At 60.0% G+C, this 57,671-nt stretch carries 44 protein-coding genes, 2 pseudogenes and 1 riboswitch (2 of these 47 only partly in view); of the genes and pseudogenes, 28 read left to right on the forward strand and 18 right to left on the reverse strand.

From position 1 onward, the window contains the following. On the forward strand, positions 1–740 hold the 3' portion of the coding sequence (gene kduD / locus QAZ47_RS05585) for a 2-dehydro-3-deoxy-D-gluconate 5-dehydrogenase KduD (RefSeq protein WP_278232795.1). It extends 28 nt beyond the left edge of the window; the window shows 740 of its 768 coding nt (coding positions 29–768); its start codon lies off the left edge, out of view; it ends in the stop codon at positions 738–740. Between the two features lie 28 nt (positions 741–768). Further along, the gene (locus tag QAZ47_RS05590) at positions 769–1,101 is read left to right on the forward strand and encodes a cupin domain-containing protein (protein ID WP_278232796.1); all 333 of its coding nucleotides are present in this window, start codon (positions 769–771) and stop codon (positions 1,099–1,101) included. 271 nt (positions 1,102–1,372) lie between these two features. Here QAZ47_RS05590 and QAZ47_RS05595 read toward each other — a convergent pair whose 3' ends face one another. After that, positions 1,373–1,999: a LysE family translocator gene (locus QAZ47_RS05595; RefSeq protein ID WP_278232797.1), complete on the reverse strand. Its 627-nt coding sequence runs from the start codon at positions 1,997–1,999 to the stop codon at positions 1,373–1,375. Between the two features lie 124 nt (positions 2,000–2,123). On the opposite strand from QAZ47_RS05595, the gene QAZ47_RS05600 reads away from it, so the two are divergent. From QAZ47_RS05600 to recQ, 3 genes are all read left to right on the forward strand, one after another. After that, a complete protein-coding gene (locus tag QAZ47_RS05600) occupies positions 2,124–2,420 on the forward strand; it encodes a type II toxin-antitoxin system RelE/ParE family toxin (protein WP_278232798.1) in 297 nt (98 codons plus the stop codon). Positions 2,421–2,427: 7 nt separating this feature from the next. Continuing rightward, complete coding sequence (locus QAZ47_RS05605; protein ID WP_278206016.1) at positions 2,428–2,736, forward strand: HigA family addiction module antitoxin; 309 nt, start codon at positions 2,428–2,430, stop codon at positions 2,734–2,736. A 135-nt stretch (positions 2,737–2,871) separates the two neighbouring features. After that, a complete protein-coding gene (gene recQ / locus QAZ47_RS05610; protein WP_278232799.1) occupies positions 2,872–4,725 on the forward strand; it encodes a DNA helicase RecQ in 1,854 nt (617 codons plus the stop codon). 37 nt (positions 4,726–4,762) lie between these two features. Here recQ and QAZ47_RS05615 read toward each other — a convergent pair whose 3' ends face one another. Beyond that, the gene (locus QAZ47_RS05615; protein WP_278232800.1) at positions 4,763–5,740 is read right to left on the reverse strand and encodes a DUF1186 domain-containing protein; all 978 of its coding nucleotides are present in this window, start codon (positions 5,738–5,740) and stop codon (positions 4,763–4,765) included. A 248-nt stretch (positions 5,741–5,988) separates the two neighbouring features. On the opposite strand from QAZ47_RS05615, the gene QAZ47_RS05620 reads away from it, so the two are divergent. Then, entirely contained in the window at positions 5,989–7,122 is a 1,134-nt protein-coding gene (locus QAZ47_RS05620; protein ID WP_278232801.1) for a hypothetical protein, read from the forward strand. 21 nt (positions 7,123–7,143) lie between these two features. Here the strand turns inward: QAZ47_RS05620 and QAZ47_RS05625 are convergent, their stop codons facing one another. Beyond that, complete coding sequence (locus tag QAZ47_RS05625) at positions 7,144–8,763, reverse strand: caspase family protein (RefSeq protein ID WP_278232802.1); 1,620 nt, start codon at positions 8,761–8,763, stop codon at positions 7,144–7,146. A 443-nt stretch (positions 8,764–9,206) separates the two neighbouring features. Between QAZ47_RS05625 and QAZ47_RS05630 the strand changes: the two genes are divergently transcribed. Further along, on the forward strand, positions 9,207–11,030 hold the full coding sequence (locus QAZ47_RS05630) for an adenylate/guanylate cyclase domain-containing protein (protein ID WP_278232803.1): 1,824 nt from the start codon (positions 9,207–9,209) through the stop codon (positions 11,028–11,030). A gap of 202 nt (positions 11,031–11,232) precedes the next feature. Here QAZ47_RS05630 and QAZ47_RS05635 read toward each other — a convergent pair whose 3' ends face one another. Beyond that, positions 11,233–11,667: a hypothetical protein gene (locus QAZ47_RS05635; protein ID WP_278232804.1), complete on the reverse strand. Its 435-nt coding sequence runs from the start codon at positions 11,665–11,667 to the stop codon at positions 11,233–11,235. An 899-nt stretch (positions 11,668–12,566) separates the two neighbouring features. Here QAZ47_RS05635 and QAZ47_RS05640 point away from each other — a divergent pair. The 3 genes from QAZ47_RS05640 to QAZ47_RS05650 all read left to right on the forward strand — a co-directional run bounded on the left by QAZ47_RS05640 (position 12,567) and on the right by QAZ47_RS05650 (position 16,137). Next, complete coding sequence (locus tag QAZ47_RS05640) at positions 12,567–13,523, forward strand: DUF1403 family protein (RefSeq protein ID WP_063169437.1); 957 nt, start codon at positions 12,567–12,569, stop codon at positions 13,521–13,523. Positions 13,524–13,525: 2 nt separating this feature from the next. Next, positions 13,526–14,188, forward strand: a complete 663-nt coding sequence (locus QAZ47_RS05645; protein ID WP_063169436.1) for an SMC-Scp complex subunit ScpB — start codon at positions 13,526–13,528, stop codon at positions 14,186–14,188. Positions 14,189–15,183: 995 nt separating this feature from the next. After that, positions 15,184–16,137: an IS481 family transposase gene (locus QAZ47_RS05650; protein WP_063169434.1), complete on the forward strand. Its 954-nt coding sequence runs from the start codon at positions 15,184–15,186 to the stop codon at positions 16,135–16,137. A gap of 203 nt (positions 16,138–16,340) precedes the next feature. Here QAZ47_RS05650 and QAZ47_RS05655 read toward each other — a convergent pair whose 3' ends face one another. Both QAZ47_RS05655 and QAZ47_RS05660 read right to left on the reverse strand, forming a co-directional pair. Further along, positions 16,341–16,625, reverse strand: coding sequence for a DUF6804 family protein (locus tag QAZ47_RS05655; RefSeq protein ID WP_063169433.1), 285 nt, complete (start codon positions 16,623–16,625; stop codon positions 16,341–16,343). A 52-nt stretch (positions 16,626–16,677) separates the two neighbouring features. Further along, complete coding sequence (locus QAZ47_RS05660; RefSeq protein ID WP_082826591.1) at positions 16,678–16,917, reverse strand: hypothetical protein; 240 nt, start codon at positions 16,915–16,917, stop codon at positions 16,678–16,680. 292 nt (positions 16,918–17,209) lie between these two features. Here QAZ47_RS05660 and QAZ47_RS05665 point away from each other — a divergent pair, with 292 nt between their 5' ends. From QAZ47_RS05665 to QAZ47_RS05690, 6 genes are all read left to right on the forward strand, one after another. Then, complete coding sequence (locus tag QAZ47_RS05665) at positions 17,210–17,650, forward strand: hypothetical protein (protein ID WP_126066778.1); 441 nt, start codon at positions 17,210–17,212, stop codon at positions 17,648–17,650. Between the two features lie 197 nt (positions 17,651–17,847). Further along, entirely contained in the window at positions 17,848–19,287 is a 1,440-nt protein-coding gene (locus QAZ47_RS05670) for a hypothetical protein (protein WP_063169430.1), read from the forward strand. After that, the gene (locus QAZ47_RS05675; protein WP_063169429.1) at positions 19,280–20,098 is read left to right on the forward strand and encodes a hypothetical protein; all 819 of its coding nucleotides are present in this window, start codon (positions 19,280–19,282) and stop codon (positions 20,096–20,098) included. Before QAZ47_RS05670 ends, QAZ47_RS05675 begins: the two co-directional genes overlap by 8 nt. Continuing rightward, on the forward strand, positions 20,098–21,414 hold the full coding sequence (locus QAZ47_RS05680) for a hypothetical protein (RefSeq protein ID WP_063169428.1): 1,317 nt from the start codon (positions 20,098–20,100) through the stop codon (positions 21,412–21,414). The genes QAZ47_RS05675 and QAZ47_RS05680 overlap by 1 nt, the downstream gene beginning before the upstream one ends. Next, a complete protein-coding gene (locus QAZ47_RS05685) occupies positions 21,402–22,460 on the forward strand; it encodes a hypothetical protein (protein ID WP_224571173.1) in 1,059 nt (352 codons plus the stop codon). The genes QAZ47_RS05680 and QAZ47_RS05685 overlap by 13 nt, the downstream gene beginning before the upstream one ends. Positions 22,461–22,510: 50 nt before the next feature. Beyond that, positions 22,511–23,656 (forward strand): DUF4236 domain-containing protein, encoded by a 1,146-nt coding sequence (locus QAZ47_RS05690; RefSeq protein ID WP_095770037.1) that lies wholly within the window; start codon positions 22,511–22,513, stop codon positions 23,654–23,656. A gap of 13 nt (positions 23,657–23,669) precedes the next feature. On the opposite strand, the gene QAZ47_RS05695 is transcribed toward QAZ47_RS05690, so the two are convergent. Continuing rightward, positions 23,670–24,500 (reverse strand): thermonuclease family protein, encoded by an 831-nt coding sequence (locus QAZ47_RS05695; RefSeq protein WP_127224212.1) that lies wholly within the window; start codon positions 24,498–24,500, stop codon positions 23,670–23,672. 34 nt (positions 24,501–24,534) lie between these two features. Next, on the reverse strand, positions 24,535–24,948 hold the full coding sequence (locus QAZ47_RS05700) for a MucR family transcriptional regulator (RefSeq protein WP_082826711.1): 414 nt from the start codon (positions 24,946–24,948) through the stop codon (positions 24,535–24,537). A 702-nt stretch (positions 24,949–25,650) separates the two neighbouring features. On the opposite strand from QAZ47_RS05700, the gene QAZ47_RS05705 reads away from it, so the two are divergent. The 7 genes from QAZ47_RS05705 (at position 25,651) to QAZ47_RS05735 (ending at position 40,535) form a co-directional block, all read left to right on the forward strand. Then, entirely contained in the window at positions 25,651–31,170 is a 5,520-nt protein-coding gene (locus QAZ47_RS05705) for a DUF3320 domain-containing protein (protein ID WP_245437922.1), read from the forward strand. Positions 31,171–31,241: 71 nt separating this feature from the next. Beyond that, positions 31,242–32,501 (forward strand): DNA repair exonuclease, encoded by a 1,260-nt coding sequence (locus QAZ47_RS05710; RefSeq protein WP_063169423.1) that lies wholly within the window; start codon positions 31,242–31,244, stop codon positions 32,499–32,501. Continuing rightward, entirely contained in the window at positions 32,498–35,971 is a 3,474-nt protein-coding gene (locus QAZ47_RS05715; RefSeq protein WP_063169422.1) for an AAA family ATPase, read from the forward strand. Before QAZ47_RS05710 ends, QAZ47_RS05715 begins: the two co-directional genes overlap by 4 nt. A gap of 323 nt (positions 35,972–36,294) precedes the next feature. Then, complete coding sequence (locus tag QAZ47_RS05720) at positions 36,295–37,461, forward strand: ABC-three component system protein (RefSeq protein ID WP_063169421.1); 1,167 nt, start codon at positions 36,295–36,297, stop codon at positions 37,459–37,461. After that, positions 37,458–37,970 carry a three component ABC system middle component gene (locus QAZ47_RS05725; protein ID WP_063169420.1) on the forward strand — a complete coding sequence of 171 codons (513 nt, stop codon included), beginning with the start codon at positions 37,458–37,460 and terminating at the stop codon, positions 37,968–37,970. Before QAZ47_RS05720 ends, QAZ47_RS05725 begins: the two co-directional genes overlap by 4 nt. Further along, positions 37,971–39,944 (forward strand): DUF3732 domain-containing protein, encoded by a 1,974-nt coding sequence (locus QAZ47_RS05730; RefSeq protein WP_063169419.1) that lies wholly within the window; start codon positions 37,971–37,973, stop codon positions 39,942–39,944. Between the two features lie 24 nt (positions 39,945–39,968). Beyond that, entirely contained in the window at positions 39,969–40,535 is a 567-nt protein-coding gene (locus QAZ47_RS05735; protein WP_063169418.1) for a hypothetical protein, read from the forward strand. 905 nt (positions 40,536–41,440) lie between these two features. On the opposite strand, the gene QAZ47_RS05740 is transcribed toward QAZ47_RS05735, so the two are convergent. From QAZ47_RS05740 to QAZ47_RS05770, 7 genes are all read right to left on the reverse strand, one after another. After that, complete coding sequence (locus QAZ47_RS05740; RefSeq protein ID WP_063169417.1) at positions 41,441–42,256, reverse strand: hydroxymethylpyrimidine/phosphomethylpyrimidine kinase; 816 nt, start codon at positions 42,254–42,256, stop codon at positions 41,441–41,443. Then, positions 42,247–42,852, reverse strand: coding sequence for a thiamine phosphate synthase (locus QAZ47_RS05745; protein WP_063169416.1), 606 nt, complete (start codon positions 42,850–42,852; stop codon positions 42,247–42,249). The genes QAZ47_RS05740 and QAZ47_RS05745 overlap by 10 nt, the downstream gene beginning before the upstream one ends. Next, the gene (locus QAZ47_RS05750; protein ID WP_024504259.1) at positions 42,849–43,622 is read right to left on the reverse strand and encodes a thiazole synthase; all 774 of its coding nucleotides are present in this window, start codon (positions 43,620–43,622) and stop codon (positions 42,849–42,851) included. The genes QAZ47_RS05745 and QAZ47_RS05750 overlap by 4 nt, the downstream gene beginning before the upstream one ends. 1 nt (position 43,623) lies before the next feature. Further along, the gene (gene thiS / locus QAZ47_RS05755) at positions 43,624–43,821 is read right to left on the reverse strand and encodes a sulfur carrier protein ThiS (RefSeq protein ID WP_024504260.1); all 198 of its coding nucleotides are present in this window, start codon (positions 43,819–43,821) and stop codon (positions 43,624–43,626) included. Beyond that, on the reverse strand, positions 43,790–44,791 hold the full coding sequence (thiO, locus tag QAZ47_RS05760) for a glycine oxidase ThiO (RefSeq protein ID WP_063169415.1): 1,002 nt from the start codon (positions 44,789–44,791) through the stop codon (positions 43,790–43,792). The genes thiS and thiO overlap by 32 nt, the downstream gene beginning before the upstream one ends. Then, complete coding sequence (gene thiC, locus QAZ47_RS05765; protein ID WP_063169414.1) at positions 44,788–46,623, reverse strand: phosphomethylpyrimidine synthase ThiC; 1,836 nt, start codon at positions 46,621–46,623, stop codon at positions 44,788–44,790. Before thiC ends, thiO begins: the two co-directional genes overlap by 4 nt. 103 nt (positions 46,624–46,726) lie before the next feature. Beyond that, positions 46,727–46,843: riboswitch (TPP riboswitch) on the reverse strand. A 317-nt stretch (positions 46,844–47,160) separates the two neighbouring features. Next, positions 47,161–47,424 (reverse strand): hypothetical protein, encoded by a 264-nt coding sequence (locus tag QAZ47_RS05770; RefSeq protein ID WP_082826710.1) that lies wholly within the window; start codon positions 47,422–47,424, stop codon positions 47,161–47,163. A 491-nt stretch (positions 47,425–47,915) separates the two neighbouring features. Between QAZ47_RS05770 and QAZ47_RS05775 the strand changes: the two genes are divergently transcribed. The 4 genes and pseudogenes from QAZ47_RS05775 (at position 47,916) to QAZ47_RS05790 (ending at position 54,119) form a co-directional block, all read left to right on the forward strand. Continuing rightward, positions 47,916–49,253, forward strand: a complete 1,338-nt coding sequence (locus QAZ47_RS05775) for a metallophosphoesterase (protein WP_063169413.1) — start codon at positions 47,916–47,918, stop codon at positions 49,251–49,253. A gap of 2 nt (positions 49,254–49,255) precedes the next feature. Next, a complete protein-coding gene (locus QAZ47_RS05780) occupies positions 49,256–51,322 on the forward strand; it encodes a hypothetical protein (RefSeq protein WP_063169412.1) in 2,067 nt (688 codons plus the stop codon). Further along, a complete protein-coding gene (locus QAZ47_RS05785) occupies positions 51,319–52,374 on the forward strand; it encodes a hypothetical protein (protein ID WP_063169411.1) in 1,056 nt (351 codons plus the stop codon). The genes QAZ47_RS05780 and QAZ47_RS05785 overlap by 4 nt, the downstream gene beginning before the upstream one ends. A gap of 400 nt (positions 52,375–52,774) precedes the next feature. After that, positions 52,775–54,119 (forward strand): annotated as a pseudogene (locus tag QAZ47_RS05790) (IS5 family transposase). A 421-nt stretch (positions 54,120–54,540) separates the two neighbouring features. On the opposite strand, the gene QAZ47_RS05795 reads toward QAZ47_RS05790, so the two are convergent. The 3 genes and pseudogenes from QAZ47_RS05795 to QAZ47_RS05805 all read right to left on the reverse strand — a co-directional run bounded on the left by QAZ47_RS05795 (position 54,541) and on the right by QAZ47_RS05805 (position 57,174). Beyond that, positions 54,541–55,599: a class I SAM-dependent methyltransferase gene (locus QAZ47_RS05795; RefSeq protein ID WP_024504268.1), complete on the reverse strand. Its 1,059-nt coding sequence runs from the start codon at positions 55,597–55,599 to the stop codon at positions 54,541–54,543. Between the two features lie 57 nt (positions 55,600–55,656). Then, positions 55,657–55,878 (reverse strand): annotated as a pseudogene (locus QAZ47_RS05800) (insulinase family protein); the annotation flags it as partial. A gap of 1,053 nt (positions 55,879–56,931) precedes the next feature. Further along, entirely contained in the window at positions 56,932–57,174 is a 243-nt protein-coding gene (locus QAZ47_RS05805) for a hypothetical protein (RefSeq protein WP_224571023.1), read from the reverse strand. Positions 57,175–57,539: 365 nt separating this feature from the next. Here QAZ47_RS05805 and QAZ47_RS32070 point away from each other — a divergent pair, with 365 nt between their 5' ends. Beyond that, positions 57,540–57,671, forward strand: the 5' portion of a protein-coding gene (locus QAZ47_RS32070) for a helix-turn-helix domain-containing protein (protein ID WP_236473435.1). 177 nt of this gene lie beyond the right edge of the window; 132 of the gene's 309 nt are visible here — the first part of the coding sequence; it begins with the start codon at positions 57,540–57,542; its stop codon lies beyond the right edge, outside the window.

Consider the following 57,671-nt stretch of genomic DNA (forward strand, 5'->3'; position numbering starts at 1 on the left):
CCGGCAGGCGCATCCTCGTCACCGGCGCCAACACCGGCATCGGCCAGGGCATCGCCGTGGCGGTGGCACGCGCCGGCGGCATCGTCGTCGGCGTCGGCCGCTCGGCGATGCATGAGACGGTGGAGAAGGTCGCGGCCGTGGGGGGACGGTTCGAGGCGGTGGCCGCCGATCTCGGCGATCCCGCCAAGGCCGCCGCCATGCTCGACCGGGTCTGGGACGAGAGCGGGCCGCTGGACGGCTTGGTCAACAATGCCGGCATCATAAGACGCGCCGATGCGGTCGACTTGACCGAGGCCGATTGGGACGAGGTTATGGACATCAATCTGAAGACGGTCTTTCGGCTCTGCCAGAGCTTTGCCAAGCGCGTGCTGGCAGAGCCCGGCCGACGCGGCAAGATCGTCAACATCGCCTCGGTGTTGAGTTTTCAGGGCGGCATCCGCGTTGCCTCCTACACCGCTTCGAAACATGGCGTGCTCGGCCTCACGCGGTTGCTCGCCTGCGAATGGGCGCCGAAAGACATCAACGTCAACGGCATCGCGCCAGGCTATATCGAGACCAACAACACCGAGGCCCTGCGTGCCGATCCCGACCGCAGCGCCGCCATCCTCGGGCGCATTCCGGCAGGACGCTGGGGCCGACCCGGCGACATCGGCGATGCGGCCGTCTTCCTGCTCGCGCCGGCGTCGGACTATATGCACGGCGCGGTGATGCCGGTGGACGGCGGCTGGCTGGCGCGGTGACATTTCAATTTCTGAACGGAAGCTCGTGATGACCGATTTCTTTTCCCATCCAGGCGAAAAGGCCTGGGAGCCGACGCCGGACGGCAACAGGCGGCGCGTGCTGGTGCACACGCACGAACTGATGATGGTCGAGTTCGCCTTCGAAAAGGGCGGCGTCGGCGCGCTGCATTCGCATCCGCATGTGCAGGCAAGCTATGTCGCCGAGGGTCGCTTCGAGGTCACCGTCGACGGCAAGTCGGAAATCCTGGAAGCGGGAAGCAGCTTCATCGTGCCGTCCAACCTGGTGCACGGCGTCAAGGCGCTGGAAGCGGGACGGCTGGTCGACAGTTTTGCGCCTTACCGGGCCGACTTCCTCGCCTGAGAACCCATTTTTCAAAGGAAAACCCGCGCCGTGAAGCGCGGGTTTGTTGCCTGGGCGCTCGTGGCGCCGCCGCGGTACTCAAAACATCGCCGCAGGACGATGACGGTGCCGCAACATGGTGAAGATAGGTTTAACGGCGCCGCTGCAGGTGATGTTGACAGGGGCAGCTCTAAAGCGCGTCGCGATCTTTCAGATTCGCTCCATGCGCTTCAGGTTTTTGATTTTACGCATGTCTTTATCCCGAACCGGTTCCCACTTCGGGAGACATGCTTTAGCGCTGCTGCAGCGCGAGCCGCACGCCGAGGGCGCAGTATATGCCGCCGACGACCTTGCCCTGCCATTTCAGCACGGCCGGGTTGCGGCGCAGGAAGGAGCCGAGACCTCCGGCGGAGACGGCGAAGACCACCGTGCTGAAGAGGCCGAGAAGGACGAAGACGGCGCCGAGGACCGTCAGCTGAAGCACGACCGATCCATGTTCCGGGCGCACGAACTGGGGCAGGAAGGCAAGGAAGAACAGCGCGGTCTTCGGGTTCAGCACCTCGGTCAATATGGCCTGCCGGAACGCTTTGTAGGCCGGTATCGGCAAAGCGCCGCTGGCGAGATCGGCCGGCGCCTTCTCGATGATGGCGCGGATACCAAGATAAACGAGATAGGCCGCGCCGACATATTTGATGATGGAAAACAACATCGCCGAGGTGGCGATGATGGCCGAGATGCCGAAGATCGCCATGACGGTGTGGACGACATCGCCCGCAGCGACGCCGGCGCCGGTGGCGATGCCGACCCTGGTTCCCGAACTGGTCGCCCGCGCGACGGTAAGCAGCGTCGCAGGCCCTGGAATGAAGACGAAGCCAAGCACGATCGCGACATAGGTCGCCAATGTGGCCAAATCGATCATCGCCGGGTTCCTCCGCTGCGGGCCGGGACAGGAAGCCATTCTTCGCGCGGAAAGGCAATGCAACGGCGAGGCCCGTTTGCGGATCATACCATGGGGTGGTACTATCACTCACGAGGGGTGAAGGATGATCCTTGGCTTTCGGGACGAGTGGTTGCGAGCCTTCTTCGTTGACGACGCGCATTCCAGGAATATCCCGTTCGATCTCGAACTGCGGCTGTTCCGCAAACTTCAGATGATCGATGATGCGATGACCGATCCGGACCTGCGCGTGCCGCCCAGCAATCATTTCGAGAAGTTGCGCGGCAACCTCGAAGGGTTCCATTCGATCCGTGTCAACAAGCAGTGGCGGCTTGTATTCCGGTGGGACGGTCGCCGCGGTGAAGCGTCGGACGTCTATCTTGACGACCATAGCTACAGATAGGTGAAGTATGCTGGCGACCAAGCGCAGGCCGGTGACGATCGGCGAGATACTGGTGGAGGAATTCATGCGGCCGATGGGCCTCACCCAAGCCGCCCTAGCGGAGGCGATGGGTGTGCAACGCAAGCATGTCAACGAGCTCTGCAACAATCGTCGCAACGTCACGGCGCCGACCGCGCTTATCCTTGCACGCGTGTTCGGCAACAGTCCCGAGTTCTGGCTCAATGTGCAACGGCGCAGCGACCTGTGGGAAGCGATGCACGATCCGAAGGAGCGCGAGAGGATCAAACGGGCGCGCCCGTTGCCCAATGCCGCCTGATCTGCGGCTTGGTCGGGATGCCCGAGGGCTGCGCATCGGCGCCTTGATCTGTCGCCCCTGGTAGCCTTCCTGCAATCTGCGCTTTAAGAACGTTGCCTCAGCCGAATCCGGGAATCACTCTCAATGCAAGCATCGATGGCGGGGCGAAGATCGACGGCGGCTCTCTTTGCCGAGGGACACGATCCAAAGCGGCGCGTGCTGAAGGACGTGTTCGGCTTCGACGATTTTCGCCCCGGCCAGGCCGACGTTATGGAGACGCTGCTCTCCGGTCGTCACGTGCTGGCCGTCATGCCGACGGGCGCCGGCAAGTCGCTCTGCTACCAGGTTCCGGCGCTGGTGCTCGGCGGGCTCACCATCGTCGTCTCGCCGCTGGTGGCGCTGATGCAGGATCAGGTCGCGGCGCTGCGGCTCGCCGGCGTCGCCGCCGACACGATCAATTCCTCGCTCGACCGCGACGCCAATGTCGCGGCATGGCGCCGGGTCGCGTCGGGCCAGACGCGCCTGCTCTACCTCGCGCCGGAGCGGCTGATGACCGAACGGATGCTCGACGCGCTCGCCAGGCTCGACATCCGGCTTATCGCCATCGACGAGGCGCATTGCATCTCGCAATGGGGGCCGGCCTTCCGGCGCGAATATGAGGACCTTGCGCGGCTGCGCGACATTTTTGCGAAGGTGCCGATCATCGCGCTGACGGCGACCGCGGACGAGGCGACGCGCACCGACATCTCGGCGCGGCTGTTTGCCGACCGCGTCGACACGCTGGTGCTGGGCTTCGACCGGCCGAACATCAGGCTCGCCATCGAGCCGAAGCAGGACAGCAAGCGCCAGCTGCTGCGCTTCGTCGAGCGCCATGCGGGGCAGAGCGGCATCGTCTATTGCCTGTCGCGCCGCAAGACCGAGGAGATGGCGGCCTTCCTCGAAAAAAACGGGGTCACCGCGCTCGCCTACCATGCCGGCATGAGCAAGGACGCGCGCGAGGCCAATCAGAACGCCTTCATGACGCTCTCGGGCGTCGTCATGGTGGCGACGATCGCCTTCGGCATGGGCATCGACAAGCCGGACGTGGCCTATGTCTTCCACACCGACCTGCCGGCGAGCCTAGAGGCCTATTACCAGGAGATCGGCCGCGCCGGCCGCGACGGGCGGTCGGCCGAAGCGCATATGCTCTACGGCCTCGGCGACATCCGCACGCGCCGCCTGTTCATTGACGACGAGGATGCCTCGCCCGAGCACAAACGGCGTTCGCACGGCCGGCTGGACACGCTGATCGGCTATTGCGAGACGGCGCAGTGCCGCCGCCAGGTCCTGCTCGGCTATTTCGGCGAGACGGCGCAGCCTTGCGGCAATTGTGACAACTGCCTCAACCAGGCGCCGCGCGCGGACGGCAGCGCCGAGGCGCGCATCATCCTTTCGGCCATCGCGCAAACCGGCGAGCGGTTCGGCGCCTCGCATATCGTCGACATCCTGCTCGGCCACGAGACCGAGAAAGTGCTGGCCAGGGGCCATCAAAGGCTTGCCAGCTTCGGCACCGGCGCGGCGCACAAGCGGCCCGCATGGCTGTCGCTGATCCGCCAGCTCGTGGCGGGCGGGTTCCTGATGCCGGACCCGGACGGCTATGGCGGCCTTGCCATTTCCGAAAGCGGCCGCGCGCTCGGCCGCGGCGAGACCGCGTTCGAATACCGCGTCGAGACACGGCACCGCTCCTTGCGCAACAAGGCGCGCTCGGCCCAGGCTGCCGCCGCAGCCGGCACCGACGATCTGGACTCCGCGCTGCTCGCCACGCTGAAGGCGCTGCGGCTGCGTCTGGCGAAGGAACGCCAGGTGCCGGCCTATGTCGTCTTTTCCGACCGCACGCTGATCGACATGGCCGAGCGCCGCCCGCGCGACCTCGATGCCTTCGCCGAGGTGAACGGCGTCGGCGAGGCAAAGCTCAGGGAGTTCGGCGAGATCTTCTTGAGCGCGATAGCGGCGCATAATTCTGGAGGCTGAATCTTCGGCGACTCAGCCGCCAGGCGCCCTACGATCCTCAGTTGGTGAGGCAGCATTTCTTGAATTTCTTGCCGCTTCCACAGGGACAGGGATCGTTGCGCCCAACGTCACGCCAGGGGTTCGTAACCGGCGTAGCGTTCGCCCAGTCTAGCCCCGAGGGCTGCCAGTCGTCGTCCTCGCCAAGCTCGAAGTCGTCATCCTCAAGCTCGAAGTCGTCGTAGTCGCCAAGGCCACGAGTCCAATCCAGCGCCACGAGAACATCCTCGATGTAACTCAGACTGGCGCGGTCGAACCGGCCGATGTCTTCGGGCTGCTGTGCGGCGTCCCGCAGGTCGCTTTCGAAATCGCTGCGTTCAAGCACGTCTTCCGGTATACGGCCCTCGTCCCAGGCGCTGTAGGCAAGCGGAACGAGGTCTCGCAGGGCAAGCATCGAAATCGCCTGCAGCCAGCCGACCCAGGCGTAATCCCAGTCGTCGGCCAGCCTCTCCCGGTAGAACCGCTCCACGAAATGCCGTGTCCGATCGCGCTCGATACGACCTTCCCAGGTCAAAAAGGTCACCGCGCCAAACACCGCGTCGCGGATGAATTCGTCGACGGAGCGGTCGGCGATGATGCCGAACAGCGCGTCGGCGTCGCCATCGAACACGCCCGCGACGATGCGCGACAAGGTTTCGGTTATGGTATCGCCAAGCAGCCAGTTGGTTTCCTCCGTGGGACGGCGTAACAAGCGCAGCAAGGGTTGGCATGCCTGGCTGTCCCGGGCTCCGCCGAGAATGTACAGGCCTCTGAAGACCAGCATCTCTTCGTCGTCCGACAGCGCCTCTCCTTTGGCGGCGCGCTCGAGGACCGCGCGCAGCGGGGGAGCGGATTCCTCGATCCTCATCGTGCAGAGCCCGATCGCGACATCCGGCACTTCGCGCTCGGTCGCCACCGCATGAAGGTAGTCTTCTATCGGGCCAAGGTCGAAGTCCTCCCTGCCGCCACCGAAGAGCCTTTCGACTTCTTCCTTCCTCATCTCATCCTCGCGCGCTGGTTTCCGCCAAGTCTACGGCGGATCAGTCGCCTTGCAAACGCTCATCCGAGGCGGATGCGCTTCGTACCACAATTTTGATGGCGTGCTCGGTGTTTCTGAAGAATATGCAGGACTGCAGGGGTTCTGGATGGGGCAGACGGGCAACGGTGGTGGCTCCACATGATGTAGACCTTGCAGAAGCCCCGCGAATCCTTGAAACCGACGACTTCCTGCATCCGGTCCGAGCGGCAATGAGCGAATACCAATATTATGAATTCCAGGCGATCGATCGACCACTCGGCGACGCGGATCGCCGGGCGCTTCGCGACCTGTCGTCACGGGCGCGCATCACGGCCACCAGCTTCACCAATTTCTACGAGTGGGGCGACTTCAAGGGCGATCCGGACCAACTCATGGAGCACTGGTTCGATCTTCACCTCTACCTGGCGAATTGGGGCTCGCGCCGCTTGATGATGAAGCTGCCGACCCGGCTGGTCGACCGGGATCACCTCGGCGCGTTTCTCGGAAATAACGACTATTCCGTGCTCAGGATCGCCGGCGAGAATGTCGTCTTGAGCATTTGGCGCGACGAACTGGAGCCCGGCGAATGGGATGATGGCGAGGGTTGGCTAGCGAACCTGTCGCCGCTCCGGGCCGACGTGCTCGCCGGCGACCTCAGGTTGTTTTATCTGATTTGGCTCATGGACGTCGAAGCCGAAGCGGTCGAGCCGGACGAACCGGAGCCGATGCCCGGAATAGGACCGCTGACCGGCGCGCTCGCGGGCTTCGCCGAATTCTTCTGCATCGATCAGGATCTTCTCCAGGCAGCCGCGGAACAGAGCTCGGCAGCAGCTCCGGACAGGTTGCCGCCGGAGACGGCCGGGCGAATAGTCGCGGCGATGAGCGACGCGGAGAAAACCAGCCTGCTCATGCGGATTTTCAATGGCGAGCCGCATGTGACAGCAGAGTTGCGAGCCTTGGTGCGGGCGCGCTCGGAACTCCAGACGGCAATCTCGCCCGGCGCTCCGCGCACAGCCGCGGACGTGTTGAACCGCGCCCGCGAGATCCGCCTTGCCCGCGAGCGCGCCGAGGCGGAACTGGCGGAAGCGCAGCGGCGACTGGAGGCGGAGGCGGCCGAGAAGGCGCGTGAAGTGCGGCTCGAGGCCATTCGCGGCCGGGGCGAAAGCATCTGGAGCGACGTCGAGGATGAAATCGGGCGACGCAATCCCGCCGGATATGACAAGGCAGCAGCCCTTCTTTCCGATCTGCTGGCGCTCGCCGAAAGACAGGACGGTGTCGAGGAATTCCGCCTCCGGCTTCAATCGATCCGGGAGCGCCATGCCGGCAAAGGCCGTTTCATCGAACGTCTGGCGACGCTGGGATAGGTCCGCGGGGCCGCCATCCATTCAATAATGCGCGTAGCCGCTCAACGGGCATCTCTGTGATGCGGGAACCTCGAAGGTGCCGTCGATGCCGCTGCAGGTGCGGTATCCGGACTTTCGCTGCGCCGGCTTGGATTTCAGCGCCGGTCTTGGATTGGCGGCTTCGCGTTGCTGTTCGCGTCTCGGCTTCGCGCGGACGACCGGTTGCGGCTTCTGCGCCTTTTGCGACGTGGCGCCTTCCTGCTTCTTCGCTTCGGCCTCCGACGCTTTTTGGGCGCGGTAGTTCTTCAGGGCATCGTCCGTGTCGAGCTTCAGCCGGGCATATTGCTTTTGCGTAAGGTAGGTGGTCGCCGGCAAGCGGTTTTCTTCCTGCCATCGGCCGATGGCTTGGCGCGTCTTGCTGCCGAAATCGCCGTCGGCCTCGTCCAGGTCGTAACCGATCGCCAGCAGCCTCTCCTGCAGATCGATCCTATCCTGACGACCAAGCCCGATCGCGCTTTCCGTCGGTTCAGTCCCCGCGTCGGTTTCCGGATTGGCGGCCGCGGCCGGAGGTTGCGCCGCTGCGGCCGATCGCGCCGCGTCGCCCTCTGTCTTGGCGTCGGCAGCCGGCGTATTTCCGACAGTGATCGGCGGCTTCTTCAACTGATTGATGTTGAGGCGGGCGAGGTCGGCGAACGCTCCGTTGGGGAATTGCTGAAGATAGGCCTCGTAGTGCGCCAGCGTGTTGCGCTTGGAGGCTTCGTCCCACACGCGCTGCTCGATTTCCCATCCGCGCGCGTCCGAATTTGGCGGCTCGGCCGGAGTCTCGGTTGCGGACGGCTGCGGAGCAGCGGCGGCCGGTGGCGGCGTCTGCGGGCCGATAAAGACCTCGCGGCCGAGCGAGGCATTGTGCCATGGCCGCTGACGCCCATCCGTTTCCGCCGTCACTTCGCCGCGAACGCGGGTCAGCGCGCTCTGGATTTCCACGCCCGGCTCGGCAAGATGCCGGGCAAGCGACATCGTGTAGGGGCTGTTGGCGCCATTGCCGTCGTAGGATACGGCTCCGGGATCGGTCGCAAAGGCGATCAGCACGCCGCCGGAGCCAACTTCCGACCCGCTGACATCGATGGGCGCCAGGCCCGGTGCGGTGGTCGAGCGGCTCTTCGGCAAGGACGCCGCCAGGGTCCTCGCCAGCGGATTGTCGCGACAGGCATCGAGGATGACGATGCCCACGGCTGGGTCGGGCGGGAGCGCGGCGAGCAGCTCGTCCATCTGGATGGTTCTGGTCTTGAGATGCGCCGGGGCTGTGAGCTCGGCGTCGATCGGGATCAGGTAATTCTTGCCGTTCACCTGCATGCCGTGGCCGGCGTAGTAGATCAGCGCGGTATCGGCGTCGTAGGAGGCCTCGGTGAACTTGTTCAGCCGGTCACGCATTCCGGCATAGTCGAGATCCACGCCTTCGATGACGTTGAACCCCGCCTTGCGCAGCACATCGGCCATCAGCCGCGCATCGCCGGCAGGATTGGGAAGGGTCGGCGCGTAGACATATTTGCTGTTGCCGATGACCAGGGCGACCCGATTGCTGCCGGCGGCAAGGGCGTCCGCCTGCAGCAGATCGGCCGCGGCCAGGAAGAACAAACCAACAATGGCGGCCCAGAACCTCATCGCGCGCACTCTCAATCAAGTTGCGGCTTTACCTGCTCGTTCCAGTCGCATTTCATGCGCGGGGAGCCCCTTCCATGAAATATATAACACATCAGCGGGGTTGAATGTGCATCCTGCTTCATACCGAGGATGCGGCGGCGGCCGGGTTTGTTGCTGCCACCGGCCGGTGCTGGCGCGTCTCGATGCCGAACGTCCGGTGTGATGCCCGATACAAAAGCGCCGCCACGGTGGCGTCAACCGGTTACACAGAGCAGGAAATATCCCCGGCCTTCCGGGAGTGGCGCGTCAGCGTCCCCGGAGGCCGCGTGGGCGTGTCGTCGGTTGGGCGTTAGCGCCGCGACCGGAACGCTCCACGCCTCGCAAGCGGGATAGCGAAATCTCGTGAAGGCAAGGTCAGGCTGCGTTCTCCGTTCTGTATCGGCGACGGGCGGAGACTGGGAGAGATGGATAACATGCGCGTGGCGCGTCTGGAGGTTGGCGGGACATGGACGCGGGGCGGGCCGCGTGCGGGCGCTTGGCCGGGCGACGCAATGACCGCGCAGCGCCGCCTCGCAGCGATCCTGGCTTGCGACGTGGTCGGCTATTCGCGGCTGACGGAGCGCGACGAGCGCGGCACGCTCGAACGGCTGAAGATCTACCGCAAGGACCTCCTCGAACCGCTGGTCCGCGAGCACCAGGGTCGGATCGTCAAGCTCACCGGCGACGGCATGCTGTGCGAGTTCGCGAGCGTCGTCAACGCCGTGACCACGGCGATGGCGATCCAGCAGGCCTTGGCGGAACATGAGGCGGAGACGCCTGAAGAAGAGCGGATTCGCTTCCGCATCGGCGTCAATCTCGGCGACGTGGTCTGCGAGGAGGACGGCGACATCTACGGCGACGGGGTCAACATCGCCGCCCGCCTCGAAAGCGTCGCCGATCCCGGCAGCGTGGTCGTCTCGGGTACCGCCTACGACCACCTTCAGGGCAAGCTCGACTGCGGCTTCACGCCGCTCGGCGACCTGCGCCTCAAGAATATCGAGCGGCCTGTGCGCGCCTACCGCGTCGAGACCGACGCCGGCGCTGCGCCGCCTCCCTTGCCCGAGAAACCCTCGATCGCGGTGCTGCCTTTCACCAACATGAGCGGCGACCCCGACCAGGAATACTTCGCCGACGGGCTGGTGGAGGACATCATCACCGGATTGAGCCGGGTGAACTCCTTCTTCGTGATCGCCCGCAACTCGTCCTTCACCTACAAGGGCCGGGCGGTCGATCTGCGCCAGGTCGGGCGCGAGCTGGGCGTCCGCTACGTGCTCGAAGGCAGCATCCGCAGAGCCGGATCGCGGGTGCGCATCAGCGGGCAGTTGGTGGACGCGATCAGCGGACACCATGTCTGGGCCGACCGCTTCGAGGGCGACGTGAGCGACATCTTCGACCTGCAGGACAAGGTGACCGAGAGCGTCGTCGGCGCTGTCGAGCCGAGCATCCGGCTGGAGGAGATCAAGCAGGCGCGCATGAAGCCGACCGACTACATCAGCGCCTACGACCTCTACCTTCGCGCCCTGCCGCGCTTCTACAGCATGACACGCGAAGGCTTTGCCGACGTGCGCCGGCTCACCAACGAGGCGCTCAGCATCGACCCCGGCTTCAACCTGGCGAAGGCACTCGGCGCCTATATCCGCAGCCTGTCCGTAAGTCAGTGCTGGCACGAGCCCGACGATACCAGAGTCGCCGCGCGCATGGCGCGCGAGGTGTTGGCGGAAGCGCGTGACGACCCCACGAGCCTGCGCTTCGCCGCGCAGGTGATCGCCTACAGCGCGAAGGACTACGAGATGGCGCTGCGCACCATCGAACGATCTTTGCTGCTCAACCCCAATTCGGCGCAGGGCCATACGGGCAGTGGCTGGGTGAACGCGCATTCCGGCCGCCCGCTCGTCGCGATCGAGCACTTTCACAGAGCGATGCGGCTGAGCCCGATCGACCCCGAGAAGGGCATCGCGCTCTCCGGCATCGGGATGAGCTACCTGATGCTCGAGCGCTACGAGGAAGCGCTGGCATGGGGAGAACGCGCGCTGCACGAGATGCCGAACTACGGTTCTTCGCACCGGGTGGTGATCATGGCGCTGGTCAAACTCAACCGGCTGGACGAAGCGCGGGCAGCGGCGCGGCGGCTGATGGAGGCGTTCCCGACCTACACGCTCACCCTGCAGAGACAGATCAACCCGTGGCAAGACAAGGCGTTCGCCGAGCGTTACCTCGAGGCGCTAGGCGTATCCGGCGTGCCGGAGTGATCGTCGCGGTAGCAAAGGCCTCTCCTAAGCGTCAGTCCGGCAGGCGGCGTCGCTTGAACATCGGCCATGAAGGCAGCGTAGCCTCACGAATCATGAGCCCGCATCGACCGGGAGGAAGACCGTCCGATGGATCAACGGGCGGCGACCAGCTTACCCACCAATCGGTCCCACTGAACTCGACCCTGCGATCGCCTTGGGCCCGCTAGTGCCAAAGGCACACGCGGACGTCCTTCCCAACATAGCACGCGCCTTCGCGGCGAAGTTCTCCCCAATCTCCTACCTCGCCGTGAGTGTCGCGAATGTCCGCGTTCCCATAGCCTTCCCAAAGATCGCCGTCCTTGTATACGACTGCCCAGTAATCTTTGGACATTTCACCTGCCCCACTATTGGTGTCAGGATAGTCGATGCCCGCAAAAACCTGCCGAGGACCCTGGATATTGAAATCGCCGCCCTTCTCGATTTGATAGGAGCATCTTCCGGATATGCGAGTCTGACCGTGAACAACAAGCAGGCAGCGGCCCCATTTATAACCGCTCGGTAGACGATGCTGTGATTGCGCATGCGCAGGCAAAAAGGAAAAAACAATTGCAAGGGCAGCCGCCATAGTTCGCCCGATCATCTTGTCATCCGATGTCAAACAGCCAATCCGGACACCGCTGGATTCCGCCCAGAGCGCATGTCGAACGGTCCTCCGCAGGATGATTCCCCTGAGATGCTATTGTTATCGCCCATGGTTGGATTTTTGTCACGCGACATGCGGTGACATGCGGGCTGCTGCACCCCTCCTTCGCCAAGGCTTCGGAGGGTATCCTGCTTCGCGCTGAGGGGGATTCGGAACCTGTCCTGCGAAGCGCGCAGCGCGAAGCAGGATGGCGGAGAGGGAGGGATTCCCTTTCACCTCTATGATACTGAAAATACTAGTCTTTTCGCGCTTTTTGTTACACAGTTTGTTACACAGCTACAACTACGATTTATAACCGCTCTAAGCTCGCAGCTTTTGGGCTCGCCTGCCCAATCCATCCGATCTGTCGAAACCGATGGCTTGTAGGACACTCCCGCGTGTGTACGTTGGGGCTTGGGTCAGAAGGTGACCCACAGCAAAGACGGGAGCGCCGCAGCGCAAAAGATCTCATCGGTCAAGGAACAGATAGTGAAGTAGCCTGTGACAATCGGCGCCAGCATCACCTCCAAAGCCGACCAGGAAAAACCCGCAAAAAACGTCGCCCTCAGATACCCCGTCGGCAATGAATATGGGACCGAAGTTGCGCGGCAGATCGGGCGTTAGATGCCTTCATGACATCTGAACCTGAGCAGGCTCCTACGCCGCGAGCCGGCACATTTCCGAACGGAGTTTCGTCCGGCTGCGCAAAAAGGTGCCCTGTCGAGACTTACTTGTTGGCCAAATGGCTTAGCAGGGACGAACTCGTGAAGAGATTGATAATGCAACACTATCAGTCGTTGTGCTGATCCGACAGGCTGTGCGTTTTGGCACGAAAATCATGGCGAAAAGCGCACCGGCACTTTACTCTCCAAATTATGATTCGCCTCGATCCCGCGACCGCCAGCTCCTCTGCGCCGCCCTCCGTTCCCGCGTGGGCGATCACAAGCGCCGGCGCGCCGAGTGACGGCGACGCCGCCTTCCGGGCCGGCGCCGCCCTGGGTGCCCTCGACACGCTCGCCCGCGCGCAGGCAGCCTGGGCCGGCGCTTGGCGGCAGCGGCTGGCGGTTCGCTGCGCCGCCTCCAGCATGCGGCTCGCCGGCCGCGCCGAGGATGCGGCCGCCTTGCGCGATGCCTGGCATTTGCGTCCCCTACGTGCTGACCCCGGTCCCGCAGGCGCCGTCTTTGGCGCCTGGCGGCAGTTGGCCAGGCAGCCGCCCGCCGCTACGCCCGGCCGGCTCGGGAAGATACTCGACCAGCTTGGCCTCCATTGGGACGGCGCCGCGCTCGCCGACCTTTGCACGCAGATCGAAAAACTCGGGGTATCCCAGCGGTCGGCGCCATTCGACGCCGCGGCGATCGCCGCTGAGGTCGTCGCCATGCGTCCCGATGCCGAAGTCTTTGGCTGGTGGCTCGCCGACCTGGTACTGGCGCAACGCCTGGGCTGGCCGCAGCCCCTGCCGCTCCTAATGGCGCAGGGTTTTGGACCATCTTTCCGCACCGAGGCCGGCGGTGGCCGGCGCATCCGGCCCGGGGACAAGAATTTTGAGCGGGCGGTTTGCATCGCGCTCGTCGCGGCCGCCGCGGACGCTTGTCGGTTGGCCGCCGAGCTGTCGCGCCGGGCCGAAAAACTCCTGGCGGTGGCGCCGAAACTGCGCGCCAAAGGCGCCGGCGACGTAATCTTTCTGCTGCTCAGTGAAGACGCCGTGTCCGGATCGCTGACGACGGACAATCTGTCGCGCTTTGCATCGCGACGGCTGTTCGAACGGCTGCAGCAACTGGAGGTCGTGCGCGAGCTCTCCGGCCGCCCCACATTCCGGCTGTTCGGGCTGTAGCGATGAGCGAAGCGTCCGCCCGCCGCAAGCCAAACGATCAGCCGGCGCTGCTCGACACCGAACTGGAACATCTGCCGCCGGAGCTGCGCTGGTGCGAATGGATGGCCCGCGTCGAAGCGGTGATCTTTGCGGCAAATGAACCGGTGACACGTAGTGTCCTCGCGCGGGTGGTGGGAAAAAACTGCAATATCGAGCTGATCATCGACGACATTCGCGCCGAACTCGCCGGCCGCCCTTACGAGCTGGTCGCGGTCGCCGGCGGCTGGCAGCACCGGACCAAAAAGGTTTTTGGCGACGCCATTCACGCAGCCTTCGGCACGGCAGCGGGCGAGGGAGCAAAAGAACTGTCGCAGGCGGAGGCGCTTGTCTTGATGTGCATTGCCTATTTCCAGCCGATCACCCGTGGCGAGCTGTCGAGCTTTTTCGGCAAGGAGGTGTCACGTGACCTGATCGGCGTGCTGCGCGCTGAGCAGCTGGTCGCCTCGGGGCCGCGCAGCCCGCAGCCGGGCGCGCCCTACACCTATGTGACGACCAAAACTTTTCTGTCGCAGTTCGGGCTCGACACGCTGCGCCAGCTGCCGGATTTCGAGGCGCTCGAGGACGCCGGGCTGCTGTCGAAGGAGAAGCTGCTGGATCATCCCAGGGTTTGCAGATATCGACGATGATGGCGCCAGCGCCGCGCTCGACGAATAGATGATCCCATCACGGCGGGACACACGCGATCTCGCCGCTCGTCACATAGAAGATTGCGCCACGCACGCCGTCTGGTCTCGCCGGCTGGGTCCTTCGCGTGACGGAAGGGAGGTGGCGGCACGCGTCCGCTTGTCGATGAAGGATAAGCGAACAGGCAATTGATCGAGCCTGGTCGCACATGTCGATCACCATTGAGAGCTCTCGAAGGGAGAAAGTTCAATTGAACCACGTCTACCTTGAGCTTCTCGCGACGATTGAGGCGTTAAGATCCAGCCCATCGGGGCGACCATTCAGACGCTGATGGACAAGGTTCGCGACCTTTCACAGACGATCAAAGCCCTGAAAGACGATCTCCACCAGACAGCCGGCTATGGCCTGCTAAGAACCTAGCCAGCCGGCGAGTGCCCATCCCGGCCATTGTCAGCGAGGCGGCCATCCCAACAAGATCGCCTTGCCGCCACCGCCAATGGCGGATGCTGACAGCAGCGCCATAAGAACGCCAACGTAGATGGGGAAGATCATCCTCGGGCTATTCGTCCTTCCAAATGACAGTCTTCCCCCGAAAATCCCAATGAAATTTGAGGTTGGCTTTCAGTACCTCGGTGGGGATCCTCGGCTCGATCGCTGTGTGGAGAGCGTTATACGTTTCTCGGCAGAAGCTCGGCGGCGGGACATTCAGCTTGTACCCCGACGGGTACCTAAAATCTTGCTGAGAATTCATCAGGTCAAGGTTGTTGGCAATCATCTTCACGTTCCCAATCGGCGGCATTCCTAGGGCCACTGCGGCTTCGTAAATGTCCTCGATCTTGTGACCGAAGCCGAGCCGGAGACCGCGTTTCGACACGCCCTTTGAAGCTAGATACGCTTTCAAGAGGAGTTCTAGGTGTGAGCTTTCGAGAGGTTGTCCATTCGGACCGGACCGAGGAGACTGGAGTTACCACGCTTCAGCATCCATCGGAGGGTCCGAATGAACATCCACAAGAATGCCCGTCTCACACCGCTGCGTCGAGAGGAGATGGCGTTATCGGTGATAGAAGGCGCTTTTTCCAAAGCCCATGCGGCGCGCGTCTATGGCGTGTCGGCCAAGATCGTGGCGCGCTGGGTCGAGCGCTATAAGACCAAAGGGCGGGCCGGCATGGTCGACCGCTCGTCGCGGCCCACCGTCATGCCGAGCCTGACCGAACAGTCCGTGGCCGAGCGCATCGCAGCCTTGCGTCGCCAGCGGCTGACCGGCAAGCACATCGCCCATGAGGTCGGCGTCTCGCCCGCCACCGTCAGCCGGGTTCTCAAGCGTGCCGGGCTGTCGCGGCTCAGGGATATCGAGCCGGCCGAACCGGTCCGGCGCTACGAGCGGGAGCATCCCGGCGAGATGATCCATATCGACATCAAGAAGCTCGGCCGCTTCAGCCAAGTCGGCCATCGTATCACCGGCGATCCGCAAAAGGGCAAGTCGCGCGGCGCCGGCTGGGAGTTCGTCCATGTCTGCATCGACGACGCGTCCCGCATCGCCTTCTCGCAAATCCTGCCCGACGAGAAAAAGGAGTGCGCCATCGCCTTCCTCAAGGCCGCGGTCGCCTATTACGCCAGCCTCGGCGTCACGATAGCCCGCGTCATGACCGACAACGGCTCCTGCTACAGATCAAAGGCCTTCGCCAAGGCCTGCCGCGATCTCGGCCTCAAGCACGTCACGACAAGACCCTATACGCCCAAGACCAATGGCAAGGCCGAGCGCTTCATCCAGACAGCACTGCGCGAATGGGCCTACGCCATTGCCTATCCGACATCCGATCATCGTGCCGCCGAACTGCCTGTCTGGCTGCACAGATACAATTGGCATCGTCCACATGGCAGCCTAAAGTCAAAAACGCCTATCAGTCGCCTCGCCCTGATCGAGGACAACCTGTTGAAGCTCCACATCTAGGGCATGCGAAAATAGAAAATAACGGGCAAAAAGATGCGCCTTTTCCGACTCCGAGCCTAGATGGTTGAAAGCCTCGAAGTACTCCTTCGTCCGCTCGAGGAGATCTCCCGCATAAAGCGCCAACGGCTGTGACACGGTGACCCTCGGGCGCGCCTTGACCTTCGGCGTCTCAGGTCCACTCTTGGCCATCTCAGATTATCGGCTTAATTCCGGTGCCGGTATGCGACAAAGCCGAACAGAGTAGCCGCTGCGACGTTGAAGATTGCCCACAGCTCGCGCGGCAAATGAACCGGCATGAACGGGTTGAAGATCGCTGCCGCTCCAAACAGCGCCCAAGCCAGGGTGCGATTTTCAGGGCCTGATCGCCACACCATGGCTCCGCAGTAGATCCCGGCGAAAAAGACCACCACGCGGAGGAATTGGTAATAGCCGTACGGCCATGGCGCTACCGCCAGCAGCGAGGCAATAGCTACACAGATGCAGACCAACCGGACCGTTCCGGCCGGCGTCGAAAAGCATTATTTTCAGCAAACTTGATCCTCAAACGCCCAGCACGGTTGTTAGTGGAGTTTCGGCGCCCGCCATATATTTGAAAAGCCAGATTGCCCAAGTGATCGGCCAAATGAACGCCAACATCGCATCCAGGCTCAAGTTAATCAGGATTTTTACGACCACTGATGCATGGCCCTGCCATGTGTCGACGACATTCATCACGTAGGTGATCGGCCCGCCCAGCATGAAGAGGAGGCCCAGCGGAGCTGACATGATGTTCTTCAGCATGTTTGTGTCCCTCAGAAAGGCGTGACCTTCAGTGACAGTGATACGCGCCGGTCTTATGGTTGGTATGGCAACCGTTGGCATCAGTGCCGCCACTGTGTGCAAACGCGCCGGTCGCGCAAGCGATTATTGCAGCGGCCATAGCCGCGAGAAATGTTGTTTTCATTTTATTGCCCTCCCAAAGTATTTCAGACAGAGCACTATTGCCGGTCGGGCACAAGCTGCTCGTGGCACTGTGAACACAAATAGGATAGATGCTCCTCTGTGCAGGCCAAGATCGGGCGAGGAGAATACTTTGGATGGATTGCGATTGATGCACGTCCCGTTGGCGATCCTGCTGACATGGCCAAGGGTGGCGACGGCAAATGAATGCCTCTCGAAGTACACCAAGACCGACGTCTGCGCCTACGCAAAAAAAATGCAAACCGAAATGGCTCCAGCATTGCCCATGCTGATCAGTTCGAACATCTCCGTTCGGAGCATCATCGCAATCGGGCCAAGGATCGTTTTCAACGCCACCTGGGCTCAGACCGATGCGGAAGTAGACGCCAAATTGTTGGCTGCTGGCGTCTCGCGGCCGGTCTATGTCCAGAAGATCGATGAAATGACCAAAAACTATGTCTGTCGTGCGGAGGAACTATCTGCCTTCGTTCGCCTGGGCGGTGAGATCCAGTACACGTATACGACTGTGGATAATTTCCCAGTCGCGAACCCGCTCGTAGCACTCTGTCCTTAGAGCATCGCAGCACGGCTCATGACATGACTAGTCGCGGCCGATCAACCAGTTGATCAGCAGCCATGATCATTTGTTGGAACTCAATTGAGCCTGATCCGCACTAGCAAGTGGATAGAAGTGAATGTGCGGTTGCCCTTTAGCTCTACTATGCATAGAAACCACTCTGCCGGGGGGCGTAAAGTTGGGGTTGTGAGTGCGTGGGCTCTAAATTCGAAAAACTAAATAAGTTGCGTGACTCACTGCGAGAATCCAACCACGATTTTCGGGCGAGCACTCAGCTATTCAACAGCCTGGACCCTGCCAAGATCGACGGCGACCTGGATGTCATTAACCGCGGAAAGCAGCGCGGCGAGGTGAACCAACCCCCGAAAACGGCAAAGAATCTCGACGATGTCGAACATGCCATCGTGGAACGCGTTGAGGATGAGAAGAAGGCTGCGCATCACACTCTTGAGGACAACCTGCAACTCCTTGGAGGTCGTCTTGCCGGCCTCGATTTCGAGGAACAATTCGGTCTAATCCGTCAGACGAATGCCGCTAGCGTTTCGGACTTCAAAGCCTCGGTCGCCGTGGGCCTCGATGAACTTCACGGCCTGAGAAGGGCCCTGAACGACGCCGAAAAAGAGCATGCATGGTTTAAGGAGAAGCACGGTCTCGTTCGTGCCGCGCGTGTGCAGCACGGTGCCGCTCACATTTTCCGGCTATCGCTTCTGCTATTTCTGTTTCTGGTCGAGACAGCGATGAACGGCAACTTCCTGGCCAAGGGCAATGAGCAGGGATTTTTTGGTGGCATCCTTGAGGCTGCGGCATTCTCTTTCATCAACATCGGGGCGGCTTTGCTCCTGGCGGTTTTCTGCGCTCGTCTCGTCACCCATCGGTCGTTTTTCGTAAAATTCGTTGGGATCATTTCAATCCTTTTCTATATCGGCTTGGCGATTTCGATAAACTTGGCGCTAGCGCACTACCGTGAGGTCAGCGGCTCGCTCGCTGACGGCGCCGGCGCTGAGGTCATCCGTAATATGCTCGCCAATCCAGCGGGTCTCACGGACATCAAGTCCTGGTTGCTGTTTGCGATCGGCCTGATGTTTTCGCTTTTCGCTTTTATCGACGGCTGGTTCGTGCTCGACCCTTACCCAGGCTACACTGGCGTTGAAAATCGGCTCGTTCGACGGCGCGATGACTACATCGATCGAAAGAAGGAACTGATCGAAGAGCTGCAGGATGTCCGCGACGACCACAACGAAAAAGTGGAGGAAATCGTCAAGCAGCTTGGTAGTCGCCGGCGCGAGCACCGCGCGATTGTCGATCATCGATCGAGGCTTCTGGCTCTTTTTGCGCAGCATCAAGACCAATTGGAGCGAGCCTGCAATCAGCTTTTGTCGATGTATCGGGAAGCCAACATCCAGGCGAGGACCGAGCCGGCGCCCAAGCATTTCGGAACGCCCTACAAACTTGATCGCATCAAGCCATACGTCACCGGCGAGCGGGAGTGGAATGAGGGAGATGTTGGCGCATCAATTCGCCAGGCGCAGGAGGAACTCAACGAGCAGGTTCGTCTGATTGGTCAGGAATGCGAACGGGGAATTGAGCAGTACCGAGATCTTGATAAGCTTCACCCGGACAGCGTGAATGTCTAGGCGAACCCGCAGACGCAAGAAAGGCAATGCGGGTACCATTGCCGCGGCCATTGCCCTTGGTGTGCTATCCGTTGCGATGTTGGCCGGCTTCGGCTGGATGTGGACCAGGTCTGGCAATGGCCATATCGACGCCAACACGAATTGCCCATTGGACGGACCCTCCAGCCTGACCGCCGTCCTCATCGACGCCACTGATCCAATTTCGGCAACGACGATGGCTGATCTCAAGAACGAGTTCCGAAAGACCATTGGGCAGGTCGAGCCGGGTGGGTATGTGAGGATTTATACCCTGAGCTCGGCGCCTGGTGAGCTGACGGTGATGTTCGATGGATGCAATCCCGGTGATGGGTCGACCGTCGATAGTTGGACCAACAATCCTGCGCGGCGTCAAAAGAAGTGGGAAAACGCCTTCGGCGATCCTTTGAACAAACTTCCCGATGAAATCCCGAATGCGGCTTCCGCGAGCCAATCTCCGATCATGGCTGGAATTCAGAAAATCAAGCTGTCGCTCTTCGATAGCAGCTTGGCCAAACAGGGCAGTCCCAAGCGATTGGTGGTCGCCTCTGACATGATCGAGCATACGACGATTTACTCGCAGTACCGATCGGGACTGGATTACCAAAAATACCTCAACAGCGCCGCCGACCGCACATATGGGACGTCGCTGGATGGGGTGGGCATCACAATTCTTTATATCGATCGGGCAAAGAAGCCATTTCAGACCCTGGATCACGCGGAGTTCTGGACACATTGGGTCCAGAACCATCACGGCGAGTTCGAAAAGCTGGTTGGCTTGGATGGGTTAAACTGATGGCGAGAGCGCACGACAAACCTTTGCTGGATCATCCACGTCTGCCGGTCGTGGTTTTCGCGGCATTGACACTCGGCGGGTGTGTATTCATCGCCATTGCAAAACTCTCAGGCGTAAATCCGATCGTCGCGGCGGTAGCACCGGCCTGCCTGATGTTTTTCTATCTCGGGGTTTCGATCTTTGCTGGAAAGCTACAACTGCACGACGAGCAGACCGGCGATAACCTCTACTATATGGGCTTCCTGTTCACCCTGACGAGCCTTGGGGTCTCGCTGTTTCAGTTTGGAACGGAAGGCTCAACCGACACGATCGTCCAAAATTTTGGCATCGCGATCACGTCGACGATCACCGGTATTGCTCTGAGGGTTTTCTACAATCAGATGCGGCGCGATCCCGCGGACATTGAGCGAACGGCGAGGCACGAACTTGCCGACATGACACGGCGTGTAAGAGCCGAGATGGAAAGCGTAACCAGGGAGTTCGCCGACTTTCGTCGTGTCAGCCATCAAATGCTCGAAGAGGGCTTTGCAGAGATTGCCGAGCAAGCGGCACGCAATGGGGAGCACATTCGATCTGCCCTGGACAATATTGCCATGGAATCGATCAAGCCTGTCCAAGAGGCGTCTGCCAAGCTCAGTGACGCGTTGCAGCACAATTTCGGGCAAGTCGAAACCCAGTTTGCTTCGATAGCGAACCGCGTTGGAGCTGCAGCGGATTTGCTGGATAAAGCCAACAGCTCGATGTCCAACTCTGTTGGAAAGCTCGGTAATCAAGCCGACAATATGGCTGCCAAGCTGGAAAAGGTGGTTGTTCCTGATGAGGTGCTGAAGAACGATCTGGCGCCGATGGTCAAGCTCCTGGGTAATGCTGTCGCACAATATGCGATAAAAACCGAAACAGCCTCGCAAGAGCAGCAAACGCGGATGACCGGTCTTGCCGACGCAGTGATCAAGGTGGCGACTGGAGTGGAGAGAGCGGCAGCGGCCGCAGAAAAGACCGCAGAAACTGTCCAAGCGCAGCAGCGTTTGACTGAGGAGTTCATGGCTGTGATGCAGAAACACAGCAATGAAACACGCGGCCTCGTCGCAACCCTTACACAACATAGCCTCCCGGCCGTGCGCACTCCCCAGCCTCTGAGCAATGCGATAGCGAACGATGTCGAGCGAGTGGCGGCACCTTCCACTGTTGCCTCCCCTGTGGAGACGCCAATCAAGGTTTCGGATGACACGGAGGGCGACACCTTCCGATCGTTAAGCAGTCCGGCGGAGGTGGAGAAGGGTGAACCGCCAAAGAGAGCAAGTTGGTGGGGCAGGTGAGTGAGGTTAGCGGAACAGCCATTACGTTTGAGCGCAAGGGCTATGGCCGCGGCCTGATACTCGGCCTGACGATGGCTGAGACGATGCTGCTTCTCGTTTTCTGCCTTTTGCTTGCTGCAGGCGCGCTCATCGCCAAGACAAAGAAAGAGGCTGCGGCAGCGCAGAAGATTGCGCAGTCCCTCAATGAGAACGCTCGCAAGCTTGACGAGGAAAACAAGCGGTTGCTGGCTCAGCTGAATGCCATGGTCAAGCCTGCAAGTCGACGCAATGTACCAGATCAAGAATGGCGTGAATTGGTCCGGGCCAAAGAGGCCGCAGAGGCAATCAAAAAAGTGGGACTGACCCTTGAGGAAGCGGTGAAAAGCGCGCCGGCCGCCAAAGTCCTCTCTGACAACGACGTCGACGTTGATCAGGCCAAAGCCATGATCGAGAAGATGAAGGTTCTGCGCGAGCTCGGCTACGTTGGCACGGGCAAGACGTCCAAGGATCTTGCTGACGCACTGAAGAAGGCAAGGAACGAGGCCTCTGCTGACAAGCCACACGATTGGCCACCGATCATCAGTCTTAGCGAGCTCGATGGCTATAATTTCGATACTGGAAGTGCGGAGCTTTCCGGTGGCTTCAAAACGAAGTTGCGGCAGATGTCGAAGACCATTGCTGGAATTGCAACTTCCTATGGTGTGGACGTCATTGAGGTGATTGGCCACACGGACGAGCAGGCGATGTCCGGTGACTCATCGAATATGGACAGAGGCCTTCAGCCCGTACTGGCGCGCAAGATGGACATTGGCACACTCCATCCTGCCGACAATGCCGGGCTTGGATTAGCGCGAGCGATCTCCGTCACAGGCATCCTGCGCGATATGCCGGAACTGAAAGGCTTCACCATCCTGCCAATGTCCGGCGGCCAGTTGATATTGCCTGGCGACCGGCTCACCGACGGCGCACAGGCCGGCGACGTCAAGGCGAGGAGGCGAATTGAGATCAGGGTCAGGCAACGTTCGCGAGAGACAGATATTGGACTGGTTCCGGTACCAAAGTTGTGAGGCGAACTGCCCTTGGGTTTCGCTCACAGGGCTTGGGGGGGATTGCGGGGATGGGGTTTTACGTTCGAAAATCGATTAGTGCGGGACCTTTCCGCTTTAACTTCTCGTCTGGCGGGGTTGGCGCGTCCGTTGGCGTGCAAGGTCTTCGTATCGGGACTGGCCCACGAGGGCATTATATTCATGCAGGCGTCGGCGGTCTCTACTACCGAGGCACTTTGGGAAAGCGCAGCGCCAAGCAGACGCTGCAACTGTCTGAATTCCCATCTGGGCCAAAGCCCCATCCAACATCCTCACCCGTGGAATATGTCAGCGGTGGCGTCGTGATGAGAGAAATCGAGTCCGCCGATGTGATCGAGATGCGTGATGAGACATTTGCCAATGTGCTTGATGAAATCAATGCGAGGCAATCGCAGACGCGAATGTCGCTCATCCTGGCCGTGCTGTTTGGGATCGCCGGATTGATCGCAGGCGCAATGCTGGGAGGTGGGGTGGCGCTGATCGGTATTGCTGCCTTTTTGCCGGGCATGCTTATTGGCAACTGGTTGGACAGCTACCGCCGGGTGAGCGTGCTCTACTATGATTTGGAGCAGGACGCGGAGGCGGCCTACGGGCGACTTGTCGCCGCCTTTGACACGCTCACACGCTGCGCGGCGAGTTGGCATGTCGCGGCTGGTGGCAAGATAGAGGATCTGACGACTTGGAAGCGCAATGCGGGAGCCACGATGTTGGTCGATAAAAAGTCGACGACGCTCCAAGCTTCCTTGCCGACGGTTGTTCGCAGCAATGTCACACCACCGTCGATACACGTCGGCCGGCAAATCCTTTATTTCATGCCAGACATGATTTTGGTGAAGGACGGAAACCAGTACGGTGCCGTTGGGTATGGAGACCTCAGGACGCAATTTGCCCCCAGCAATTTTATTGAGACCGGCAAAGTTCCATCTGATGCTGAGATCGTGAGCTATACCTGGGCTCATCCCAATAAGAATGGCGGACCCGACAAACGCTTCAGAGATAATCGGCAGATCCCTGTCTGTCGCTACGAAGCCTTGCGGTTTTCTAGCCCATCCGGGCTCAACGAGCTGGTGGAATTTTCCAAGACAAACGTCAGCCAGCCCTTTTGCCAGGCTCTATTGGCACTCGCGCAAATGCACCGAAACGCTGGTGGCCAGTCCGGCTTGCTGAAAGCGCGCTAAGGAATTGGCTTGGTCAGCAAATGCCTTCGCACGGAATTCCGTCGCCGTCCCGGTCCAATTTGGGTCCCCAGCTACAGTTATTGAGATACCAGCGCGCCTCATCGCATGAGGAGATTTGCTTACAATAGCGACGCGGTTGACACGAATAGCTCTGAGCTATTTGGCGACGGCCTGTAAGGCCGTAGGATGTGTCATTACCGGGTTTATTGTTGGCTGCATGTGTTGCTCGCCAATCCCAAGGGGCTGTGAAAGTGCCAACCCAGATGCCAATCTTGGCCCTTTGGGCATCTGCCTGTTGTGACGCGTAACTACCATGGCTGTATCGAGGCCAATCCAGGGCATAACCCTGTTCGACCATCCAAGACGCAATGCTAGCACCGTCCGCCCGCTGACAATCACCAACGAAGCGGTTGTAACGATCCCACGAAACAAAGTTGCACTGGATGGGTCGGGATTGACTGAGGAAGATGTCCAGTGCTTCTGCGGATTTGCGGCCGCATGGGTATTCTTGCCCGCTTGCGTCGCTGCAGTTTTGGCTGCTTTCAGGTGCGTCGATGCCATTGAAACGAATACGCTGTCCGTGGATCTCGATCGTGTCCCCGTCAACGATGGACGCTACGCCGACGATAGGCTTCGGTTTTGACCCGAGTGCGCTTGCTGTATTGGGTCCCGCGATCTGGTTGCCCCACCCTGTAAAGTAGGAGGTGACATAAGCGCCCACTGCTAGCGTGATCACCAGGATCGCGGCTAATGATTTATGTGAAAAGAAACGCTTGCGCATAATTGAAACCCGGCCGCGTCTTGGCCGCGAGCTGCGGCGATGGGAATAGCGATCGCGATTCAATTTTCGATCCTTTGCGAAGCTGCCAAATGTTTTGCTAGCGCGTCTTTGACTTCTTGGCTGCTGCTTTCTTGGGCGCGGCTGCTGTGCGACCGAGGCCAATCGATTTTGCCAATCTGGAGCGATTGGCTGAATAGTTAGGCGCGACCATGGGGTAATCGTTGGAGAGGCCCCATTTTTGGCGATAGGCGTCGGGCGTCAGTCCAAAATGCGTGTTCAAGTGTCTCTTGAGGGACTTGAACTTTTTGCCGTCTTCGAGGCAGACGATGTAGTCTGGAGTGACTGAGCGCTTGGGGTTGACCGCGGGAACTTGGTCGGGTTTTTCCGGTTCGGACGGCTGGCCGATACGCGCTAATGACGAATTGATGCTGGCAATAAGGTCCGGCAATGAGGAGACCGGCACTGAATTCTTGCTCACATAAGCCGCAACGATATCGGCGGTAAGCTCCATCAGCGCGGTGGCCGTATTTTGGATTTCGTCAGTCACTTCATGGCTCCGGACTTCTGCAGTGAAATCCCGATCTATTACTTATCGGCTAAAAAAACCAGTAGAGGGAGGATACTAAATGCCAGGCGCTAATAGTGATGAATGTTAAAGCGCCAATCAGAATGCGGAACCACGAGAGACGGTGGATTGATTGGGCGCGGCGTTTTCTTTGTATGACCAGGAAAGCGGCTTGAGGCTCACAGGCGGATGCATTTAGATTTGGACGAGTAGGACCTACGCATGACATTTTCGAAAGACCCGCCGCCGGAGGTTAAGCCCCAGAAGGATAAGGCAAAGACTGGATCTGAATTGGACCGCGTTCCAAGTGCGGGAGCCATTCGGGTCCGCAACGGACTCTCTGTGTCAGAAAAAGACATTGTGGAGGCGGCTAAATACGGGGGCAGGGAGCGAGAATCCTCGTCGGATAGCGACTAGGCAAAGGGGGCCAAGAATGCAGGCTCTGACCCATATCACACGTCGCAATATTGGACGGTGTCCAGAAGTGATCGCAGTCGTTTCTAATTGAACACGGCTGTTTTTTCTTGCGCGAACGCTCTACGCGGGCTCTAGCTGGTTCTCCTTTCAAAGGGGATGTAAGTCTTGGACGTAAAACAGTCAGTCTTCCAAAGCGATCTCCCTCTAAAGGAGAAACTCGAGCGCGCCAGGATGGAGTTGCTCGATCTTTCCGCCCGCAATCGACTTTTGAATGTGCCGCGGTTTTCCAAGAGCGCGAAGACGATCGATATCGTCGATGAGAAGTCGTCCGAAATTTATCGATTGCTGGTGACCGAAGGAAAGGCTTTTACCTTCCTGGCCGGCAAGCCCGATAGGCCGAAAGCGGGCCAGGATGAAAGCAGCCCTCCAGACGAAGAGATCGACTATTCCCCCGTCGCTCTCGCCCAACCAGAGGACGATGGAGTCGATAACAGAGGGATATCCGCGCGGCACTCGGACACCAAGCTGCAGACGCGTATGACCCCAACTGGGCTGCAGCGGCGGCTCCTTGATCTCTACCATGATGCCCGCACACTCGAGGAAGAGCAGGGCGTCAATATCCTCTTTCTGGCCCTTGGAATGCTGAAGTGGATTGACCCGAACAACAAAGAGAACATCCGTCAGGCCCCCCTCATTTTGGTGCCGGTTCGGCTTGAGCGAGGGGCCGCTGGAGAAAAATTCCGCCTACGAGCCCGGCCGGAAGATCTTACCGCAAACCTCTCCTTGGAACTCTATCTCGACCGCATTCACAAGCTCGCTCTGCCGCGTTTTGAGGTGGGAGATGACTTCGACGTCTCGGCCTATCTCGATGCCGTTGCCGAAGCAATTTCGACCAAAGAGGGTTGGGAGGTGCTTCGCGACGATATGGTGCTCGGCTTCTTCTCGTTTGCGAAGTTCTTGATGTACCGTGATCTGGATCCGGATCTCTGGCCCGATGGCGCAAAGATTATCGAACAACCGAAGATCCGCTCGCTTCTTTCAGATGGTTTCGAAACACGCGAGCCGCTTATGTCGGACGACATAGCGATTGATCCGCACATTGCGCCCGCCGAAATGTTGCATATCGTCGACAGTGACAGTTCTCAGACACTGGCGATCCATGACGTCAGAAAAGGTCGCGACCTCGTTATCCAAGGTCCGCCTGGGACAGGAAAATCGCAGACGATCGCAAACATTATTGGGTCGGCCGTTGCCGACGGAAAGACCGTGCTGTTCGTGGCCGAAAAGATGGCAGCGCTGGAGGTCGTCAAGCGACGGCTTGACACTGCTGGGGTGGGGGACGCCTGCCTTGAGCTGCATAGTAACAAGGCGAACAAGCGCATGATGCTAGAGGAGCTGCGGCGAACCTGGCAACTCGGATCGCCCAGGGGCCAGCTTCCTTCTTCCCTAACTGATCGCTTGCTGGAGGCTCGCGATAAACTCAACGCACATGCTGCACGAATGCACGTTGCGTTCGGAGCGTCCGAACTCACTCCTTATCAGGTTCTCGGCCAGCTAACCCGACTAAGGCAGGTCGGTCAGAAACCAGTGGACATCGAACTTACGGATGCCACAAGCTGGACAACTGACGGCGTTTCGCAACGTCGCAAATTGCTCGATGAGGTCTCTCAGCGGATCAACGAGATCGGCTTGCCGATCCACCACCCGTGGCGGGGAGTTGGCCTGGATGTCGTTCTTCCAACGACCATTGAGAGGCTCGTCCCACGCATCGCGGCGTTGCTGGACCAAGCCAAGGCACTGCACGCCAAACTGGTCGGTATCGCTGAGCGGATCAAGGCCGAGCCTCCGAAAATTCTCAGCGACAGCGGCGAGATAGAAGATCGCGCTGAGCTTCTCGCGTCCGCGCCTGGACTTCCTGCCGAGGCGCTCGTCTCGCCGGTATGGGATGAGCGTCCGAAAGACATTTCATCGCTTCTCTGGTCAGGAACGGATTTCGCCCGCAAGTCCGAGGAACTTTCGGAGCAGTTGGCGGCAACGGCTATCGACACGCCAATTGAAGGTCTCGAGACAGAGCTTGCAAAGCTTCCCTCGGAATTTCCGAAAGATGGTTTCCATCGTGCGCGACAGCTCACCATTCTGCTCCCACGCTTGAGGGAAGAAGCTGAGCGCCTGAATCAGGAACTCGGATCGGCGATATTGCCAGACACGTTGGCAGGCTTGCTCAGGCTGGCCGTGACCGGCGAGCGAGTAGCGGCAGCACCTGACGCAAGTCCGGAGGCCTTCGCAGCCACCGTTTGGGACTCCGGACTTGAGCAGGCAGGCGACCTTGCCGACAGCGTAGCGACGCTTGAGGCTGCCAGAGCCGACCTTCAGGGCAAGGTTGTTGACGCGGCGTGGAGCACCGAGGTGGCCGCGGCGCGGCAGGCGCTCGCCACACACACGGGAATATTGAAAGCATTGAACGGCGACTACCGTCGCGCCACAGCACTTGCGCGGACTATTGTGGTCGACCCTAGCGCGCCTGCGACGCAGATAGTTGGTCTCCTCGACCTTTTGATGAAGGGTCAGGCTGCCGCAGCAAGAGTCCGCGAAGGCGACGCTTTTGGCCGTTCCGCCTTCGGGGCAGATTGGCGTGGGGAGCGATCGGCTTCCGCGCCACTGCTCGCGCTAGTGGAGTGGATGCGGACTCTACGAGGGCTAGGCCCCGAACCTCGGATTATCGCCGGCCGGATGGCGGAACGCTCCGAGGCCGGTGCGCGTGCAGCGCGCGTTCGCAAGGTTATCGAAATCGGTCGGCCAATTATCGAAGGTTTCTGGAACGATCTCGGGCACCTCGCGTCATCCATGCTAGGCGACGTGGCTTCCGCCGAGCGGGCCTCGCTGCAACTGATGGAAGCGAAGGCGAGCACTGTAGCTCAAGCCGATGATGCGTCACGACAGGTTCTGACTGACGTTCCGGATCTAATCACTGAGCGGGTGGAGCTACTGCGCCGACTAGGCAGACTACAAGCACTTGCTCAAGGGATCGATGCGGGAGAGAGCCTTGGCAAGTTCGTATTCGGCTCGTCGTGGCACGGTCGAGGATCCGATTGGGCCGCTCTCACGCAAGCCGAGCTTTGGCTGAAAGAAAATGGCTCGATCCGACATCTGGCTGCGCGGTTGCCTGAAAGAATCGAGATCGCAAACTCGGCACGTTCAGCACGTGAAGCGGCCCAAGCGGCAGCGCGGGAATTGAAGGCGCTTACAGGGGATTTGAAAGCCGATGCTCCCTCCTTGTTTGGAGTAGTCGATTTTCCGGACGTCGCGATAGGCGAGGTCGTTTCTCGGCTGCAGGGTTGGCTCGATCATCAGGAGCAGCTCTCGAAATGGGTTGCCTATGAAGAGCGATCCGAAACGGCCCGAAAGGCTGGACTGGGACAGTTGATAGACGGCCTAGCCAACGGCCAGATTACAACAGGATCGGCTCGATCAGTTTTTGATATGGCCTACTACGAACGAATGTTTCTGGCGATGGCGACCGATGAGCCGGAGCTGGCAAGGTTCGACGGGGAACTGCATTCCAGGGCTGTACGTGACTTCGCAGATCTGGACCGCCAGCGCATCAAGGCCGGCGCCATCGAAGTTGTAACGGCTCATCACCGGAAAATTCCTTCAAGAGACGGCGGAGCTGGACCTGTCGGACTGCTTCGTTCTGAGATGGCGCGCAGACGAGGCCACATGCCCATCCGGCAATTGATGCAGAAGGCAGGCCCTGCCATCCAGGCGCTGAAGCCAGTGTTCATGATGAGCCCGCTTTCGGTGGCGCAATTCCTGTCGCCCGGCCGGATGTCCTTCGATCTGCTCGTGATGGACGAGGCGTCTCAGATCCAGCCCGTGGACGCACTTGGCTCGGTCGCCAGGGCCAGTCAGGTGGTCGTCGTTGGCGACGAACGCCAACTGCCACCCACGACATTCTTCGCGAAGATGACAGGCTCGCAGTCTGAAGATGACGAGGGTGAGGGCGCGCAGGTCGCCGACATTGAAAGCATCCTCGGCCTGTTCACGGCCCGCGGCTTGCCGCAGCGTATGCTGCGCTGGCACTACCGTAGCCGTCACCAATCTCTAATCGCAGTATCGAACAGCCAGTTCTACGAGAACCGGCTTTTCATCGTGCCAAGCCCTTATACCCAAGAGGCAGGTATGGGGTTGCGGTTTCATCATGTGCCGGAGGGGGTCTTCGATTCCGGCGGCACAGGAACCAATCCGGTAGAGGCGAGAGCAGTAGCGGAGGCGATCATCCGTCATGCGAAGGTGAACCCGCAAGAGACTCTAGGCGTTGCAACATTTTCGGTTAGCCAACGCCGCGCGATCCAGGATGAACTCGAAGCGCTGCGGCGACTAAATCCCGACACCGAGGAATTCTTTCACGCTCATCCAAGCGAGCCATTCTTCGTCAAGAACCTCGAAAATGTTCAAGGCGATGAGCGCGACGTGATCATGATCTCGGTGGGGTATGCCAAGAATGCCCAGGGATACATGGCCATGCGTTTCGGCCCTCTTGGCGCGGAAGGCGGCGAGCGTCGGCTCAACGTCCTCATAAGCCGCGCCAAGCGCAGCTGCGAAGTATTCGCGTCCATCACAGACGAGGACATCGACCTGGAGCGTGGCAAAGGGAAAGGCATCTTCGCCTTCAAGCTCTTCTTGCACTACGCGAGAACAGGGCGAATTTCGCTTGCCCAAGTCACGGTTCGCGAAATGGATTCAATCTTTGTAGAACAGGTAGCCAACGCGCTGATCGAAATGGGTTATCAGGTTCATGCTCAAGTGGGCATTGCCGGCTTCTTCATCGACCTCGCAGTTGCGGATCCAGAGAGGCCAGGCCGCTATATTCTTGGCATCGAATGCGATGGCGCAGAATATCACTCATCTCGCTCGGCCAGAGATCGAGACCGGCTTCGGCAGTCGGTTCTGGAAGACCATGGTTGGATCATCCATCGCATCTGGAGCGCTGACTGGTTCCAACGGCCTCGTGAGCAGCTGGAGCGAACCATACTAGCGATTGAGGCCGCCAGAAAAGAACTCGATGAGCGGGCCGAATTGGGGGTCCAGAGAAATCGAGCTGTAGCCGTGCAGGTTGTTACGGTCGACCGAGGCAACGTGACGGAAATCGGTCTCGAAAGCACAAACGGATCCGAGACACCCAATCGAGCCTACGAAGAGGCCGAACTAAAGCGACCGGGATCGTTCGAACTCCACGAGACGCCCAGCGGAATCATGGCCGGACTGGTCGAGCAGGTCGTGGCTACAGAAACGCCAATCCATGTCGACGAAATAGTTTCGCGTATTCGGGACGCCTGGGGTCTGCAGCGGGCCGGTGGCAGGATTCAGGATGCAATCGAGCGGGGGGTAAGCATAGCACAGAGAGGTGGTTCAGTAGCCCGTCGAGGCAACTTCTGCTTCAAGCCAGGTGTTCCTGTTCGTCTCAGGGATCGCAGTGGGGTCGTGTCCGCTGGATTGCGCAAGCCCGAAATGATTGCGCAGGACGAGGTCGCCCAAGGCGCTATGGAAGTCGTGAAATCCAACCTCGGTGCGACAGAGGAAGAAATCGCCACAGGCGTTGCCAGGATGCTGGGCTTCAAAGCCACAAGCGCACAATTAAGGCAGCTGATTTCAGCTGGGGTCGCCGATTTGGTTGCCAAAGGAGTGTTACGGTCCCAAGACGGCTTGTTGGTGGCCGGCGAATCCGCGAGCGAGAAATTAGCTGAAGTGTAACGGGGCGCTGCAGCGCCCTCGTTGCAATTTCTGTCGAAGCTCGGAACACCTCTTTTGCTGGCGGAGGCCGAATGGCATTTCGATTCGTACACACGGCCGATATTCATCTCGACTCGCCGCTTCGTTCGCTGGCGATGCGAAATCCCGATCTTGCCGGGCTGGTGGGCGACGCCAGCCGCCAGGCATTCGTTTCGATAGTGGATCTCTGCCTTGAGGAACGTGTGGCCGCGTTGGTCATTGCTGGCGACCTATACGATGGCGACCAGACTTCAATGAAGACAGCGCGGTTCTTGGGCGCGCAGATGACACGCCTGCACCAGGCCGGCATCATGGTTTTCAAGATCCGCGGTAATCATGACGCCCTGTCGCGGATTTCCAAACAGCTGGTATTTCCCGACACCGTTACCATCTTTGGTGGTCGTGCTCAGTCGGTATTGCAGACAGCCGGCGGTCTGGACGTCGTATTCCATGGTTTGAGCTTTGCGAACCCTAAGGCGCCGGACAGCCTGTTAACCAAATATCCGGCGGCTCGTGAAGGGGCCGTCAACATAGGCATCATGCATACCAGTCTGGCTGGATCGCCAGGTCACGACGTTTACGCGCCCTGCAGCATCGCTGACTTGCACGCCCACGGTTTCGACTATTGGGCCCTCGGCCACATCCATGCTCGCCAAGTCCATCCTGGCGCCAGTGCCGTGGTGATGCCGGGAATACCGCAGGGGAGGGATATCAACGAGGCCGGTGAGAAATCAGTCACCCTGGTGACGGTGCGCCACGACCGTTCGGTGGAGATCGAGGAACGGCTGACCAGCGTTGCGCAGTTCGAACGGGTGAGCGTCGACCTTACCGGAGCGGTGGAGTGGCCCGAGGCCGTCGCGCGTGTTCGCTTCGCACTCGAAGAGATGCGGGCAACCGTCCGATCGCGTCATGCTGTGGCTCGCATTGGCCTGACAGGAACGTCACCACTGATGTGGGCGCTGATCCGCGACAGGGACCTCCTTCTTGCCGAAGCCGAACAGGCTGCGGAACAGCTAGGCCATACGTGGGTGGAGAAGCTCGAGCTTGACCTCGCGCCGCCTCGGACGGAGACCGCCGAGGATATTGCTGATCCGATTTTCGAACTCGAGCAATCAATGCGTGCCGATGCCACCTCGGAGGCCTTCCGCGCTGAGGCGAGGGCGTTCGTCCAAAAGATGGTCGCCGACCTTCCGGCCGACGGGCGGGATTTTGCTGGGACGGACGAAGCCGGGCTGGAACAGTTCCTCGATCAGGTGCTTTCCAAGGGCGCGGACTTGGTGACTGCCCGCCTTAAGGCCGGTGGATCGTCATGAGGTTGCGGCGCCTTGACCTCATTCGTTATGGAAAGTTCACCGATCGTTCGATCGACTTCGGACCCAAACCGGAATCCGGACCTGATCTGCATATCGTGTTTGGCCTGAATGAGGCCGGCAAATCGACTGCGCTTTCGGCCTATCTAGACTTGCTGTTCGGCATCGAGGAACGGAGCCGCTACAACTTCCTGCACGAGTACAGTGCCATGCGCATCGGCGGGGTGCTGGAACTGGCCGGCTCCGAACACACGTTCACGCGTACGAAACAGCGCAGTAATTCGCTATTGAATGCGACGGGCCAACCGGTAAGCGAGGTGGCGATCACGGCGCATCTCGCCGGTCTGTCGCGCGACGCCTACACGACGATGTTCTCACTCGATGACGAGACGTTGGAAGCCGGCGGAAAATCTATCCTGGAGTCGCGGGGCGACCTCGGCAAGCTTCTGTTCACGGCCAGCGCCGGTCTTGGGAACGCAAGTGATACGTTGAACGCCCTCGAGGCCGAAGCAGACGCTCTGTATCGGAAGCAGGCGCATGGAACCGAACTGGCGCTGTTGAAGAAGCGCCTTGTTGACGTAAAGTCGCGCAGGGATGCGATCGACACCCTTGCATCAACCTACGAGGGCCTGGAGGCCGAACGTCTCGATGCAGCGCAGCAGTACGGCCGAACCATCAGCGATCGGGCGGTGCTGGTGGCCAGGCTGGATACCTTTGCTCGTTACGTGCGTGCTGCGCCGATGCTGGCGGATATCCGGCGCAAGATTGCCCGGCTGGATCAGCTGCCGGACATCGCCTCCCCAGCCCGGACATCGACGGGAAGTGTCACCGAACTGATCGATGACGATGCCAGCCTCAGAACGCGGCTGTCCGCAAACATCGACGAGACCGAGCGCCTGGCGGAAAAAGTCACTGCGGTCGACGAGGACGAACCGATCCTGTCGATTTCCGAACGCATTCGCGGGCTGGCGGAGAGCAAGGTGCGCCATACCGCGGCTGGCTTTGACTTGCCCACTCGCAGGATGGAGCTGCAAATCCTCAACAACAGCGTGGCGAGCTGCCTTGCCGCCTTGGGCCGATCTTCCGAGGCGGATCCTGGCGCGCTGCTTCTGCCTGCCGTCACCGTTGGCGTCGTTCGCGCCATGGTCGAGCAGAGGTCCGGGATTGCTACCGGGATGCGTGCCGCTCGCGACGAAGCCGCGGCGGCACTCGATGCGCTGCAGGTGGCAAGGCAGCGGGTCGGCGAGGAAAGGGCGGTGCCCGAACCTGCCAGGGCAAGGCTGGGCTCGGCTTTGTCGAAAGCGCGAGCAAGCGGACACCAGGCAGAGATTAGGACGGCTCGCGAGGCGGAAGATGCGGGAACAATCCGATGGAAGGCGGCGCTCGCGCGCTTGCGTCCATGGAACGGAGATGCCCTCGCTCTCGCCAACGTCGCGGTTCCGAGCGCCGGGCAGATTGCCGCCTGGAAGACGGTAGCGTCAGAACTGGCAAGGAACACCGCCGTACTTGCCGAACGCCTTGCTGAATACGAGGGCAACCATGCCATGCTCGCCGCACGATTGGATGCCCTTCGTGCCTCGGGCGACATTGTCGACGATGAAGCGGCTACCGCCATCCGCCGAGTTCGCGATGATGCGTGGGCAACGCACCGCGCAGCGCTGACCGGTGACACCGCTGACGACTTCGCCGTGGCATTGGCGCGCGATGACATTGCCAGCGCAGGCCGGCTGGCCGGCGCGGCGGATCTGGCTGAGATCCGGGCAACTACGCGCGAGCTGGCCGAGGCCGCGGCCAACCTGTCACGCAACGGCATCCAACGCACACAGCTCGGCAAGGATGTGGATACCCAATTGTTGGAAATCCGCGCGGCCGCCAGGGACCTGCTCGGAGACGCCGTGGAACCTTCGTCTGAGCGCCTGATCGAAAGGATCGAGGATCAGATCGAGGCGCGCAGCGATGCGCTCGCTGCCTGGGAGCAGATCGAACTTGCTCGCTTGAAGGCCGAGCGAGCCGCTGACGCCGGCGAGCAGATACGCTTGGAAATGAGAGCAGTGCTGGGAAGCGTCGGCATTGTATCAGAGTCCAACGACACCCTCGAAGCAATCATGGCCATCGCGGAGCCGTTTCTGGATCGGCAGCGCAAGGTGGACGCCGAGTATGCCGAGGCGCTCAGAATGGTGAGCTCCAAAGAAGAGGATCTAGCGGCACGACGGGTTGCAGTAGGTGTGGCGGAGCGTCGCGAGGAGGAATGGCTGGCCGGCATTACCGAAGCACTCAAGGGAACTTGGCTCGAAAGCGGGCTCTCCGCATCCGGCGTCGGCACTGTGCTCGATCAATTGGCCGAACTTTCAAGAAGCCTGCAGGAACGGGACGACCTGCAGCTGCGTATCGACAAGATGGAGGCCGACAGGGCCAATTTTCTGGTCGAGGTCATCGCCGTTGCGGTTGAAGCCGACGAGCCGACGAAGGATACCGACCCGGAGCAGTTGGCCATCCGCCTTGCCGAGCGCCTAGAGCGTGCCGAGCGGACACGTGAAACGAAGGCAAGCCTCGGCAACGACCTGAAGCGCCTCAAGGAGGCGCGCGACATCCTCGACACTGAGATTTTGGCACACGAACGCCGCAAGAACGAGGTGCTGGGCGTCTTTGGTGTCGCCACTCTGCCCGAGGTAGTCGAACGCGATGAGCTGTTGCGTGAGCGCGATGGCTTGCGCACCACCGTCGCCGAACTTGAGGAACGGATAGTGGCGGAGCTCGCGGTCGACGGATTCGAGCAGGCCCGCTCGATCCTGGACGCGATCGATTTCGACGGCCTCGCGGTCGAGAAGGCTGAGGGTGAGCAGCGGCTTCGCCTGTTCGATGAAACCATCCAGCAACAGCTGATCCGGCAGACGCGCGCGGCCGACAAGCTGGACGCCATCGGCGGTGATAGTGCGGTTGCACGCCTGGATGCTGAACGGCGCACAACCCTGCTGGAAATCGAGGAGAAGGCCGTTCGCTACATAGAGCTGAAGCTTGGCATCATGTCGGCTGGCAATGCTTTGCGGATCTACCGTGAGAGCCATCGCTCCGGCATGATGGCGCGCGCATCAGACGCGTTCAAGCTAATGACGCGTGGCCAGTATTCGGGGCTGACAACCCAGCCTGTAAGAGGTGGTGAGGTTCTCATTGCTGTGCAGGGTGACGGGCAATCCAAGGTCACCGAAGCGCTTTCAAAGGGTGCACGATTTCAGCTGTACCTTGCCCTAAGACTCGCCGGTTATTACGAGTTCGCGCAATTTCGGCCCTCGGTCCCATTCGTCGCCGACGACATCATGGAGACGTTCGACCATATTCGCTCGGAGGAGGTTTTCAGGCTGTTCGGAGCGATGGCAAACACAGGTCAGGTCATCTACCTGACGCACCATAAGCATCTATGTGAAATAGCTGAGGCTGTCGTACCGGGAACGAGGATCCATCAACTCGCACAGTAATTTTCTCCGGAATACGTGAACGAACCAGTGAAGGACGCCGAATTTGACGGCAAGTATGCGCCCAAAGTCAGACGTTCCGGCAAACTTCGCGTTCGTCCAAAAGCGGACATATCGCCCGAGCCATAGACGGCCCCGATGTGCCCATAATGGACGTCCTGCAAATTCATTGTCCTGCCGAATCTGGACTTCGAGAGCTGGCCCTAAACAGCAATTGTATCGCGCCTAGCCGTCCTATCGCCGGGGCGCCAATTGTAAACAACGGCGAACTATACCAATATCGTTACTGGCTTCTTCCGGTGCGACTCGGGAGAACGGGATGGGCAATGAACGCGAAGACGCAAACGGGAAAACACAGCGCCGCTGGCCAATACCTCGGCTATGCGCTTCAACCTGTACGCCTTTGCTTTCACCTGCTCAACGCGCCTAGCGGCGCCTTGGTCTCTCTTGAACATTTAGACGATGTGGCGGTTCACCTGGTCGGCGGCGAAGTCGTTCTTGAGCAAAGCAAGAGCGCACTGAAGCAAAATCCGATATCCGACTGGGCTGCGGACCTGTGGAAGTCTCTGGCCAACTGGCTCAGCTTCATGGCGGCGGGAGAGATCGACCCGGCGACCAGCCATTTCCGGCTATATGTCACACCGGTGAAGGCGGGTGCCTTCGCGATCGCGCTGAACGACGCGAAAACAGATGCCGACGTGGAGGCGCTGGTCGCTAACCTCGCCAAAGCCCACAGCAAGCTGAAAGCTGCACCGGCATGCGACGCCGACGTCCAAGCTTTCCTGAACGCTGATGCGGCTCATTGCGCCGCCTTGGTCAAGAATCTCGCCGTTATCAGCGTCGATGCAGATCCCGTCGATCCGATACGCGCGATCTTCAAGCCGACGGTCTCTCCGCTCATCATCGACCTAGTGTGCGAACGCGCGATCGGCGCTGCGAAGGAGGCGGCGGACAGGCTGATTAGAGCTGGCAAGCCCGCCATCTTGGACGTGGACGCGTTTCAGGCCGAGCAAAGAGCATTTGTTCAGAAGAACAACCTTCCAGGGCTGCTGTCGTCTTTCACCAAGCAACCGCCTGTCGAGGCCATCGAACAATTGATCGCCGACCGTCCCGCCTTCGTCCGCCAACTCGAGCTGATCGAGGTGGGAGACGAAGCGTGCGTCCGGGCTGTTAGCGATTACCTTAGGACGCTCGCCGACATCTCGATCTGGGGCGAAAGCGGGCTAATCTTTGAGAAGAACCTAAGTGACTGGGACGATGATCTTGTCGGTCGCTATGAGCACGTCAGTGCAGAGGTGCACGACATACAGGCCGGACACCCCGCAACGGTTCGTGGTAGAATAGTTTACAGGCGCTGCGCGCAGTTGCAGCCTCCACTCGATGGTCGAGTCGTCCCCGGTCATTTCGTCCACGGATCATTCAACGCCCTTGCCCACGGCCTGCGCCTCGGCTGGCATCCCGACTACCAGACTCTTTTGGAGCCAGCGACTTGATTGAGGCTGGCCGATCGCACCTACCGCTCAGCGACCTCGCCCTTGTCCAGAATCCAGGACTTGGGGCTTTCGCATTGTGGCAATTTGGCCAAGGTTTCCAGGCTGAGGACGAACGTCCAGCGCCGTTCGCCTTGGCGTTTCTCGTGCTGCCAATCGTCCTGCATCGCGCAACGCTCGAAATCGTGACTTCGACAAACCGACCCTCTGGACTGGCGCTCTTCGCGGCCAAGCTCGGGAAGGAACGGGAACAACTCCTCGCCGTCCACGAGCGAGCGCTGCTGCTGCGTACTCTGACATTGCAATCGGCCGCTGTCGGTGTGAGCGGGCGGCTGCTGTCCGTGGATTACAAGGATGCTACTTTAAGAGCAAACGTACCAGAACCGAAACCGAGGAGGCTCGTCCTTCCAGAGCGCGTCAAGCACCTCGGACCTGCCTCGGAGAAATTGGGTTTCTGGTTTTCGAACCTGGGGACCGCGCAGGTGGCCAACCTGTTACGGGTGGAGTTCTAGATGTATTTCCAGCTTCGAAAACTGATCCTTTGGCCCCGCAATGGTGCAGCGCCGCGGGTCGTCAAGTTCGAGCCCGGTGTCGTCAACGTCATCAGCGGCGCGTCGAAGACCGGGAAGTCCGCCGTTATCCCTATTGTTGATTACTGTCTGGGCTCGGAGAAATGCGCGATTCCGGTGGGCGTAATCCGCGAGAACTGCAGCTGGTTCGGCATTCTGATCGAGACGCTGGAGGGCGAAAAGCTCTTGGCGCGACGCGAACCGGGGGACCAACAGAGCACAGGCGACATGGTGCTGCTGGAGGGCGCACAGGTCGAAATTCCGGAGACGATCACCGACAAGACCACCAATGTCGACACGGTCAAGCGCGCGATGAACCGCCTGGCAGGACTGACTGACCTCGACTTCGAACCAGGTACAGAGAATGGATTCAAGCAAAGGCCAAGCTTCCGCGACCTCATGGCCTTCACGTTCCAACCTCAGAACGTGATCGCCAATCCCGACGTGATGTTTTTCAAGGCCGATACGACGGAACACCGGGAGAAGCTAAAGACCATCTTCCCGTACGTTCTGGGCGCGGTCACGGCAAAGATTCTCCAGGCGCGGTTTGAGATCGATCGGCTCCAGCGCAACCTCCGCCGGAAGGAGGCTGAGCTACGCGCGATCGTGTCGGCAACTGGCGCTTGGCGGGCGGAGGCGGAGGCGTGGCTGCGTCAGGCAGTCGAACTTGGCCTAGTCGATTCCTCCACTGAAGTGCCGAAGGACTGGAGTGACGTTGTTGACCTGCTTCGGCGCGTGTCGAACAGCAACTCAAGTCTTGCTCGACCAAGCCTGGCCGGCATCGATGTGGTGCTGACGCGTCTGGAAACCCTTCGTGCGTCGGAAACTGAAATCGCCGCGCGACTTACCGAGCATCGTCAGCGCCTGAACGAACTGCGCCGTCTGGTGGAGAGCAGCGAGGCGTACGGCGACGCCATGCGCATCCAACGTGACCGCTTGGACCTTTCCACGTGGCTGAGGGACTTGGCCGACGAGTTCGCCGATCCGTTGGTCGCACTCGGGGACGGCGGCCGCGAGAAGGTCTTGGCCCTTTGCGACAACCTCGGCGGTCTGGAGATCCGACTGCGGACCCACCCTGCGATGTCTAACACGCTTGACAAGGAAATCCTGCGCCAGCGCGGCGCCGCTGAAGCGGTCCTATCTGAGTTGAACGATGTCCGTAGCGAGATAGCGGTGCTGGAACGGGACTCTGACGTCGCCCGAGACGAGGCCAATCGCTTCGATAGGCTTGAGCGCTTCCTCGGTCGATTGGAGCAGGCGTTGCACGTCTACGACCGCGCCGACCAGTCGTCGGATTTGCGGCAGGAACTCACCTCGCTGCAGGCCGATATTGCAACGCTGCAAAAGACGATCTCCGAGGCCGACATCCAGCGCAAGCTATTCAACGCGTTGCACCAAGTCTCCCATCATGCCAATCGGCTGATTCCGCAGCTTGACGCGGAGTGGCCCGAGGCCCCGATTAGGCTGTTGATTGAAGACCTGACCGTCAAGGTGACTAGGGGAACGCGTGAGGACTACCTGTGGGAGATTGGCAGCGGCGCCAATTGGCTCGCGTATCACGTCGCACTAATGCTTGCGCTGCAGCACTACTTCCTGGCCGAACCTCATCACCCAGTCCCTGGTCAGCTGATCTTCGACCAACCTAGCCAAGTCTATTTTCCTAAGCGGGCGGCGGGCGACGAGGGCCCCGACCTCATCGCGTGGAGGGATCAGGACGTGGTCGCCGTCAGGAAGGTCTTTGCGCTCCTAGGCGCTGAGGTCATGGCCGCGAAAGGTCGCCTCCAGATCATCGTGCTGGATCATGCAGATGAGGACGTCTGGGGCAAGCTTCCCGGAGTCAAGTTGATTGAGGAATGGCGTGGACAGGCCCTCGTGCCTCAGGCTTGGATTGCCGCCGCATCTTCCAACGGTGGATAATAATCTGCTGCCAGAGGAGAAGGCATGGCGAACGTGGACGAGATCAACCGTCTGACGGCCCTTGGCTTGAACGTCATCACAGCCATGGATGTCGCGGAAGGAAAACTAGACGAAGCCTTCGAGGTCGCCCGCGCTCAGGAGAAACGCAAGGTCGACATCTGGTGCAAAGGAAGAAAGAACATTCCGGTTGCACTGACTGCGATATGGGACTGCGATCCTGCAAACTTCTATCTCGCGTTCGACGGCGATGATCCCAGCGACCACGCTTCGACGGATTTCATTCTTATCGACGCTGATGTCACTGACGTTGGCGGCAGGCTTACCTACGCCGCCAGCAGGGACAAGGGTCCTTGGCATCAACGTTACAAGAGCAAGAGCTGTGGGATCGCCTACCGATGGCTGCATGGCCGCGGTGTCACACCGCCTTTGCTCGGCGAGTACCAAGGCCAAGTTCACATCGTAGGAGGCATGCACCGCTTCCATCTTGCCAAGCACTATGGGACGACGCGCATGCCATTCCTCGTCCGGAGGGCCGAACTAGCCGCAGTAATGGCGTTGATCCCCTCGGCGACCGACACCGCCAACTCGTAATGGCGGGGACTGCAGAAAAGAAGCGAATGAGTTGCGAACTTACCGGGATCACTCCCCGAAAGCTGACCGACGGCTTCCGGCCCCGTTGCGGCCATTCTTACTCCCGCACTTTGGCTTTTCCAGCGCTAAACCGGCCTTGGGCGATGAATGGAAACGGTCAGATGTTCCCGGTCTGTGCTCGAAAAGTCGCATAAAAGGGCAGACTGGTGTGACGTCCGGAATTATTGGGCCTTTCACGGGTTTACCGGTCCCGAATTATCGGTTGCTGGCGGGCGGGCTATGCGATTGAAAACAGGAGAGTTTTCTGGCTAAGGGTGGGGTTTCAGACTGAGTTTACCAATGCCCTTAATGACGATTAATTCTGGATTGGCATCAGGTGATTGGGTTTGCGCAGAATATAGCCGCCCTTATTGGTAAACCCGCTCACGGTCGACAACGGATTGGTCAACCTAGGACGACAGGATTGGTAAACCGGAGCCGCCCTATCGACGAAGGTCTAGCTTGGCGCATTCACTGTCGCCGGTAGGCAGATATTCGGGCGACAATCGGGACCAGCGTGCGACGCCGCCAAGCGTGAGACACGTCGGCTACGCCGCAAATCGACACGGTTTGACCGGGCGCAATACCGCACCGATCTTCTAATCTCGGCTTAATTCCGGAGAGAGGCAGATAATTCCGGACGCCACACTGATTGGTAACCTAAGGCCACCCACCACGCGGATTGGTAGCCCACAGGAATAGGTTTGGTAACCCTTATCGAGTGAGGGCCGCTCGTACCTTTCGGCGGGTTCGTTTCAGTTCTAAGCCCGGCTTAATTCTGGACAACGACAGATAATTCTGGACGGCACAGTGGAACTCAACGCGTTGTAAGGATGGCATAGAGAAGCAGTAGCCCTCCAGTCTCGCTACTGGAAAAATTCTGGAAAATGGGTCTGCTTGGCTGGACGCAGAACGTTGTGATTATTCAGCCGGCATTTCTGAAGCTTCTCGAACACAAACAGCTTGCCTTCGCGCACGCTATCTTCGAGCGACTTCGCCTTCGCCAGATGCGCCGCAATCGCGCTGGCCAGCATGCAACCTGTTCCGCGCATCGATATAGCAAGGCGCGGCGTGTCGAAGTGGATGGGTTCATGATCGGAGCGTAACAGAATATCGGCCGATCGGGGACCCGACGCGTGCCCACCCTTGATCAGCAGGGCCTGAGGGCCGACGGCCTGCAGTCTTTGTCCTTGTTGGAGCGCACCGTCCTCATCCGAAGCCGGTTCGGAACCAGTAAGGAGCGCCAGTTCAGGAAGGTTGGGCGTGACAATGCAGCAAAGCGGCATCAAATCGCGCTTCATGGCAGCGATAGCGCCTGCTTCCAGAAGTGCGCGGCCTGAGGTGGAGGCCAGCACAGGGTCGAGTACTGCCGGCACTTGCGGAAATTTGCGCAGCACTGCGGCAACGGCAACAATGATCTTGGCAGTCGCCAGCATGCCGATCTTGATTGTGGCTACGTCGTTGGCCTGTAGCGCGGCACACATCTGATTGGCCACCATGCTGGGTGGCGAATGATGGATTTCGATCACGGCGTCGTGCGTTTGCACCGTTAGCGCTGTGACGGCGAGACAGGTGCGCACGCCAACGGCAGAGATCGTCTCGATGTCGCGTGCTATTCCAGCACCCCCGCTGGAATCTGATCCGCCAACGACAAGCACATGCGGTTCTCGTCTCATCGCCATCGGTCCGTCTTTTCGATCCATTCTCGCGTGCGCGCTTCGGGGTCGAAGCTCAACGTGATGTCCGTGACCACTGCGGCGCTGTTGGCGCCGGCCTCAAAGACGCCGTCGAGGCGGTCGGGGTTGAGGCCGCCGATGGCGACCAATGGGATCGGCGCCACCCGCCGCTTCCACTCGCTGATCCGCTCTAGCCCTTGCGGTGCCCACTTCATTTTCTTCAAAGTGGTGGGATAGATCGGACCGAGCGCGACATAGTCGGGCTCGGCAAACATGGCCGTTTCCAGCTCGACATGATCATGCGTGCTCAATCCGAGCCTGACGCCCGCTGCCCGTATCCTCGAGAGGTCGGCCGTTTGCAAATCCTCCTGGCCCAGATGCACGAAATCGCAGCCTTCCTCGATTGCCAGGCGCCAATAATCATTGATGATGAGCTGGCTTTTGTGTTGGACACACCAGGCCTTCGACTTGCGGATCTCCGCGCGCAGCCCGGTTTCATCCATGGTTTTGATGCGAAGCTGAATCAGCTTGACGCCGAGCGGCGCCAACCTTTCGATCCAGGCGGCGCTGTCGACGATCAGGTAGAAGGGATCGAGCTTCATGAAAAAACGGCCCTGCCGACCATCGGTGTCGATGGCACGGCGACGTCGCGCGGTTCGAGCATTCCCGAACTGAACGCCTCACGACCGGCGTCGACCGCCTTACCGAAAGCACGCGCCATGCCGACCGGATCTGCCGCCTTGGCGACCGCTGTGTTCAGGAGCACGGCGTCAAAGCCGAGTTCCATGACGGTGGCCGCGTGCGACGGCCGTCCGAGCCCCGCATCCACAATCAGCGGGACGCCAGGGAAATATCCGCGCATCGAGCGCAGCGCCGTCATGTTGACCGGTCCCAAGGCGGAACCGATCGGTGCGCACCACGGCATCAGGACCTTGCAGCCCGCTTCCAGCAGCCGCTCGGCGACAACGAGATCGTCGGTGGTATAGGGGAATACCGCAAAGCCGTCCTCGCACAGGATGCGGGCGGCTTCAACCAGACCGAACACATCCGGCTGTAGCGTGTCGTGATTGCCGATCACTTCGAGCTTGATCCAGTTGGTGCCGAAGACCTCGCGCGCCATTTTCGCGGTGGTGACGGCTTCCTTGACGGAGAGGCAGCCGGCGGTATTGGGCAGGGTTCTGGCGCCCAGCGAGCGGATCAACGACCAGAATTGTTCGCCGGCCCTACCGCCCGCCATCTCACGCCGCAACGAGACGGTCACCACCGACGTGCCCGATGCCTTGACTGCATCGGCAAGGATGGCCGGCGAAGGATACTGAGCCGTGCCGAGAAGCAGGCGCGACGAAAGCTCGGTTCCATAAAGCTCCAACATGCTAGCCGCCCTGCATGGGCGAGAGGATTTCGATCCGGTCGCCGTCGCTCAACTGGAACTCCGCGCGGTTGGCTTTGTGCACGAGGTCGCTGTTGACGGCGGTGGCGAGCCAATCGCCCTCATAGTCGAGCGCGGCAAGCAACTCGGCCAGCGTGGTGGCGGCAATCTCACGCGCCTCGCCGTTGACCATCAGTTTCATGAGCATGCTCCTTGGTTCTGTCTTGACTGAAAACCAGGTCGGCAGCCTGGCGCGCCATGGCGGGGGCGAGGAGAAAACCGTGACGATAAAGACCGTTGATCGCGATGATCTCACCGTCTGTTTCGACGCGTGGCAAATTGTCGGGAAATGCCGGACGGACACCCACACCGGTTTCAACGATCTCGGCCTCACCAAAGGCCGGATGGAGGGCATGGGCGGCGCCCAGCAGCTCCATCATGGAACGCGCCGTCACCGGTCCGGCGCTCTGGCTTTCAATCATCGTCGCTCCGATCATGAAACGGTGATCGGTGCGCGGCACGGCATAAAGCGGAAAGCGTGGATGAAGCAAACGGACCGGCCGCGACAGCGAGACATCAGGCGTGCGAAGGATCAGCATTTCGCCGCGAACACCGCGCAGCCTGTCATCGGCCGCTGCCATTCCCATGCAGTCTATCTGACGGGCGAATCCCGAAACAGGCCGGGCGTCGCAGCCGAAGTGGAATTTGACACCCATGGTCGCAAGCTTGTCATGAAGTGCCGCCATCGCCGGGCGTGGGTCGAGGTGAGCCTCGTCGGGGAAGAGCAATCCACGCCGGAAGCGGCCGGCGAGGTCGGGTTCCAGGAGCGCAATTTCGTTTTCATCGACGCGCCGATGCCCTGACGTGCGACTGGCGAACCGGTCAAGCTCACCGGCATCACGCGGCGCGGCCACGACCAATGTCCCGGCCCGTGTCACCTGACCCGACAGCACCGCATCCCACCAGTCGGCAGCATCGCGTCCGAGATCCAGCACCGGCTGCTCCGCGCTTTCGCGCTCGCACCATGGCGCCAGCATGCCGCCGGCGAACCACGACGCGTTGCCACCAAGGCCATGCCGCATCTCGGCGACGGTGACCGTCGCGCCGCGGGCGGCGAGTTCGAAAGCGACGGTGAGGCCGGCAACGCCGGCCCCTTTGACGAGCACCCTCATGATGGTTTGGGAGCCTCTGGCACGACCGGTACGCCAGTCTCGTCCGCCTGCATGTAGAGATCGCCGCCCTCCCGGTATTTTGCCGCCATTGCCGCCATGCCTTCCTTCTGGGCCTCGGCACGGATGTCGTGGGAAATGCGCATGGAGCAGAATTTCGGCCCGCACATCGAACAAAAATGTGCCAGCTTGTGCGCCTCCTTGGGCAAGGTCTGGTCGTGGAAGGACCGTGCGGTTTCGGGGTCGAGCGACAGGTTGAACTGGTCCTCCCAGCGGAACTCGAAGCGCGCGCGCGAAAGGGCATCATCCCTGGTTTTCGCTGCCGGATGGCCCTTCGCCAGATCGGCTGCATGGGCGGCTATCTTGTAGGTGATCACGCCAATCTTGACGTCGTTGCGGTCGGGAAGGCCGAGATGCTCTTTCGGCGTGACGTAGCAAAGCATTGCGGTGCCGAACCAGCCTATCATGGCGGCACCTATCCCTGAGGTGATGTGGTCATAGCCCGGCGCGATGTCGGTCGTCAGCGGCCCCAACGTGTAGAACGGCGCCTCACCGCACACTGCGAGCTGCTTGTCCATGTTCTGCTTGATCTTGTGCATGGGGACATGGCCCGGGCCTTCGATCATCACCTGGCAGTCCTTTGCCCAGGCAATCTTGGTGAGTTCTCCAAGTGTTTCCAGTTCGGCGAATTGCGCCGCGTCGTTCGCATCGGCGATTGAACCGGGACGAAGGCCGTCGCCGAGCGAGAAGGAGACGTCATAGGCTCTGGCGATGTCGCAGATCTCCTCGAAATGCTCGTAGAGGAAGCTCTCCCGGTGATGGTGCAGGCACCATTTGGCCATGATCGAGCCGCCGCGCGAGACGATGCCCGTGACCCGGTCGACGGTCAGCGGGATGTAGTGCAGCCGCACGCCGGCGTGGATGGTGAAATAGTCGACGCCTTGCTCGGCCTGCTCGATCAGCGTGTCGCGGTAGACCTCCCAGTTCAGATCCTCGGCGATGCCGTTGACCTTTTCCAGCGCCTGATAGAGCGGCACCGTACCGATCGGCACCGGCGCATTGCGCACGATCCAGTCGCGGATGTTGTGGATGTTGCGGCCGGTCGACAGGTCCATCACCGTGTCCGCGCCCCAGCGGATAGCCCAGACCATTTTTTCGACCTCTTCGGCCATCGACGATGTGACAGCCGAGTTACCGATGTTGGCGTTGATCTTGACCAGAAAATTGCGACCGATGATCATCGGCTCGCTCTCGGGATGATTGATGTTGGCGGGAATGATTGCGCGCCCGCGCGCCACCTCGTCGCGCACGAATTCGGGTGTGACGAAATCTGGGATCGCCGCGCCGAAGGCTTCGCCGTCGCGTTGCAGCTTGCCGCGCATCACCTCGCGGCCGAGATTCTCGCGGATGGCTACGAACTCCATTTCTGGCGTGATGATGCCGGCGCGCGCATAGGCAAGTTGGGTCACCGCCTTGCCCTGCTTGGCCTTGAGCGGCCGATTGCGTATCGGAAATTCCGGTGTCAGGCGCTCGCCGGTGGCGAATCCATTGTCTTCCGGCCGGACGTGGCGGCCGTCATAGGCTTCGACATCGCCACGCGCCGTGACCCATTCGTGGCGAAGCCGGGCAAGGCCTTTTTCGATGCTGGTTTCGACTGATGGATCGGTGTAGGGGCCGGACGGATCGTAGACGGTGACGGGCGGTTCGCCGGCCGTCGGATGGACGGAAATCTCGCGCATCGGCACCCTGATCTGCGGGTAGAGGACGCCGGGCTTGTGGATTTTCCGCGAGGCGGGCAGTGGTCCCGTCGATACGGCGGGGGTGAGGGCATTCATCGTGAGGCTCCTTTGCTCATGCATTGGAGACCCAGTTCTGTGCCGGAAGGATGAAAAGACGCTTCTGTAGACCTGCTGCAACAGGACCTCGGGCGTAAACTCCCGCAAAGCGCTTGCACCGTCCCTACGCCAGTATGAACTGGATCAGGTTCAACGGGTCACTGCGCCGCGAAAGCCAGCAGTATCTCAGCCCCTTGCCGGGACTCCCCTGGTGAATGCCTTAGGTTGAACGGGCTGACGCTATCTTGTCAAGCGCATTCGGGCGCCTTCGGCCGGTGGCGACGACCGGCGGCCAGCCGGGCGGAGAGCTCGCGCATGCATCGGGGACAAGTCACGCCCCGTAGACCGGGGCTGAATGGCCAAAGCCTCATTCGCTTCGTGAAGGATGGAGAAACTGTATTGGCCATGTGCGCGTATCGACCAAGTAGCTCAGGCGGTCACGGATGTGGTTATTCTGGTCGAAGGTGACGAACGGCCTTGGGGGTCACCTCCTTTAGGATTCAGAGGTTGGAAGACGGCTTCTCGCGATCACGGCCATCAGGAAATACCTGTCTTCGGCTCAACCTCGACATGGCGTCCGATCGACCGCAGATATACAGCTATCTCGTTCATGAGATGATCGCGTTCGCCGTAGATTTCAGCAATCCTACGCAGCTGTGGCTCGACGGCCCTCCGTTGCGCTGGCGTGAAATCAGCATCGCCAAAGACGTATCCCAAGTTGCCAATCGCGCAAATTTTGCAGCCGGCGTCCACAACTGCTTGTACGAATGCCGGAATGTCTTTTTCTTGCATGGTCTTCATGTCGAACCTCTCGTGAATGGCGTGCTTGCGCCCCAATCTGCCTTTTCAGCGTGTCCTCTGGGCGGCGCAAGCCCTGAGCGTGACTGTGCACGGGCAACCTCGACTATCCCATCTGCCACGCTCTTTAGAATCGGTGGGGTCTGGTGATCGCAGGCTGGGCCACTCAAAAGCCTGCAAGAAGAAAGTCATGGCGACCATTGCTCAAGATCGCAAGGGTGCGTGCAAGACCTTCCGTTGGCAGTCATGCACGCTCGCTCAGAGATAGTCCGGCCGCGGAAATTCTCCCTTATTCGTAAGAAAGCTCATTGAGCAACTGGGCATTGAGCAACTGGGTCTCACGTCACGGGTCTCGTGTGCTTCACAGCCGAAAAATAGCCGCCGTGGCAATTCTCGAAAAGTGCAGGCTACCTCGTTAAGGACACTGCGGATGATCGTTCGCGCTTGGCAAAAGCGAACGGATTAGTCTATGGCTCTCGGCAGGGGGGCGAGTTATGCGGCGGGTGCGAATCCTTCAAGTAGGCGATATTCACTATCCGGACTGGCATCCTTCCTCTAGCAACATCGATGCCAAGGATAGCAAGTTCGCTCCGAAAATAACGCAGAAGCTACGCGCGTCTTCGCTGCGTGCCGTCTTGACGAAACTTCGGCGGCTGACGACTTCGAAGCCCTTGGATTCGATCGCCTTCATGGGGGATTTCACGAGCCGTGGCGACAAGACCTTCATTGCTTCGGCATTCCAGCATTTCACGTTGCTCTGCCGCGCACAGGGACGCAGTTCAAAGGCGCTTCCGTTGATATTCGTACCGGGAAATCACGATGTGAACCGTGATGACGCGCGCGAACTTGGACCGACTGAGAAATTCAGCGAAATGGCGAGTTTAGCCGCCCGCTTGGGTTGGCAGACCGTTCCCGTGGACCAACCCGTGCACTTCAGACTTCCGACAGGATCCGCAGGCGCAAACTTCATCCTCGTCAACACAGCGATAGGCAGTTGGGAGCTTCAAAACCTTCCCGCGTTCCTTCGTGATCGTCTCGAGGCACTCAGTCCTTCTACAGAGCCTCTAGATCTCGGCTCGCCGGACATCTCGGGACATTCGCCCGCGACACCTCCCAGCGATCCAGACAAGGAGGCGTCCGACGACGAGTATTACGGTCAGATGGACACGCCATACATCTCGCGTGAGATGCTTGCAGGCCTACAGGAATTGCTCCAGCAGCCCGACATGCGTTACGGCATCATAATCGGCCATCACAATCTGCTGCCACAAAAGACTCCGCGCATTACGCCATACGCGGAGATGCTCAACAGCGGATTTGTCAGAACTCAGCTGCTGCAGGGCAACAAGCCTATCGTCTACCTGCATGGACACATACATGCTGATCCGGTCGAGATCGTCAACGATCCAAGGTTTCCGGACGGCAAATTGATCTGCATCTCAGCACCAGAGATACAGTCAGGTTTCAATGAGCTCGTCTTCTTCACGACCGATCAGGGAGAGCTCGTCGGCATCCGACTTATACCCTACCGCACCAATGTCGCCGACGGGACGGTCATGGAAGGCGAACATTGCTTTATTTCGACCATGTCCAACGGCAAGGCCTTTCTGAACAACGACACGTTTGACCTGCTGCGCCGACTGCGCGACCATGCCACCAGGCGCGGGAATGGGTTACTCTTCTGGGACGAGATCACTGAGATTGCTGCCTCCGCCGAGCTCGGGCTAGATCTGGAAGACTCTCTTCTGATGCTCCAAGCGGCGCGCTTCATCGAGATAGACGGCCTCACCAAGGCAAACTCGGCTTGGCGCATTAAGGTAAGGGACGAATAGCGATGGAGAATCCGTTCGGCCCCAACAGGATCGAGTACGAAAGCCGCCCGATACTGTGGTTCAGTCAGAAGTCGGCGTTGATTTCTGCCGCCGCCAAGCCGGTCTTCGTCGCAGGGACGAGAGGCAGCGGCAAGACCAGCATTCTTCGCTCGCTTTCCACAGTCCATATTCTTGAAGACAAAAGTCTCTCGGACCAAGTCGGCAAGCTCGCTTGGTATGGCGTCTTCTTCCAGCTCAATGAGACATTCTCGCCCCTAATCGACAACGCCGTTCTGAACCTCATTCCGGAGCGGATACGCTTCGACACGGCCGCCGTGATCCCGCGGCAATTCGTAATCTTCTCTCACTATCTGGAGCTGAAGATAGTCGAACGCCTGCTCGAGAGCATCGGCCAGCTCAGACGCGACGGCCACTTGAAATACCGGGCCTCCGAAGATAGGGACGTCGCCCTGGCACTGCATCGCGAAGTGCTGCACTTCATACCCCAACCTGCCCGTCTCGACTTCTTCAGCATCGATGAGCTGCGGGGTGGGATAACCCGGTACGTCGACGAATGCTTCAACGCGTTCTTCTTTGCCGCCGATGCCGGAGCGACCGGCTTCAGAGCAACAGACCCTGGCGCGATCATTAACAAGGTCGCGACCGCGATCACTCCACTTTTAAATGGCCCATCTTTCGCCGGTGACAGGGCGCCCTTCTTCAAGATACTGATTGACGACTGTGAAGCACTGACACCGCTCCAACAGCAGTTCCTGAACACCTTGGTGAGAAAGACGCGCGGCAACGTGAAATGGGTCCTCGCCTACATCGGCGGCCTCTACGACACGATCCGGACGATCATACCCGGCCAGTCGCTCTCGAATGCTGACCGGGACGTCGAGAATCTTGATTCAGTCGATCCGAGGGAGTTCGCCACGCTGTGCGAGAACGTGTCGTCGCTTCGGCTGTACTATGCGCTTCCTGACCATCTGCGGAGTGATCTCGAGCGCAACGATGCGCTCAGCGCGTTTTCGCTCAAAAACCGGCTGGGGCGGCTTTCCGTCAATGACATCATCGAGCGGGTTATCATATCGGGTCATTCCGAGGGCAGAGAAGAGCTTGTGGCACTTGCTGATGCAGCACGTGAATTCCTCTCCGTGAATTTGAGGACGGCGGATCAGCAGCAATTCCTTCTTGATCGAAAAGCGCGCCCTTATGCCGAAGGGCTGGCGCTCGCGCTCATGAACCCGGAAATTAAGCGCCGGCCCATGAGCAAGGCGGATGCTTCAAATCTGAAGAGGTCGATCGCCCGGAAACAGGGATGGGCTTTTCTGAAAGCGTGCCAGATGCTGCGTCTGCATGACTACCCGTACGTAGGGCACCAGATCATCACATCATTGAGCGACGTCTGTATACGCGATTTCCTTGATATAATGGGAGAGATCTTCCGCCGCAGTGTTCCGAGTTCCAGTGATCCACGAAAACTGGTGGAATTCATCAACTCGGATTTACAGATTCATCTCGAACAGCAGAGACAGGCTGTGAACGCCGCCTCTCAACGGAAGCTTGATGGACTTCAGGCGCTTTCACATCCGTACGAAGAAGAGAGCGTGCGCATGGTGCGGGCGTTGGGTTACCTGACCGCTCGCCTCCAGACAGAGTTTGCCGAAGAAAATGCTCTAGGAACGACAGAGAGAGGCATTTTCAGGGTTGATCTAAAGGAAATGCGCTCGCTGGTGAACCGACTGGAGCAACCCAGCGGAAAACTGGACGAGGTCCTGCGTCGGGCGGAAAGGGATGGGTTTATCCGGGAGGTCTCCGCCGCCGGCAACTTTGAGGTGGACCGCGCCGACCCCGCATCGAAGGAGATGATGATCAGATTGCATCGGCGATTTGCACCTTACTTCGGGTTCTCCTATCGCGGCCCGTACGAAATCAACACAATCCCTGCGGCGCGGATGGTCGACCTGCTTTTTACCAGGCATCGGCTCCCAGAAGACTGGGCCGACTCGGTGTTTAAGGAGCTCGTCGCGCGGCCCGCACTCAAGACCGAATTCCAGCACTCGCTTTTCGAGAGCGATCTCGAATGACCGCTTCAACTGTCGAGTATCGAGTCTTCGGCCATCTGGCCGTCACCGAGAAGGCGAGAGATGCAGGTACCTGCGAAACGATGGAGGCAGATATCGCGATCGTCGCGCTTGGATGGGAAACGCGTTTCGCCGCGTTCGAAAACCATCTTGACCTGAAGGTCGGCAAGATCGTGGTTCTGGACTTTGCTCTGAAGGAAGCGAACGTCCCAGCCGTCGAAGAAAACCGGCGAAAGCTCATCGCTATGGGTACCCGATGGGGCGTCGAAGTGACTGTGATCACCCTCGAGCCTTCCATCGAGTATCAGAAGAACATCAATCTCCTCGATCACCTGCTCACTCAGATGGCCGCTTCATGTGGCTCATACGAAGGAAGCCTGCGGAAGGTTTTCGTCGAGTGCTCGACGATGCCGCGAATCTACATCCAATGGCTGATTGCGGTGGCATTCAAGAAAATGTCGATTCAGTCTCTCGAATTCGGGTACGCCGAAGGTATCTACGGGAACGCGATCGGCAAAGAGGATTTTTCCAGCGGCTTGGACCGATACGTCACCGTCCCTCATCTTCAAGGCAGCGGAGGAATGGGCGAAGAGAAAGTCCTGCTCGTGGGGATCGGAGGAGATGCCGACGTATTCTACGGATTGATCGATATCGTCAGTCCGGAACGGATCTCGCTCCTCGTCCCAAGAAGCGACAAGAATGCGCATATCGATGCTTTGCTCGATCAACAGGTGGCCAAGGTACGTGAAACCCACCGGCTCGAAGATGGCGAAGTTCGCGACATCCAGGCTTTCGGGCTGATGGCCCACCTCGATGCTTTCGAGACGTATCTCGACGGGTTCGGCTCGCGTGCGGTGGTGAACGTTTTTGTCAGCGGCCCGAAGGTTCAGGCCATCGCTGCTGCCGTGCTCGCCTGCTCCGACAGCCGCGTCCATCTCAAGGCAAGAATTCCCACCTCCTATGCCCATCGTGAAGTCTCAGCGAATGGGCGGTATCATATCTATAGGCTGATTGACCTGACATCCCCTGCCTGCAGCCTTCCCGGGACGTTCTGACACTATCTTGCATTCGAGTAGCATCATGGTCCCAGTAGCCGTTCCGCCAAGCCTTCAGCGCATGTTCGTGTCGCCCGATCCGGTCGATGGGGGGCTAATTCCCACTTGGAAGCTGCTCTACATCAGATCAGGGGGGAATGCAGACTGGCAGAATTCCGTCTAATTAGCGACTAGCTAAAACATATACTCAGGCGAGACTGTTCAGCATAGAAATAGTGAGTCGGCCGTGAACTATCCGCAAGCCATTGATCTGGCCTGTTGATTGAGGCGGATAGCGGCTTTGGAATTGCAGGATTAGCGGTATTTGGACGCTGTTTTCCTGCAATTCGGTTTTGCGATTCCCTTGTGGCGCGGAGCGTGATTCACTCGGTTCGGCGGCGGCGAATCGAGGGGACAGCGAATGTCCAGGCCACGCGAGAAGCGCGAGACGGGAGAGCAGGACCTGTTCCGCTCCCGGCTCGACCAAATCATCAACATGAAGCACGAGCTGGTGCGGCTGGCGCAGGCGATCGACTGGCCGGTGCTGGAGGAGCGTTTCGGCGCCGTCTATTCGGACGGCCCCGGCATGCCGCCGCTGCCGACCCGGCTGATGGCGGGGCTGGCGATCCTCAAGCACACCTTCAACCTGTCGGATGAGGTGCTGTGCGAGCGCTGGGTGGAGAACCCTTATTTCCAGTATCTCACCGGCGAGACGTTCTTTTGCCATACGCTGCCGTTCGACCGCTCCTCGATGACGCGTTGGCGCAGCCGTATGGGCGAGGAGCGGATTATGGTGCTGTTGCAGGAGAGCCTCAGCCTCGCGGTCAAGACCGGGGCGATGAAACCGGCCGACACGCGCCAGGTGATCGTCGACACCACCGTGCAGCCGAAGAACGTCATGTTCCCGACCGACGCCAAGCTCATCCATCGGGCACGCGAACGGCTGGTGCGGCTGGCCAAGAGGACGGGTCTCCATTTGCGCCAGAGTTATGTGCGGGTCGGCAAGCTGGCGCTGATCAGCCACCAGCGCTATGCCCACGCCAAGCAGTTCAAGCGGGCCAACAAGGCGCTACGCAAGCTCAAGACCTATCTCGGCCGGACCATTCGCGACATTGGTCGCCAGATCGCCGGCGATCAGGGGCTGGACGCTGTTCAAATGGCCGCTCTACCAGGCCGCCACCGTTCTCGAGCAACGCCAGCGCCAGCGCGGCCGCAAGATCTACAGCCTGCACGCACACGAGGTGGAATGCATCGGCAAGGGCAAGGCGCATGCGCCCTACGAGTTCGGGGTGAAGGTGTCGGTGGCCACCACGCTGAAGCGCTCCAGGGGCGGCCAGTTCGCCCTGCATGCAAAAGCACTGCCCGGCAATCCCTATGACGGCCACACGCTGGCAAGCGTCATCCCCGACATGGAAAAGACCATCGGCAACGAGATCGGCCGCATCCTCGCCGACGCCGGCTATCGCGGCCACAACGCACCGCAGAGCCACAAGCTCAGGGTCTTCACCGCGGGCCAGAAACGCCGCGTCACCCCAGCCATCAAGCGCCAGATGCGACGGCGGTCGGCGGTCGAGCCCGTCATCGGCCACATCAAGAGCGAACACAGAATGGGCCGCAACTACCTCGCCGGCCAGCAGGGCGACACCCTCAACGCCATCCTGGCCGCCGCCGGCTACAACTTCTCCCTCCTGCTCAGGTGGCTGAAGGGGTTTTTGTCGCTCTTGATTGCCCTGCTTCAAATCCGGCCGAAGCCGGTCGCCGCTTAGGGCTCGGATTGTTCACGGTCGACTAGTGAGCACTCTCCAATATGTTAGGCTCTGTCGCAGTAGCGCAACAAGCTCAGTCTTTGGATGGGTGGTATGAGGATGAGACGACTGAATGTGTACAGGCTCAGTCTTTTTATCGAGGCTCTCGTTTTTGTCGTAAGCGCGTTCGGTGCGACGTGGCTTACCAGCTTTGTGAACGCGCCATGGTGGACATATGTGATTATAGCGGCCATCGCTATGGGCATGTTCGTCGCCGTGCGTGGGGTCCTTTCTGAGCCGCAACGTATGGGACTCTTGGCACACAACTCGGCAGCGACCTCTGCGTGAACCCAGACGCCTTGAAAATGTGCCCGATGCGTCCGGATTTTTGGCGGTGATCTTCATCAAATGCGATGAGCTGCAATTTCTGGCGACGGCCACGCTAAGGGCGGGCCTCCAGCACCATGTTGAACGGTGTCTCCGCGGCGCGACGCAATCGCTTGAAGCCGCCGCCGGTCACAACCTTGCGCAGCCTCGCCTCACCGGCCTGGGCTCCAAGCGCGAGCCCGACTTCCTGCGACACGGATGCGGGCGTGCACACGAAAGTGGAAGCGGCATAGTAAACGCGGCCGACGGGATTGAGGTTCGCCGCCAGATGATCATGCGCGAACGGCTCGACGATCATCCACGTGCCGTCCGGCTTGAGCGATCCGTGGACATGGGTGGCGGCGCCCGTCGGGTCGCCCATGTCGTGAAGGCAATCGAAGAATGTGACGAGGTCATAGGTTCCGGGATAGCTCTTGGCGGCCGCCACGTCGAACCGCGTGTTAACGCCGACGCCGGCTACCTCGGCCGCCTTGCGGGCGCGCTCAATCGAAGGGGCATGATAGTCGAAGCCGACGAAGCGCGAATTGGGGAAGGCCTGTGCCATGAGCACGGTCGATGCACCATGACCGCATCCAACATCCGCGACGTCCACGCCGCGTTCGAGCTTCTCGACGACGCCCTCCAAGGCCGGCAGCCAGGAGTCGATCAGATTGGCATTGTAGCCTGGACGGAAGAACCGTTCCGTACCGCGAAACAGACACGCGCTATGATCGTGCCACCCGACGCCCTTGCCGGACTGGAATGCCTGCCTCACCTTTTCTTCATCGAGCCACAGCGCGGACAGGAACTCGAATGCGCCTGCCATGAAGGCCGGGCTGTCTTCATCAGCGAACACCAGCTCTTGCTCGGCGTTGAGATAGAATTTGTCGCTCGCTTCATCGTAGTCGACGTAACCCGCCGCCGCCTGCCCGGAAAGCCATTCCCTTACGAGGCGTTCCTGGGTGCCGGTGCGTGTCGAAAGTTCGGCGGCCGTCATCTTGCCGCCTTCGCGCAATGCCTTGAACAGGCCGAGTCTGTCCCCCAGCAGGACTCCCGCGCCCGTTGCGATCGCACCGAGATCGCCGACCATTTTCCCCAAGAATGCGTCCAACTTTTCCTGATTCGCTTCAGACATCTGAATCTCCCTTTGGGTTCAATCTCTCCAGGCGACGGAGCCGTGCTCGTCATGAGGCGCCTTGAGCATCAGATGCTCGAAGACATGCAGATATCCCCGGCGGCTCATTCCGCGCTGCCGATCCTGCACCAGACCATATGGGTGACGACCGGCGCGGTGGTCGGGAATGACAGCCACCTCCATGCCGTTGAAAAGCAGGAAATCCGTCACTTTGCCCTCGTCGGTAACCGGCGGAGCCGGAGTGGTCGTCACCAGGGCAAGCCCTGTTGCAGCAGGTATCCTTGGGCAGCCTGTCAGAACATCGATGACTCCGGTTGTGGTGCCGGGGTGGGCGATCAGGGGCCAAGTGATTGTTCCGCGGCGGCTGTATGTTGTGGTAAGGTGATCATGCGAACTCTTGTTGGTCGGTCACGTGTTTTGCGGATGACCCGCATGTACTGTGCCAAATGAGAAAACCATTCAAACGCAATCCAGTAGATCTGACTGTATCCGACATTGTCGGAATTTGGACATCGCCGAACGCGAAGCGCTCGGGGCTTGTGACGATACTTGAGCGTGCTGCTTCGGAGGAGGGATGAGCCTCGAACCGGCCGCGAGGCCTTTTTCTGGCAACGGATATTCCGGCCGGGTTAGGCCGCGAGGAAAGCGACGGTGAATAAGAGGTAGAGGACCAACCGTTTTGAGCGGGTAGTTGCCGTGTTGCGCCCCCAGGCAAAGGCCAGCACCACGGAGCAGTATTTCTGGTGGCGATACTACAACGCCTTTTAGTGCCGGTTACCCGTTTTTACCCAGTTGGCCTGGTGCATTCAGAGCGAGCTCGTTGGAAACCGCTTATTGTGGCTATGAGCGAACTCGGGATGGAGGAGTGGACCCAAAAATTGGCAAAATGCCCCAGGGAGGATTACATGGGTCGCTCATTCCCCGTACTCGTTACAGGTGCGCGTCGCTTCGCAAACAGCTTGCTTTTGACTTGGCGTTTTTTGCCGTCTCGGCATCGCTCACTAATTCGGCCGCTGCCGACACCGTGAACTGGCGTCAATTCGAAGGGACCAGCATAACTTGGGCCTACGACATCCACCCCTATGCGGATGCTCTCGCTGCGCAATTTCCGGAGTTCGAGAAGCTGACCCGGCATCAAGGTCACGCCGGAACTCTACCCAGACGATTCTTACTGGAACAAGATGACGATCCAACTGACGACGAAGTCGCCAGCATGGGATGTGTTCGGCACTGGCATTCAGCCCGCGTAGGACCTCGCTCCGAGTGGCGCCCTGGAGCCGCTGGACAAATACCTGAGCGATTGGAAGCTTACCGATGCTGGATACGACTACATTACGTGGACATGATCAAGAAGTGCGCGGCTCCTTCCTTCGCGTCCGGCCGCAGCGCGATGACGATCGACTCAAATATGTTCGGCTTCTGGAACGATGTTGCGGGGAAGCCGGCATCCGGCAAGATCGCCTTCGCTCCGCCGCTGCACGCACCGAGCGCCACGAGCTTGGAGTCTGACATCTGGATCTGGGCTCTCGCCATGAACGCGGCTTCCGAAAAGAAGGGCACGGCCTGGCTGTTCATCCCGTGGGCCACCTCCAAGCAGGTGGCGCTCAAGGGTGCCCTTGCTGGCCAGCTCGTCAATCCGCCGCGCACGTCGACCTGGCAGACGACACCTGGACTAAGTACGCTTCGCAGCCCGAGTTCAACAACTTCGTTGACAGCTTCAAAAAGATACAGGACCAAGCCGCGCTGGCTTTCACACCGCGTGTCGGCTTCGGCGAAGCCATGAACGCATGGGCCGTGGCGATGCAGAAGATGGTAAACGGCGATGACGTCGAGACGACGTTGAGGGCGCTTGCCGAAGAAATCCGCACTGGCCTCTGATCAAAAGGAACAGGGCAGTACTATTGCACTGCCCTGTTCCCGCCAACGGCGGAGATCACGCCGTGTCACCCCAAGCACTTAAACCCAGCGTGCCGATGGCAGCCGAAGGACCTGGCGCGCGCGCCTCGTCCGGTTCGGCTTCGCTGGAGGGGCGTTCCATCGACTGTTTCAGCCTTGCAATCATCCAGGCGCTG

The sequence above is a fragment of the Mesorhizobium sp. WSM4904 genome (assembly GCF_029674545.1).
Lineage (GTDB): Bacteria > Pseudomonadota > Alphaproteobacteria > Rhizobiales > Rhizobiaceae > Mesorhizobium.

Excerpts from the sequence above, each read along its gene's own strand:
- QAZ47_RS05775 (WP_063169413.1), top strand. The coding sequence starts at position 47,916 with ATGCGGCGGGTGCGAATCCTTCAAGTAGGCGATATTCACTATCCGGAC.
- QAZ47_RS05780 (WP_063169412.1), top strand. The coding sequence starts at position 49,256 with ATGGAGAATCCGTTCGGCCCCAACAGGATCGAGTACGAAAGCCGCCCG.
- QAZ47_RS05650 (WP_063169434.1), top strand. The coding sequence starts at position 15,184 with ATGAACATCCACAAGAATGCCCGTCTCACACCGCTGCGTCGAGAGGAG.
- recQ (WP_278232799.1), top strand. The coding sequence starts at position 2,872 with ATGGCGGGGCGAAGATCGACGGCGGCTCTCTTTGCCGAGGGACACGAT.
- QAZ47_RS05630 (WP_278232803.1), top strand. The coding sequence starts at position 9,207 with ATGGATAACATGCGCGTGGCGCGTCTGGAGGTTGGCGGGACATGGACG.
- QAZ47_RS05745 (WP_063169416.1), bottom strand. The coding sequence starts at position 42,852 with ATGAAGCTCGATCCCTTCTACCTGATCGTCGACAGCGCCGCCTGGATC.
- QAZ47_RS05750 (WP_024504259.1), bottom strand. The coding sequence starts at position 43,622 with ATGTTGGAGCTTTATGGAACCGAGCTTTCGTCGCGCCTGCTTCTCGGC.
- QAZ47_RS05735 (WP_063169418.1), top strand. The coding sequence starts at position 39,969 with ATGGCGAACGTGGACGAGATCAACCGTCTGACGGCCCTTGGCTTGAAC.
- QAZ47_RS05660 (WP_082826591.1), bottom strand. The coding sequence starts at position 16,917 with ATGCTGAAGAACATCATGTCAGCTCCGCTGGGCCTCCTCTTCATGCTG.
- QAZ47_RS05645 (WP_063169436.1), top strand. The coding sequence starts at position 13,526 with ATGAGCGAAGCGTCCGCCCGCCGCAAGCCAAACGATCAGCCGGCGCTG.
- thiC (WP_063169414.1), bottom strand. The coding sequence starts at position 46,623 with ATGAATGCCCTCACCCCCGCCGTATCGACGGGACCACTGCCCGCCTCG.
- QAZ47_RS05615 (WP_278232800.1), bottom strand. The coding sequence starts at position 5,740 with ATGAGGAAGGAAGAAGTCGAAAGGCTCTTCGGTGGCGGCAGGGAGGAC.
- QAZ47_RS05770 (WP_082826710.1), bottom strand. The coding sequence starts at position 47,424 with ATGAAGACCATGCAAGAAAAAGACATTCCGGCATTCGTACAAGCAGTT.
- QAZ47_RS05805 (WP_224571023.1), bottom strand. The coding sequence starts at position 57,174 with ATGAACAGCCAGGCCGTGCCCTTCTTTTCGGAAGCCGCGTTCATGGCG.
- QAZ47_RS05690 (WP_095770037.1), top strand. The coding sequence starts at position 22,511 with ATGGGGTTTTACGTTCGAAAATCGATTAGTGCGGGACCTTTCCGCTTT.
- QAZ47_RS05700 (WP_082826711.1), bottom strand. The coding sequence starts at position 24,948 with ATGGAGCTTACCGCCGATATCGTTGCGGCTTATGTGAGCAAGAATTCA.
- QAZ47_RS05675 (WP_063169429.1), top strand. The coding sequence starts at position 19,280 with ATGTCTAGGCGAACCCGCAGACGCAAGAAAGGCAATGCGGGTACCATT.
- QAZ47_RS05620 (WP_278232801.1), top strand. The coding sequence starts at position 5,989 with ATGAGCGAATACCAATATTATGAATTCCAGGCGATCGATCGACCACTC.
- QAZ47_RS05715 (WP_063169422.1), top strand. The coding sequence starts at position 32,498 with ATGAGGTTGCGGCGCCTTGACCTCATTCGTTATGGAAAGTTCACCGAT.
- QAZ47_RS05795 (WP_024504268.1), bottom strand. The coding sequence starts at position 55,599 with ATGTCTGAAGCGAATCAGGAAAAGTTGGACGCATTCTTGGGGAAAATG.
- QAZ47_RS05640 (WP_063169437.1), top strand. The coding sequence starts at position 12,567 with ATGATTCGCCTCGATCCCGCGACCGCCAGCTCCTCTGCGCCGCCCTCC.
- QAZ47_RS05595 (WP_278232797.1), bottom strand. The coding sequence starts at position 1,999 with ATGATCGATTTGGCCACATTGGCGACCTATGTCGCGATCGTGCTTGGC.
- QAZ47_RS05605 (WP_278206016.1), top strand. The coding sequence starts at position 2,428 with ATGCTGGCGACCAAGCGCAGGCCGGTGACGATCGGCGAGATACTGGTG.
- QAZ47_RS05705 (WP_245437922.1), top strand. The coding sequence starts at position 25,651 with ATGGAGTTGCTCGATCTTTCCGCCCGCAATCGACTTTTGAATGTGCCG.
- QAZ47_RS05785 (WP_063169411.1), top strand. The coding sequence starts at position 51,319 with ATGACCGCTTCAACTGTCGAGTATCGAGTCTTCGGCCATCTGGCCGTC.
- QAZ47_RS05590 (WP_278232796.1), top strand. The coding sequence starts at position 769 with ATGACCGATTTCTTTTCCCATCCAGGCGAAAAGGCCTGGGAGCCGACG.
- thiS (WP_024504260.1), bottom strand. The coding sequence starts at position 43,821 with ATGAAACTGATGGTCAACGGCGAGGCGCGTGAGATTGCCGCCACCACG.
- QAZ47_RS05600 (WP_278232798.1), top strand. The coding sequence starts at position 2,124 with ATGATCCTTGGCTTTCGGGACGAGTGGTTGCGAGCCTTCTTCGTTGAC.
- QAZ47_RS05680 (WP_063169428.1), top strand. The coding sequence starts at position 20,098 with ATGGCGAGAGCGCACGACAAACCTTTGCTGGATCATCCACGTCTGCCG.
- QAZ47_RS05740 (WP_063169417.1), bottom strand. The coding sequence starts at position 42,256 with ATGGCGATGAGACGAGAACCGCATGTGCTTGTCGTTGGCGGATCAGAT.
- QAZ47_RS05625 (WP_278232802.1), bottom strand. The coding sequence starts at position 8,763 with ATGAGGTTCTGGGCCGCCATTGTTGGTTTGTTCTTCCTGGCCGCGGCC.
- QAZ47_RS05730 (WP_063169419.1), top strand. The coding sequence starts at position 37,971 with ATGTATTTCCAGCTTCGAAAACTGATCCTTTGGCCCCGCAATGGTGCA.
- QAZ47_RS05710 (WP_063169423.1), top strand. The coding sequence starts at position 31,242 with ATGGCATTTCGATTCGTACACACGGCCGATATTCATCTCGACTCGCCG.
- thiO (WP_063169415.1), bottom strand. The coding sequence starts at position 44,791 with ATGAGGGTGCTCGTCAAAGGGGCCGGCGTTGCCGGCCTCACCGTCGCT.
- QAZ47_RS05720 (WP_063169421.1), top strand. The coding sequence starts at position 36,295 with ATGAACGCGAAGACGCAAACGGGAAAACACAGCGCCGCTGGCCAATAC.